The sequence below is a fragment of the Pseudoscardovia radai genome (assembly GCF_002259605.1).
Taxonomy (GTDB): domain Bacteria; phylum Actinomycetota; class Actinomycetes; order Actinomycetales; family Bifidobacteriaceae; genus Pseudoscardovia; species Pseudoscardovia radai.
Genome location: NZ_MWWR01000007.1, coordinates 115,344 through 171,283, shown reverse-complemented (window position 1 = coordinate 171,283; position 55,940 = coordinate 115,344). Strand labels below are relative to the sequence as shown.

The window sequence follows — 55,940 nt, the reverse complement described above, 5'->3', positions numbered from 1 at the left end:
TTTGGGCTTGGGCGGGTGTGGTGGCACCCGCCGAACGTGATTTTGGGCTGGTTCGGGTGGTTTTGTGGGGTGTTTTGGGCTTGGGCGGGTGTGGTGGCACCCGCCGAACGTGATTTTGGGCTCGTTCGGGTGGTTTTGTGGGGTGTTTTGGGCTTGGGCGGGTGTGGTGGCACCCGCCGAACGTGATTTTGGGCTCGTTCGGGTGGTTTTGTGGGGTGTTTTGGGCTTGGGCGGGTGTGGTGGCACCCGCCCAACGCCATTTTGAGGCTGGCGCGGCTGACAACCGCCCGACGTCTGCCCGCATGCAAAAGGGGTTCCGGATGCGGGAGCATCCGAAACCCCTGTGGTTAAGCGTTCCTGAACCGGATCAGTTGAAAATACGGCGAATCGAGTAGCCGGAGGCGAACGACGTCACGGCGTCGCACGGGTAGATGCCCGTGCCCAGCGACGGGTTCATGGCCTGGGCGCAGTTGCCGCCGCCCACATAGATGGCCGCGTGCATGCCGTTGGCGACGATGTCACCCGGCTGCGCCTTCGACAGGTCGGCCTTGCCGCCGATATACGTGCCGGTCTGCGCCTGCACGCCGGAGGAGTGGGCCAGGCTCACGCCGAACTGCGCGTACAGCCACTGCACGTAACCGGAGCAATCCCAGCCGCTCGGCGTGTTGCCGCCGGAGACGTACGGGACGCCGAGGTACTGAATCGCGAGGTTCGCCACGCTCTGGCCGGTGCCGGAGCCCGCGGTCACCGGCACCGTGGTGGACGACGACGCAGCGGGCTGGCCCGTGGACTGGGTGCCGGTGGACGGCGTCGGGGCGGTCGTGCTGGCCGCGGCCTTCGCCTTGCCCGCCACGATGGCGGAGTTCACGGTATTCGCGGACTGTGCGAGGCTGGAGTTGATGGCATAGATCTCATCGGTGGTCGCGTTATCGTTCGCCACCACGGAATTCGCCTGGTCGATAAGCCCCTGCAGCGTCGACAGGTCGCTGGCGCTGGCATAGGACTGCCCGCCCTGCAGCGTGGAGGTGGCGCTGGAAATCGTGTTCTGCAGCGTGGCGCGCGCTTCCTGCACATCCTGCGTCAGCGGCGCCTCGATGATGACGTTGTTCTCGTCGACGCCCGTCGTGAAGGTGCCGTCGACCGACAGCTGGGTCTGCTCTGACAGCAGGGAGCGCGAGGAGTCGCGGCCCGCCGCCGACGAGCTGTTCAGCTGCGTGGCGGGGAGCATCGACGACGTATTCCCGTTGACGGCCATGGCCGTGCTGCTTCCTGCAAGGAGCAGCGCCAGGGCGACGGCGGGGAGGGTCTTCGAAATCTTGATGGCCTTCTCGCGGTGGAACGGGGCCTTGGGGGCCGCATGGCGCTTCTGCACATGCCTGCCCGAGCTCTTGGCCGACCCGTGAATCGGAAAATTCAAGATTGTACCTTACTGTTGACTGCATTTTCGCGAGTGCGACGGCTTGCTGTCGCGGCGTACCCACGCGCGTATGCGCCGGCCTCGCGTATCAAGAACCAAATGTAGCACGCCGCCGTAACAAAAAGAACGGACGATGTGCAGATTCTGCTTATGGCCGGTTGTCGCAGGGCCGGAAGAACCACGATTCTCCCGGCCTGGATCTATTGCCGCCGGCCTCAGCCGCGGGCGGAGGCGAGGGCCGCCAGGGCGCGGCGGCGCGTCTCGTCGAGCTGGCTGGCGCGCAGGGCGGGGTCGTCCTCGCCCGTATGGTCCACGTACTCGATCTCGACATCGTCGACGCCGCAGTACTTGTTGAAGGTGTTGCGCACGATCTGCAGCTCCAGCGCCTCGCCGACGCCGCCCTCGGCGTACCATTCCTCGGCCGCGCCGGTCAGCGCCACGAAGCGCGCGGTTTTGCCCGCGAGCCTGTACGGCGTGGAGTCCTCGGGGTGGTAGGCGAAGCCGCGGCAGATGACGCGGTCGAAGAAGCCCTTCATCATGGCCGTCATCGTGTACCAGTAGATCGGGGAGATGAAGACGATGACATCGGCCTTGTCAAGCGCCTCCTGGTACGGCACGACGTCCTGGGGCATCGGCGCGGACGGGTCGTTGTAATGGCGGCGGTCTTCGAGGGTATACGCGGGGTTGAAGCCGGCCTCGCTCAGGTCGATGACGCTGGCCTCGTCGCCATCGGCCTCGGAGGCGGCCTGCGCCCATGTACGGGCGACGGAGGCGGTCAGCGACGTGGGATCGGGGTTCGAGAAGATGACAAGCGTGCGCATTGCGGGTCCTTTCCGTGCGCCGGGGTGTATTCCCTCCCATCTTGCTGCCTAAGACGGACACGGACGGGCATGGTTACGCTGCAAGAGAAGGCGCAGAGAAAGCGCGTGGCACGGCGCGGGGAGGAGCGGGCACGGCGCTAGGCACGCCGTGGGAATTGCATCGGGCGGCGGGGCGTCCGTATTATGCGGGTGAGGAAACGCGGCACACGGACGTGCCGCGATGCATAAGGGATCCGCGCCAGAGCAATCCGCGCAATGAGAGGCTTGAGTATGACACACCGCACAACCGGGACGTGCGACCGCCATCCGCAGACCGACGCATCGTCTGCATCGGAATCGACTCGAGAAAGCATCGTGTCTGAAGCTGCCGTGCTTGAAAACGAAAACACAGAGTTTGAAAACACAGGGCGAATCGTCAAGAAAGCCGCGGCTGCCGACAACACGCATTCCGGGCATCGTGCGCGCCATCGTGCCTCCCGCGCTCACCGAACGACCTCCGCTGATCGCACGACCTCCGCTGATCGCACAACCCGCGCCGGCGGCAACGCCACCGTCTCCTTCTTCGCCGCCCGCCCCCTCGTCTGCATCGCCTCCTCGGCGCTGGTCGCCGTCCTTGCGCTCGGCGGCATGAAGGCCTCCTACGCCGACTCGCGCACCATGACGCCGACGCTGCTCGGCGCCTCCATCTCCACCTCCGTCGACGCCTCCGACGCAGCCGCGCGCTCCGAGGTCTCGCGCAGCAGCCAGCGCCTCGCCATCCCGTCCGACACCGCCGCCCAAACGCTGACGGAAGGCGGCTCGTGGGCGTCCGGCGAAAACCCCGATGCGCTTGACATCGTCATCCCCATGAGCCAGGACGAGACGGCATGCCGCCAGAACCTCGCCGCGCTGCTCTCCGACGCGCAGACGGTCTACGATTCGAGCGCCGGCGTGATCGGCGACGACCAGCGCCAGCCGCTCAAGGACGCCATCGATTCCGCCACGCCGCTCCTGACCGACGATTCGACGCGCGTGGACGGCTATAACGCGGCCATTGCGAATGTGCAGTCGAAGAAGCAGGAGGTCAGCGACGCCGTGGACGCGGCGAAGAAGGCCGCCGAGGAGCGCGCCGCCGCTGCGAAGGCCGCCGCCGACGCCACAAGCGGCAGCTTCGGGATCACAACCGCCGTCTCGGTGTCCGAGGACGCCGCGTGGGCGCCGATGATCTCCGTGAACCATGCCACCGGCGACACCGGCAGCAATCCCTATGCCTACGGGCAGTGCACATGGTGGGCGTGGTTGCGCCGCCACCAGATGGGTCTGCCGTGCAGCAGCTTCTTCGGCAACGCCATGCTGTGGGGTACGCAGGCCGCGGCGCTGGGCTACCAGGTCGACTCCACTCCCGCCGTCGGCGCGGTGATAGTGTTCCAGCCGCATCGGAGCGGCGCCAGCGACATCGGCCATGTGGGCGTGGTGGAGGCCGTGGACGACGCCACCGGTACGTTCACGATCAGCGAGGCGAATGTGGACGGGAACCCGCATCCGCAGGGCCGTACGCTGAAGAACGACGGACAGTACACGTTCATCCATAACTGATCGACCGGAGGCATATATGGCGGCAGCCACCGATGCACCAATCACGGACGTCCTTTTCGATTTCGCCGGGGTGCTCGTCGACTGGCGCCCCGAGCTCGCGCTGCGCGGCCGCGTGCCGCAGGACGTGATCGACGGCTTCCTCGACCACGGCGATCCACACGGCTTCTGGGCCTTCGACGACCTGCGCGACGCCGGAATGCCCGGCCGTGAGGTCTGCGCCGCCTACGACGCGTGGCACGAGCCACCGCTGCGCGGCGCCTACCGCGTGTACCTCGACAACATCGCGCAGACCATCGCCGGCATGATGCCCGGCATGGACGCCCTCCTGCACGACCTTGCGGCCGCGGGCGTCGGGGTCTGGGGCCTGACGAACTGGTCCGCCGAGGACATCGACGCGCCGTTCACACGGCTGCCGGCGCTCGCGATGCTCGGCGGCACGGTGGTATCGGGGCGCGAACGCTGCGTCAAGCCGACGGCCGATATCTACCGCCTGGCCCTCTCGCGCTTCGGTCTGGATCCGGCACACGCGATGTTCTTCGACGACAAGCCCGAGAACGTGGCCGGCGCCGAGGCCTGCGGCATCCGCGCCCATGTGTTCGCCGGGGCGCAGGCCGTGCGCGAGACGCTGCGAGGTTGCGGCGTGGCGGTGTAGGGCTGCGGCGGTTGCGGCCGAGCCTCGCCACGATGATGAGGCGCCACGATGATGGGGGCCGCCACGATGCAGAGGCGCACGCCGCATTTGCCCGCGCCGCGCCGCATCACTAGCATGTAGGCGATGCATCCGCGCGACCCCGCGCGGGCACGGGTCTGGACGAGCCAGACGAAACCTTGGAGGGGGACGAATGCCGCAGACGACGGACGGTGCGATGGACGCGACGATAGGCGCTGTGACGGCGAATGCCGCGGTGGCGAACGCTGTGACGGCGAACGGTACGGAGGCGAAGGCGGCGGCGCAGGCCGTCCCCGAGATCCCGCGCCGCCGGCGTCCCGAGGTGCTCGCGCCGGCAGGCAATCTCACGGCTCTGAAAACCGCCGTCGACTTCGGCGCCGACGCCGTGTACTGCTCGGGCAAGATGTTCGGCATGCGCTCCGCGCCGCGCAACCTCACGCTCGAGGAACTCGAGGAGGGCGCGCGCTATGCCCACGCCCGCGGCGCCCGCGTCTACGTGACGTGCAACATCCTGCCCACGAACTCCGAGGTCGAAGGCATGACCGAGTACATCGGCCGGCTCGGCGAGATCGGCGTGGACGCCATCATCGTCACCGACATCGGCGTCATGATGGCCGCGCGCAAGGTGGCGCCGAACCTCGAGATCCATATCTCCACCCAGGCCGGCGTGACGAACTACCTGGCGGCGAACACGCTGTATGAGCTGGGCGCCAGGCGCGTCGTGCTCGCGCGCGAGCTGTCGTTGCGCGACGTGGCGCAGATCCGCCGCAACACGCCCGACGACCTCGACATCGAGACCTTCGTGCACGGCTCCATGTGCATGGCCTTCTCCGGGCGCTGCCTTATCTCGAATTTCATGACCGGCCGCTCCGGCAACCACGGCGAATGCGCCCAGCCCTGCCGCTGGCGCTACAGCGTGGTGGAGGAGAAGCGCCCCGGGCAGTATTTCCCGGTGGAACAGACCAAGGACGGCGCGTATATCTTCAACTCGCAGGACATGAACATGCTCGATCACGTCGGCGACGTGATCGAGGCCGGGGCGTCGAGCCTCAAGATCGAGGGACGTGCGAAAAGCGCCTACTACGTGGCGGCCATGACGAACGCATACAAAACCGCGGTCAGCGAGTACCTTGCGTGGCGCGAGGAGCACGGCCCGGTGACGGGGGAGTGGAACGGCGCCGACGACGCCGCGGCCGGCGGTTCCGGGGCTCCGGTCGGTGGAAGGCCCGGCAAGAGGTCCGGCGATGCGAACGATGCGCCGGCCGTCGTTCCCGAGGTGTCGCGCACGGCGGACGGCGAGGAGTTCCGCTTGCCGCACTGGCTGCACGACGAGCCCTTCAAGGTGTCGCACCGCGATTACTGCACGGGCTTCTGGTATCGTCAGGTTCCCGCCGCGCAGAACGTGGACCGCGGCGGATACTACCGCGACTGGATCGTGGTCGGCGACGTGCACGGGTGGAGCGACGGCCGCGTGAGTTTCGTGGGCCGCAACAAAATCGTGCCGGGGCAGCATATCGAGATCCTGCAGCCTGGCCGCGAGCCGCTCGAACTCGAGGTGGCCGACGATATCCGCGACGACCAGGGCGTGCCGGTGGCCGAAGCGAACCACCCGACCCGCGTGTTCTCGTTGCCATGCCCCGAGCCCATCGTGCCCGGCGCCGCGATGCGCACGCGCGCCCTGAAGCGCACCCTCAAGGCCGAATGACACGCCGACGGCGTGTCGTGTATCATCGGCACGCCGCCGCCGGAAGAAAGCCTACGGAGGCGAAAGTTACGCCTTCGTCAAATATTGTGCCCGCAATAGCGCTTTTTCGCACCGGCGTCTTCTTATAATGTCGGTGTTGTTCCGCATGTGACGAAATTTGGGACATGAGGGATTGGGCATCCAAGGAAGGACGTGTCATGATCGATATCGTTCAGCAAACGACGACGCCGTTGGCCAAGCCGATTGACAACGATGGCAACCTATACGACTTGCTCGAGAACAGGGCGTCGCGCACGCCCGACGAGCAGATCATCAGGTATCGCGACAAGAACGGCGAGTGGCAGGGGTTCACGGGCACGCAGTTCCTCGAGCTCGCGCATTCGCTGGCCAAGGGCCTTATTGCCAAGGGCTTCAAGCCCGGCGACTCCATCTGCATCCTTGCCTCGACAAGCTGGCGCTGGACGGCCATGGACTTCGCCATCACATCCATCGGCTGCGTCGTCGTTCCGATCTACCAGACGGATTCCGCCGCCCAGATCAAGAGAATCTGCAATGATTCCACCGTGCTGTGCGCATTCGCCGGCGACGACCGGCTGCGCGATTCCCTCGAGTCGGTGCGCGATGAGTGCCCCAGCATGAAGGACGTGTACCTTCTGGACGACAATACGCTCACTGCGCTCAAGGAGCTCGGCCAGAACGTGCCGGATTCCGAATTCGACGTGCGCCGCAAGGCCGTGGGCCGCGACACCGTGGCCACCATCGTGTACACGTCCGGCTCCACCGGCGCGTCCAAAGGCGTCGAGCTGAGCCACGGAAACTTCCTGTTCACGGTGTATTCCGGTTTTCAGTTCATGCCGGAGTTCACGCTGGGCGAGGACCAGGCGATGTGGCTGTTCCTGCCGCTGGCGCATGTGTTCGCCCGGTACATGCAGTTCATCTGCATCGGCGGCACCGTGCAGCTGGGGCTGGGAGACAATTTCAAGACGATTATCAAGGACTTCCAGGAGTTCAAGCCCACGCTGATCCTCGCCGTGCCCCGCGTTTTCGAAAAGGTGTACAACGCGGCGTCACAGAAGGCCGGCACCGGCTTCAAGGGCCGTATGTTCAACCGCGCGGCCGTCACGGCGCGCGACTGGAGCCGTGCGCAGCAGGCCGGCACGAAGCTGCCGCTGGGCGAGCGCATCCGGTACGCCTTCTATAAGAAGACCGTGTATTCCAAGATCATCGATGTGTTCGGCGGCCGCGCCGAGCGCGCCATCTCCGGTGGCGCGGCCATCGCGCCCGATCTGTCGCATTTCTTCAACGGCATCGGCATGCCGCTTCTCGAAGGCTATGGTTCCACCGAGACGACGGCGCCGTCCTCCGTCAGCCCGTTCCACCACTACAAGATCGGTACGATCGGCACGCCGCTGAGCGGCATGACGTACGCCATCAACAGGCCGGTCGAGGGCTACCAGTACGGCGAGCTGCTCATCAAAAGCCCGTCCGTGTGCCTGGGATACCACAATCGTCCGGAACTGACGGCGGAGACGATCGAGGACGGCTGGCTGCACACCGGCGACCTCGCCACCCTTGACGACGAGGGCTTCGCCACGCTCAAAGGCCGCATGAAGGACATCATCATCACGGCAGGCGGCAAGAACGTCGTGCCTTCCGACCTTGAGGCCTCCGTCATGAAAAGCGAGGTCGTGGACCAGTGCCTCGTCATCGGCGACGGAAAGCCGTTCATCTCCGCGCTCGTGACGCTTGACCTCGACGGCGTCAATGACTGGCTGCAGACGCAGGGCGGCGAGCCGCTCAAGAACCTGGAGGAGGCCTCGAAGAACGCGGCGGTGCGCGCCGAGGTGGAACGCGTGGTCAACCAGGCGAACGCGCAGGTGTCGCGCGCCGAGTCCATCCGCAAGTTCGAGATCCTTCCGGACACGTGGAACGTGGAGAACGGCATGCTCACCGCAAGCCTGAAGACGCGCCGCGGCGTCATCACGAAGAACTACTCCAAGCTCATCGATACCGTGATTTACGCGCCTCGCAAGAAGTAGCGCAAGGGTAGCGCGAGGGTAGCGCAAGAACTAGCGAGCGTCACCGCCCTCCTTCACAGGAGGGCGGGCCGGCTCCATGTCCGAAAACTTCCTTAGGCTTGGGCTGTGCGCCCGGGAGGCATGCAGGCGCAGCACCTCAAGCGCAGCACCTAAGGAGGAGTGGAATGGCACAGATGGCTTTCGCCGGATCCGAAGCGGGGAGCGTCATCGCACGACACGCCATGAGAGGACCGCGTCCAGGCGACGAATCCACAGCCGAATCCACGTCGGATTCTCCCGACATGAACGACAGCCAGAACGATGGCCCGAACGCCGGCCCGAACGATCGCGGCGGCAACCCGCGCGGACTGCGAAATCGTCTGATCTCCGTGCTGCGCATGCCGCTGACCTACGTCATGCTTGCGGCGATTGCGCTGCGCATCGGCTTCGCGCGGTGGATCGGTGTGTGGTTCTGGGGCGGCATGCACTGGGACGACACGCTTCTGTTCCGGTATTCGTTGGGGTCGCATTTTACGGATCCGACGGATGAGGAGTTGTTCAAGGTCGCGGGGTATTCATGGTTCCTGGCGGCCGTGCGTAAGCTGCATTGGGATTATCCGACGTGCGTGGCGTTGCTGTGGGTGGCGGCGGCGCTTGTGGCGTTCGCTCTGGTGATGGCGGTGTGCCGGAGGCGTTGGGTTGCTTTCGGGGCTTTTGTGTATGTGTTGTTTTATCCGTCGGCTTTCGAGGCGGATATCGGGACGCGCATGTATCGCAATTCGGTGCTGATTCCGTTGTATGTGGCTGTCATCGGTCTTGCGGTGCTGCTGGTGTGGAAGGTGGCGTTCGACCGGTTTTCGGTTCCGGGTCTGCTGGTGTTGTCGGTGGTTCTGGGCGTGGGGTTCTCGTATACGTATTACGTGAAGGAGGATGGCGCGTGGCTTGCGGCGTCGCTGGCGGCGGCGTTCGCTGTGGGCCTGGGCGTGTATGCGGTGGTCGGCGTCGGGCGGTGGCGTTCGCGTAAACACGATTCCGAGGCTGTGCCAGGCGATGAGGCGTCCGGTGGTTCCGCGTCCGGTGGTTCCGTGTCCGTTCGCGGGGCGGGGGCATCGTATACCCTCCGCCGTTTCGTCGCGGCCGTGCTTGCGGCGGTGGTTCCCTTCGCGTGCCTGGCGGGCGTGACCGCGGCGTACAAGGCCGTCAACAAGAAGTACTTCGGCATCGCGCAGACGCAGACACGTGTGAGCGGGCAGCTGTTCGGCTTCGTCGAGCGCGTGTACGCCATCGATTCGCCGAACCGCAGCATGTCGGTGTGGGCGCCCGCCGATGCCATCGATGCCGCGTTCGCCGCCTCGCCCACGCTGGCGAAGGAAACGTACCTGCATGACATGGTGGTGCATTCGCAGTGGATCGGCGGAGACCCCACGAATTTCGCCAACGGTCGCACGATGTACGAGGCGCCGTTCCCCGGTGACATGTTCACGTGGGGCATGCACACCGCGCTGTTGTATGCGGGGCTGTGGCACTCGCAGCAGCAGGTGGACGACATGTTCCGCCAGGTCAACGCCGAGCTCGACCGGGCCTTCGCGAACGGGACGCTGAAGAAATCCACGCGCTTCCAGCTCGTGCCGAGCGCCGGCGGGTTTACACGAGACGAGATGGGCCAGTGCTTCGTGGCCATGCTCAAGGGCTATAACGGCGTGCTCCGCTTGGTGAACTACGCGCCGGGCAGCAAGGCCGGCGATTACCGCGACATGAACCGTCTCGATGAGTATCCGTATGTCGGCGTGCAGGCGGCCCAGGCGTTCAACCTGCCGTATCTGGCGGATTATTCGCTGCGCGAGAGCCGGTTCGGGCCGGCGAACCGCGTGGTCTCGGCGGTCTTCGCCGTGTACCGGGTGGTGAACGCTCTGATGGCGGTGTTGCTCGCTGTGGTGCTGGTCGGCGGGGTGGTGCGCCTGTGCCGGCGGCGGAGGATCGCGGCACCGCTGACGGGGCGCATGGTGCTGTTCTGGCTCACGGACCTCGCGCTCGTGCTGCTGTCGGCTGTGTACACCTATGCGATGTCTTGGTTCGACGTCAATGTCACCGGCATGGAGAACTACAACTATTCGTGGGCCAACTACTACAACCTGGGCACCGTGTCGTTGCTCGTCCTCGCCTTCAGCCTGGCCCTCGCCATCGCCGCGAACGCCTGGACCGCGCACCGGGAGGCCCAGGCGGCGCACCGCGAGGCGCAGGCGGCTTGAGGAACAATGTGATGGTTTGCGGACCGGTTCCCCGACCATTCACTCCGCTCAACCTCAACGGTGCCTCTCGCTGGCACGCCAGCAATCAGCGAGGCTGACCGTTGAGACCGGAACCCAGCATTCTCAACACAATCCCTCCCGACAGTGCCTCTCGCTGGCACGCCAGCGACCAGTGAGACCGACCGTCGGCGGGGGAATCGTTGGGAATGCGTGCGTTTTTCTCCAACGGTGCCTCTCGCTGGCATGCCAGCGACCAGTGAGACCCACCGTTGGCGGGGGAATCGTTGGGAATGCGTGCGTTTTTCTTCAACGGTGCCTCTCGCTGGCACGCGAGTGACTAGCGAGGCCGACCGTTGGCGAAACCACCGTTGGAAACAGGCCCTTCCCGTCCCAACGGTGCCTCTCGCTGGCACGCCAGTGACCGGCGAGATCGACCGTCGGCGGGGCGGGATGCCGAGGATAGGAATCGGAGGACGATTTCGCGCAATGAGAGCTCAAACAAAGAGCCCATGGCGTGAATAGCCAAGAATCGTGTTCGCAAGCCATCACATTGTTATCGAAACGGGTATTGAAACGGGGCATAAGAATTACGTATAGGACACGCGCGACGGGGGCGCGGGGGCGACCATATGGTGGGAGACGATTTCACCGATGCCGTGCATTGGCAATGCCGTGATGCGCACTGACATCATTCGGCGACGGCATCGTGTGACTCAGACATCGCGCATGACGGCAGACGTCATCGCGACCACCCATCGTCATCATGAGGAGAGACCATGAGTTCCCCGAATATCTCCACCGCCGCAACGCCCGCGCCCGCCGCCGCGCCCACCTCCGCATCGTGGACCCCGCAGGCCTCGCTCGCGCATCGTGTCTCCGTCATCCCCGCCAACCCCTTTGCGGCATCGGACGCACGCGTCGCCGCAGCCGTCGCGCAGGGCCGCGACATCATCAACCTCGCCAAGGGCAACCCGGACGGCGCCCCGCCGCAGTTCATGCAGGACGCCCTCGCCCGCGCAGCGCATGACCCTGCCAATTTCAAGTACCCGCAGTTCGACGGCAAGCCCGAGTTCCTCGACGCCGCCGCCCACTGGTACCAGGCCGAGCACGGCGTGACCATCGACCCGCGCACGCAGCTGCTTGCCGTGGCCGGCGCCTCGGTCGGCATCTCCGCCACCATCACCACGCTGATCGACCCGGGCGACCTCGTGGTGCTCGTCGGCCCCTACTACCCGCAGTACGAAGGCTCCACCGCCGTCGTCGGCGGCCGCATCCACGTGATCCCGGCGCTCGAGGAGAACGGCTTCCTGCCCGACCTCGACTCCGTGCCAGCCTCCGTGTGGGACGAGGCGAAGCTCCTCATCCTCAACTACCCGAACAACCCCACCGGCGCGGTGGCCACGCCCGAGTTGTTCGCCACGGCCGTCAGGCTCGCGCACGAGCACCACTTCGTGGTGGTCAACGATTTCGCCTACGCGGGCATTGGTTTCGACGCCCAGCCGCCGATCAGCCTGTTCGAGACGCCCAGCGCGCTCGAGGTGGGCGTCGAGCTGTGCTCGCTGTCGAAGATGTACATGGTGGCCGGCTGGCGCGGCGGATTCGTGGCCGGCAACGCCGGGCTCCTGCGCGCCATCAAGGCCGTGCACCAGCAGACGAGCATCCTGATGTCGTCCGTCGTGCAGGTGGCGGGCGCCGCGGGGCTCAACTCTGACCAGTCCACGGTGCGCGCGCTCGCGGCCACCTACCGCGGCCGCTACGAGGCGCTGAACGCCGGGCTTGCGAAGGCGGGTCTCGAGCTCGAGCCCGTGCACGGCGGCCTGTTCGCGTGGCTTAAGGTTCCGCACGATTGGGATGACGCCGATTTCGCGGTGTGGCTGCTTGACAAGGCGGGCGTCGCCGTGATCCCGGGATCCGATTTCGGTGCGACGGGCGCAGGATTCGTTCGCTTCAGCCTGCTCGAGCCCTCGGAAACGCTTGAGGAGGCGGCGCGGCGCATTGCCGCGGCGCGCGGAACCGCGTGGTAGGCGGAATCGGCGGCTGAAAAAGCGGCGGAAAAATCGTTCGAAAATCGGCCGGAAATCGTAGAAACCCAAAACCCAGGCATACAAGGCAAAACAAGGCAGAACAAAGCAAGGAGAGCATATGGCCAAGGACCTCACATACGCAGTGATCGGAGCAGGCGGCATGGGCACGCAGTTCGGCGTGCTCCTGCAGGAATTCGCCGGCAGGCACGTCGATTTCATCGACACATGGCAGGCGAACGTCGACGCGGTGCGCGAGAAGGGCGGATATTACGTGTCGCAGGACGAGAAGGACCGCCATTTCGTCAAGGCGCGCATCTTCACGCCCGAGGAGTACGACGGCGACCCGGACGTGTGGATCGTGTTCGCCAAGCAGGTACAGCTCGACATCGTGCTGCGCCGCTGCGCCCACCTGTTCAAGGAGCACCAGGTGGTGTTCTCCGCCATGAACGGCTACGGGCATTTCGAGAAGATCAACCGGTACTTCCCGAAGGACCATATCTTCGGCGGCACGGCGCTTATCGGCGCGGTGGTGCACGGTCCGGGCGACGTGAACTTCACCGGCGGCGCCACCGCGAAGGCCATGAACCTGTGCTCGTTCGACCCCGAGGTCGCGGCGCGCGGCGCCCAGGGCGCGCCTGAGATCGAGAAGCGTATTTTCGACGATTTCACCGCCGCCACGCTGAACCCGACCATCGTGGATAATTTCCAGGGCATGTGCCTGGCGAAGATCGTGTTCAACTCCGTGCTCAACACGTTGTGCACGATGTACCAGATCCGCTTCGGCGAGTTCGCGGCGCATCCGGCGTCGACGTGGCTGACGCAGCGGCTCGTGGACGAGGCGTACACGGCGGCCGAGAAGGCCGGCATCCCGCTGCTCGGCACGCGCGACAGCGAGGTGGCGACGATTCTGCACACCGCGGGCGTGGCGCATCCGCTGCACTACCCGTCGATGTACCAGGACCTCACCACGGGGCGTCCGACGGAGGTGGATTACATCAACGGCTACATTGCGAAGCTGGGGCGCGAGCACGGCTACGAGTGCACGCTGCATGAGTTCGTGACACAGGAGCTGCATCTGGCCGAGCATGCGTTCGCGATCCACAATCCCGAGATTGCAGCGGCGGCAAAGGCCGAGGCGGAGGCGGTTGCCGCGGTCGAGCCGATCTCGCAGATCGGAGGCGCGGCGGCGTAAAGCGCGTGCGCTGGTGCGTGCACGTTGTGTGCGTGGCGGTTGCGCTACGATTTTCCCAACATTGCGGCGCATCCCGTATGCCAGAATCCTTAGGCGGGTGTGGTGGCACCCGCCTAAGGCGGTTTTGGGTTGGTTTGGCTGCTGGGGGCGGCTGTTTTGGTGTTCGGCGGGTGTGGTGACACCCACCTAAGGCGGTTTTGGGTTGGTTTGGCTGCTGGGAACGGCTGTTTTGGCGTTGGGCGGGTGTGGGGGCACCCGCTTAAGGCGATTTTGCGGGGTTTGGGCTCGGTTGGCTGGCTGGAATGGCGTTGGGCGGGTGTGGTGGCACCCGCCTAAGGCGATTTCGGGCCGTGGTGGTGCACGGCGAGGTCCGGTGCGTCACATTGTTCCGCATCTGCCTCTGTCTCCGCTTCCGCATCTGTCTCCGCTTCCCGATAACGCGCCATAAAACATGGCGATAGCGTTTTGAGGAGGCGATAAGGAACCCCGATAACAGCGGGCGCGTGTGGCATGGAGGGGCCGCATAGTGTGTGAACCATCGTCCGAGAGAAGTCACAGCCACACGGCGGAAGGAGAGACGATGAGCATCACCCTGACATTCGATTCCCTGAAGAAGACGGTCGCCGCGGTCGTCGCGGGATGCGCCCTGCTGGGCTCGCTCGCGGCCTGCGGTGGCAACAGCGCGAACGCCGACAAGCTCCAGAAGGCCGACGGCAGCACCCTCACCGACGTGACGGTCGGCGTGTGCCCCGGCCCGTACGGCGACATGGTCACCGAGGTCCTCGCCCCGCTGCTCAAGGAGGACGGCTACAACCTCACCACCAAGGAGTTCACCGACTACGTGCAGCCCAACAAGGCGCTCGACTCCGGCAGCATCGACGCGAACCTCTTCCAGCACGGCAACTACCTCAAGAAGTTCACGGCCGACAACAACCTCGACCTGACGTCCCTCGGCCAGACGCCGACACTCGGCCTGGGCATCTACTCCAACAAGTACACGAGCATCGACCAGATCCCTGACGGCGCGACGGTTTCCATTTCCAACGATGCGTCCAACCTCGCCCGCTCGCTTGACGTGCTGCGCCAGGTCGGCCTGATCGAGCTCAACGGCGATACCGACGCCACGAAGGCCACGGTCGACGATATCGCGAGCAACCCGAAGAACCTCGACATCAAAACCGTTGACGCCGCGCAGCTCGCCCGCTCGCTCGACACCGTGGACTTCAGCCTCGTGCCCGGCAACTACTCATGGGACGCCGGCCTTGATCCGAACAGCGCCCTCGCCCTCGAGGACCAGACCGACGGTGTGATGGAGGTGTTCGTCGTGCGTACGAGCGACGCCGACACCGACTTCGCCAAGACGGTCAAGGACCTCCTGGTGAGCCAGCGCTTCAAGGATGCCATCGCCAACAGCCGCTTCTCCAGCTTCGGCAAGCCCGCGGCTTGGGGTGAGGACGATTCCTCCGCCTCCGCCTCCGCGTCCGATTCGAGCTCCGCATCCGCGACCAGCTCCTCCGCCAGCGAGTCCTCCTCCGAAGACAAGGAATCGAGCTCCAGCACCGAGTGAGCCGGCGCCGCCGGGCCATCGCGCCCGGCACACCACACCGAGTGACCCCGCGTCACACCGCGCCGGCTCGCGAGGGCCGGCGCCTTTCGTTCCCCCGGCCGGATGCACCCGACCACGGTCCCTTCACCCGCGGCACCCAGCATCCGGCGACTATTGGAAAGCACAGCATATGAGCGTTATCGAATTGAAGGACGTGCACGTCACGTTCCATGAAGGCGGCAAGACCGTCGAGGCGGTCAAGGGCGTCAACCTGCTCGCCCTCGACGGCGAGATCTACGGAATCGTCGGCTACTCCGGGGCCGGCAAGAGCACGCTGGTGCGTACCATCAACCTACTCGAACGCCCCACCCAGGGCCGCGTGTTCATCGACGGCGAGGACATCACCGACGCCAGGGGAGCGCGCCTGCGCGAACTGCGCCGCAAGATCGGCTTCGTGTTCCAGGGCTTCAACCTCGTGGGCAACCTCACGGTGGGCCAGAACATCCAGTTCGCCCTGAAGGCCGGCGGCTGGAAGCGCGGCGAATGGCGCGAACGCACGCTCGAGCTTCTGCGCCTCGTGGGCCTCGAGGACCGCATCGACAGCTACCCCTCGGGCCTGTCGGGCGGCCAGAAGCAGCGCGTCGCCATCGCCCGCGCGCTCGCGAACGACCCGAAGATCCTTCTGTGCGACGAGGCGACGAGCGCGCTCGACCTCGAGACCACGCAGGACATCCTCGCCCTGCTGCGCCGCATCAACCGCGAGCTGCACATCACCATCGTGTTCATCACGCACCAGCTGGAGGTTGCCAAGGAGATCTTCGACCACGTGGCGGTGATGGAGAACGGGCGCATCGTGGAACAGGGGGAGACCTTCGACGTGTTCAGTGCACCGAAGCATCCCACCACGAAGTCGCTTGTGGGTCGCTTCCTCGGCATCACGTTGCCGCCGCGCCTCGTGCGTTCGCTTCCGGCGGGCGAGCTCGTGGAGCTGACGTACCGCGGCGACGACGCGCTCGAGCCGCTGATCAGCGACGTGGCGCGCAACCGCGGCGTGAGCGTCAACGTGCTGCATGGCAACGTCGAGTACTTCGGCGCGCGCCCGATCGGTGTGCTCATCGTGCTCGTGTCGGGCGAGGATGCGGCGGTGGCCGCGGCGCTCGACGATATCCGCGGCAAGGTGCTGAAATTCGAGGTCCTCGACCGCGACGAGCTTGCGGCGGGTGACGAGGCGCACGATGGCGAGGAAGGCAATGGCGCGGAGGGCGCCGGCGACAAGACGATTCCCCCGACCGATACCGACAAGGATAACGATAAGGACACCGACAAGGAGGCCACGCGATGACGACATGGGATATCATCCAGGCGCATCTTCCCGAGGCGCTGCTCGAAACGCTCTACATGGTGGTCGTGGCCACCGTCGTCGGCATCGTGCTCGGCGGCCTGCTCGGCGTGCTGCTGTACGTGACGGAAAGCCGCCTCCTGCACGCCAACCGTGCGGTCAACGCCATCGTCGGGTTCATCGTGAACGCCATCCGCTCGCTGCCGTTCCTCATCCTGCTCGTCGTGCTCATCCCGGTCGTCACCTTCTTCGTCGGCGACCCGTACACGCCCACGGGTGGCGCGATCGCACTGTGCGTGGCGGCCATCCCGTTCTTCGCGCGCATCTCCGAAAGCGCATTCGCGCAAGTCGACCCGGGCATTGTGGAGGCGAGCGTCTCGACGGGCGCCACGGTTCCGCAGATCCTGTGGGGCGCCGTCTTCCCGCAGGCCAGGCCGTCGCTGGTGCGCGGCATCGTCATCACCATCATCTCGCTGATCGGCAGCTCCGCCATGGTCGGCACGATCGGCGCCGGCGGCATCGGCGACATGGCCATCCAGTACGGCTACAACCGTTACGAGACGGGCGTGCTCGCGGTAATCGTGGTGATCCTCATCGTGATTGTGCAGGTGATCCAGTGGATCGGCAACCGTCGCGCCAAGGCGCTGGCGCACTGAGCCTGCCGGACGCCGCGTGGTGTTTCCAGGAACCGCAGGGGGCCGTGTCCCTTGCGGTTCTTACGATATTCGTGGTGTCGCGCCGCGCGAGGGCTGGCGGCGCGACTACGCGAGTCAGGAGAGGTATGGCACAGGTTGCGTTGCGGTCCGGGATACGACGATTCTTCGCAAGGCGTTCGGCTGCGGTGGAGGATGCGGCAGATGCCGTGGCGGGCGATGCGTCGAAGACCGGTGCCGCCTACGCGGACTCCGTCTCCGCTTCCCGCGATGACGCCGCCTCCCGTCGCACCGGCCTGCGCGCCCCGCGCCCCGGCGTGCTGTGCGCGATCATGGCCGTCGCCATCGTGCTGCGCATCGCCGCCGCGCGCTTCGTGGGCGTGTGGTTCTGGGCGCTCCAGCACTGGGACGACACCGTGCTCCTGCGCTACTCGCTTCCCGGCTACTACTCGAATCCGTCCGACGACGGCGCCCTCATGAAGGTGACCGGCTACTCGCAGCTCCTGCGCGTCGTGCGCATACTGCATCTGAACTACCCGACGGTGCTCGCGCTGCTCTGGGTGGCGGCGGCGCTCGTCGTGTTCTTCCTCGTACGCGCCGTCTCGCGCCGTCCGTGGCTGTCTGTAGCCGCGTTCCTGTACACGCTGTTCTACCCGGTGGCGTTCGAGGCGAATATCGGCACGCGCATGTACCGCAACTCCATCCTCATCCCGTGCTACGTCTTTGTTATCGGGCTTGTGCTTCTCATGACATACCGAGTGCTGTCGCGCACCGCTCGCCCATGGCCGCTGGTCGGCCAGTCCGTGCTCATGACCGTCGCGCTCGTCTACACCTACTGGGTCAAGGAGGACGGCCTGTGGATGGTCGCGTGCGTGGCCGCGGCCGCGGCGGTGTGCATCGTGGCGCAGGTGGTGATATGCGTGCGCGACCGCCGGCGCGAGGCGGGCGAGAGGAACCACGATGCCCCCGCCGCATCCTTGCAGGCATCGCCATCGGACGCCGCATCGTCTGACGCCGCGGCGTCTTCCGCTCCCGCCGCGTGGCGCAGAATCGTCGCCGTCGTCATCGCCTTCGCCATCCCCTTCGCCGGACTCGCCGCATCGAGCGTCGCGTACAAGTCGGTGAACAGGAAGTATTTCGGCGCGTACGTTGGCAACATGCGCCTCGGCGGCGAAACCGGACGCTTCGTCGAATACCTCTACGCCATCGACGCGCCCGGCCGCTCCTCCTACGTCTGGGCGCCCGCCGACGCCATCCGCCAGGCCTTCGACGCCTCGCCCACGCTGCAGTCGCATCCCGAGCTGTACCAGGCCATCGTGCACACGCCGTGGATCGTCAAACCCGACCATTCCAATATCACCGACACGATTTTCGAAACTCCGATCCCCGGCGACAGCATCACCTGGGTGCTGCACTCCGCGCTGGTCGAAACCGGCCTGTGGACGTCGCAGGAGGCGGTCAACGACCTGTTCGCGCAGGTCAACTGCGAGATCCAGGCCGCGTTCGACAACGGCACGCTGAGGAAAAGCCGCACGATCCAGCCGCTCGCCAGCGTCGGCGGATACACCAGGCGTGAGATCGCCGGCCTCGTGCCGTATATCGCCGAGGGCTACGCCGGCGTCACGTTCCTCGCGGGCTACACGCCCGGCGCCAAGTACGGCGACTACCTCGACAACGCCGCCACGAACGGCCAGACCAAGCAGATCGGCGCCACCGCGGCCGAGGCCTTCGGCCTGCCCTACCTTGCCGACTACACGCTGCGCAGCCCCACCCGCTACGCCCTGGCCAACACCTTCGCCATCCTGCTGTTCTGGGCGTACCGCATCCTCAATACGCTGTTGCTGATTGCCCTCGCCATCGTGCTTATCGGCGGAATCGTGCGCCTCGTGCGCCGCCGCAGGGCCGCGCCGCCCGTCACCGCGCGCTCCGTCATGACGTACCTGCTTCTTGTCGCCGCCGTCGGCGTGTCTCTGGTGTACTCGACCGTCATCCAGTGGTACAACGCGTTCCTGTACCACAACGACGGTTTCTCCATGACGTGGTCGAACTACTACGACCTGGGCGCCGTGGCGATGCAGATCCTCGTCTTCGCGCTCGCCGCATGCATCCTCGCCTCGTGGCGCGAGGGGAGGGCGGCGGCTTCTTCGTCGTCTGCGGCGAACGAGACGGCGAACGGGGCGCACGGCGAGGTTAGGCAGTCATGACACGGCGCCATTCGCCCCGTCACACAAGCCGACACGGAGCGCCGTCCGCTCAAGGCGCGGCATCGCGCGTCTCCATCGGCGCCATCGTGGCGTGTCTGCTCGCCGCCGTCGCGCTTCTTGCGCTGCGCGTGTGGTGCGCCAACCGCGTCGGCATCTACATGTGGTCATACGCAGGCTTCGACGACGCCCTGCTCGTGCGCTACGCGCAGCCCGACCATTTCACGAACCCGGACTGGCTGAGCATGGTCAAGGTCATGGGCTTTTCGATGTTCCTGCTCATCGTCCGCGCATCGCACCTGACCTTCGCCACCGCCATCGCGCTTCTGTGGGGCCTCGCCGCGGCGCTTGTCGCAGACATCGTGCACACCCTGGCGCCCCGGCATCCATGGTGGGCGCTCGCCGCCTACGCCGCCACGCTGTTCCATCCCATCGGATTCAGCCCCGACTGCGGCACGCGCCTGTACCGGAACACCGTCATGACGCCGCTGTACATCGCCGTGCTCGCGCTGATGGTCCTGCTTGTGCTGCACACGCTCGAAGGGCGCCGCGCCGCATGGTTGCTGGCCGACGGACTGGCGCTCGCGGTGTCGGTCACTGCCGCCTACTTCATGAAAGAGGACGGCACCTGGCTGCTTGCATGCCTGGCGCTTGCGGATCTCGCCGCCATCGTGTGCGCGTGGTGTGTCAGGCGCCTCTGGGGTCCGGTGCTGACCGGGCGGCGTGGGGCGGCTTCGCGTGGTGGTGGCGCAAGCTCGCGCGGTGGTGCTCTCTCGTGCGGCGGGGCCGTCGCCGTCGCGTCGCATGCCGACGCCTCGGCGCGCGACGCCATCCGTCGGCCCGCCATCCTCGCCCTCGTCGTCGCCATCGTGCTTCCGTGGGGCCTGCTTGCCGGCGCCACCGCCGTGTATGAAGGCGTGAACGAGCGCGCCTTCGGCGTGCGGGGGATGGAAACGCGTATGTCCGGGCAGCTCGGCGGATTCGTGGAGCGGCTTTACCAAATCGACGCCGAGGGGAGGTCATCGTATGTGTGGGCGCCCGCCGACGCGGTGGCCAAGGCCTTCGATGCCTCGCCCACGTTGTGCTCCCACCCGGAGCTGCGCGACCAGCTGATCAACCATCCCATGACCACCGGTACGCTGTACAGCAACCCGGTGAAAGGCGACATCCTGACATGGGATGTGCGCTATGCACTGGTTATGAGCGGCCTGTGGCAGTCCGGCGGGCAGGTCGACGCTCTGTTCCGGCAGGTCAACGCCGAGCTCGACGCCGCCTTCGCCGACGGCAGTCTACCGCGCGACACGCAGCGCATTCACCTGCTCGCCTCCGTCGGCGGCATGACGCGCGACGATCTGCGCGCCGTTCTCGACGGCGCCATGCGGAGCCTGTACTCGCAGGTGGTTCTCGACGATTTCTCCCCCGGAGGCCGCGCCGGCGATGCCTCCGACGCGTCCGTGGCGGCCGAGGCGGCGGATCTGGCGAACACCCCGTATCTTGTGGATTATGCGACGTCGGGCATCGACTACGATGCCGTGAACCGATGGATCGGCCGGCTGGTGCGCGTCTTCCGCGTGCTCAACATCGCGCTCGCCGCGCTGACGCTGGTCTGTGTGGTGTGGGGAATCGTGCGGTTCGTGCGGCAGCGTCAGAGTCGGAGTCGGCGCGGTGCGGATGCGGGCGGTGTGGATGCGCTCACCCCGGAGGCCGTCGCGGACGCATGGCATGCGACGGCCGCCTGGTGGATCATCGTCGTGTGCCTCGGACTCGCGGTTGGGCTGAACGTGGGACTCGAATGGTTCGAGATGGGCGCGGAACCGCACTACGCCGCGTACCTCACGTACTTCTACGACATACCTGCGATTGCCGCCCTCGTGGTGCTCTGCGCCGCGTCCCTCGCCTACGCCTTGCGCCGCTTCGACGTCCGGCACGTGCGCGTGACTTCCTGAGTGGGGGTGCGGCCCCGGACCGATTCCCCGCCCATCGGATTATCGCCCGTCCAACGGTGTCTCTCATTGCCGCTGTGGTGACCAGCGAGAGCCACTGTTGGACGAAAACGGAACACAAGGCGGACCGGCGACGGGGGAGATGACGCAGCGAGCAGACACCACGGAGCAGACACCACGATTATGCAGCGGGGCTGTCGGGATGGGATCGGGTGTATTCCTCGATAGCAAGATAGAGCCGCATGAGGTCGTGTGCGTTCGCCAGATCGACGCCGAGCAGTTGCTCGATGCGTGCGAGCCGGTTCTCGACGGTATGCCGGTGCACGCCAAGCCGCTGTGCGGTGGTGGTGATGTTAAACGATGAGATGACGAACGACGACGCGGTACGCAAGAGGGTATGACGCGTCGCGCCGGTCGCACCATGGCCGTCCTCGAGCAAGGGGCGCAGGAACGCCTGGCAGAACGATTCGGCGACGCGTGGTGCGATGAGGTGCATGATGTCGAGGTCGGCGATGGCACCGCCACCTGGCCCGCCCGCGGAGAGGGGCATCGCCGACATCTGCAGGTCGAGGCGGGCCTCCGCGTAGGCCGATCGCAGGGTCTCCCACGATGTCGCCGTCGCCATGCCGATTCCGCACCGTTGTATGCCGAGCCGTTGCGCCGCGGCCTTGATGCGTTCGCGCAGGCCGGCGCCCTCGTTCCGCGAGACGAGGAACCAGAGTTTGTTGTCGAAATCGCCGAACAGCACGGAGCCATCGTCGGGCCTCTGCGCCACCTGTGGTCCCTGCGTTGCCTGTGGCGTCCGCGCCATCGTCGCATCGGACGGATCGGATCGCGGATCCGCCATGCCGCTGATTCTGCTGATTCCGCCGATGCCCTCGATGCCGTCAAGCCCCGCGGAGAGCGCCTGCGCTTCGTAAAGCCGCGTGAGATCCTCCGCTTCGCCGTCCACGCACAGAACCGCAACCGGCGCATGCGGCAGCGGTCCCCACAGTTCCGCCGCTACGTCGGACAACCCGCGGCCCAGTCCGTTCGCCATGCCGCGCATGACGGTGGCGCGCAGACTGCGTAGCTGGATCTGCCGCAGCATGGCCTGTGCCACGGTCACCGAGAGCACGTCCGCAGCATTCATGACGGCCGTGCGCACCGCCATCTCGTCGGTGCCCTGCTCAGGTGCCACGCCCAGCATGAGGCCGAGCGGCCGCTGGCTTGCGTCATGGAGCTCGGCGGCGCAGCACAGGCTGCCTTCGTGATCGAACACCGAGGCGTGCGAGGGAGCGAGATTGTCATCGCCCAGCTGATGAAGGGCACGATAGGTGAGCGCGACGGTGCGGGCCATGCCGCGCGCGCCGGAATGCGACACGTCCCAGACCTCGCCGGCGGGCGTGACGAAGGCCGCCCATCCTCCGATGGAATCCGCCACGTCGATAACGGTCGCGTGGATCGGGTCGGGGCTTTTCGCCGCGGCGATGAACGTGCGCTGCAGGGAGTACGAGTCGCGTAGGAAGCGGTGGCCTTCGTCTGCGATGGACTGTGACACGGTGCGGCTGATGTCCTGGAACGTGGTTTCGATGGGAATCTCGAACAGCGGCAGGCCATGTCGCGACGCCGCCTCGATAAGAGCCCGCGGAACCGTGGGATGCCGCATGCCGACACCGAATCCGCACGCGAGCACGCCGGCGTCCACCATGCCCGTGACGAAGGCGTCGCACATCCGATTGAAGCGCGCCATCTCCTGCGGATCGGCGTCCATCGCGGCCTGTGCACTGCGGTCGTCGATTTGCGGCATGTCGAGGCCTATCGTGAGCAGGATCTCCCCGGGTTCGCAGAATTCCGTGGAATCCACCACCTCCGTGATATGCACCCAGTAGATGCTGCGTTCGAGGTTGGCGCTGTTGCCGAGCACGACGAGCTGCAGATGCAGCGCGTCCTCGGCGAGAAGTTCTCTGACGGTCATCGACATGTAACCATTGTGTTAGCCGTTGTATTACATGGCCAATGTCGTGTCGTAACAAGTGCATTATGTCCATTGTTGCCGCTGCCGCGCCGCCATATCGTAGGGGCAACGAAACGGAAAGCGCAGGGTGCGGCAGACGCCGGACGCCACGCCGACCGGATCGTCACCCTTATCGTCCGCTTCCGGACGATTCACGCACCGCATCGCGCATTGAGCTGCGGTTCGCGCAAAACCCTTGTTCAGCCTAGGCGAAGCCATGCCTCGAACGCATGGCGCGTCCGGCGACCATCACGCCACGCTGCCGCATGCATGCGCGGCGGCAGCACCAGGAGGCACGCAATGTCCATGGATTTCAACGATTACAAGCAGTATCTCGCCCCGGCGTATTCCAAGAGCACGGATCTCATCATGCAGTCCGGCAAGGGCATGTACCTGACCGACGTGAACGGCAAGAGGTACATCGACTGGGTGCAGGGCATTGCGGTCAACGCGCTCGGACACTGCCATCCGCGTGTCATCGCCGCGGCCAAGGAGCAGATCGACCGCCTGGTCACCGCGTCGTTCAACGTCGTGAGCTACCCGACCACGCTCGAGCTGGCCCGCCGCATCGCCGAGGTCACGCCGGGCGACCTCGACTCCATCCTCTTCTCCAACGGCGGCGCCGAAGCCACCGACGCGGCCATCAAGGCGGCGCGCGTCATCACTGGCCGTCCGAACGTCATCGCCTTCAAAGGCTCCTTCCATGGGCGCACGATGGGCGCGGCGAGTATCACCGCATCGAATTCCTTCTATCGCAAGGGCCTCGAGCCCATGATGGGCGGCGTGTTCTTCGCGCCGTACCCGTCGCGCGACCTGTGCCCGGAGGGCTACGACGCCAAGGAGCGCGCGCAGTGGTGCCTGGGCGAGATCAAGAAGATGTTCACCTACTACGTGCCGCCGGAGGACACCGCGTGCATCTATGTGGAGCCGGTGCAGGGCGAGGGCGGCTACGTGGTGCCCGACCCCAGCTTCCTGCAGGGTCTGCGCGAGATCTGTGACACCTACGGCATCATGTTGTGCTTCGACGAAATCCAGGCGGGCTACGGCCGCACCGGAAAGATGTTCGCCGGCATGCACGCCGGCGTCGTGCCCGACCTCATGACGATGGGCAAGGCCATCGCCGGCGGCTTCCCGATGAGTGCGCTCGTCGGCCGTCCCGAGGACATGGCCAAGTGGATGCCCGGCCAGCATGGCGGCACCTTCGGCGGCAATCCGGTCGCCGGCGCTGCGGGACTGGCGGTTCTCGACGAATTCAAGGAAAAGGACATCGTGGGCAATGCCGCCAAGGTGGGCGACTACTTCAAGGGCCGCCTGCTCGACCTGCAGAAGAAATACCCGTTCATCGCCGACGTGCGCGGCGTGGGCATGATGCTCGCCATCGAGCTGGGGGAGAAGGACGGTAAGAGCGGCGCCGAGCTGTTCTCCGCGATTTGCGCGAAGGGAATCGAGAAGGGCCTGCTGCTGCTCGGCTGCGGCGTGCACCACAACGCCATCCGCTTCGCCGCGCCGTTGAACTCCACCGCCGCCGAGATCGACGAGGGCCTGGCGGTGTTCGACTCCATCCTGTCGGAGCTGTGAGACTTCGCCGCAGCCCCTCGCGGGGGAGCTGCTAATTCCCGGAAACCAGCACGCACGAATCGGAAAAGAGGACGACATGATCAGATACATTGTCAAACGCCTGCTGTCGGCGATCCCCATCGTGCTCATCGTCGGCATCATCGCCTTCTCCCTGTCCCACCTGTCCGGGGGAGACCCGGCGCGAGTCATCGTCGGAAACGACGCCACCGAGGAGCAGGTCGAGGCGGTGCGCCAATCCATGGGACTCGACCAGCCGGTCATGGCGCAGCTGTGGACGTGGTTCGTCAACCTGCTGCACGGCGACCTGGGCTACTCGTACATCATGAACATGCCGGTGAGCGAGGCGATCTCCTCGCATATCCTGCCTACGCTGTCCATCGCGGTGCTGGGCGAGATCATCGCCCTGCTCATTGCAATCCCCCTGGGCGTGTACGCGGCAGGACGGCATGGACGCGCCGCCGACAAGGCGGTGCTCGGCTTCGCTACCCTCACCGGCTCCCTGCCCAGCTTCCTGTCGGGCCTGCTGCTCATGATCCTCTTCGCCATGCAGTGGCGCCTGCTTCCCGCCTCGGGCTACATCTCGCCGTCCAAGGACTTCGGCGGCTATCTCGAGCATCTCATCCTGCCGTCCCTGGCGGTGGCCACGCTCCAGATCGCCGTCGTGACGCGCATGACCCGCTCGTCCATGATCGACCAACTGGGCAGCGCCTATATCCGCACCACCGAGGCCAAGGGGCTTCCTGCCCGCGGCCGGCTGTGGAGGCACGCGTTCAAGAACGCGTCCATCCCGATCATCACGGTGGTGGGCCAGTCATTCGGCGAGCTCATCGCCGGCGCCATCGTGGTGGAGACCGTGTTCAACGTGCCGGGCGTCGGCCAGCTCGTCGTCAACTCCATCCTGAGGCGCGACTACCAGATGATCCAGGGCGTCATGATCTTCGTGGCCTTCATGTTCATCATCGTGAACCTGCTCACCGACGTGCTGTACGCGGTTATCGACCCGCGTATCAGGGAAAGGTCGTTCTGACATGACCGCCGCAACACACAACCCCTCCGTTCCCTCCGCCGCCGCGCGCCACGCTTCCGGATCGTCCCGCCTGCGCCGCGCGGCCCGCGCCCTGCGCCGTTCGCCCATGACGCTGTGGGGCCTCGTGCTCCTGCTCGCCATCGTCATCGTCTGCTTCGTCATCCCCGTCGCAGCCCATATGGACGCCTACACCACCGACACGGCGCAGATGCTCGAATCCCCGTCGGGAGCCCATCCGATGGGAACCGACAACCTGGGCCGCGACATCCTGACCCGCGTGCTGCTCGGCGGCAAATCGTCGTTGACGGTCGGCTTCCTCACCGCCGTCATCTCCGGTTTCCTTGGCCTCGTGCTCGGCCTGTACGCCGCGTACTACCCCAAGCTCGGCTACGTCATCATGCGCCTGTGCGACGGCGTCATGGCCTTCCCGGCCATCCTCTTCGGCATCGTGTTCGTCGAGGTGCTCGGGCAGAGCACGCAAAGCGTCGTCGCGGCGCTCTCCATCGTGCTCACCCCGTATGTGGCCCGCGTCGTGCGCTCCAGCGCGATGTCGACGATGAACGAGAACTACGTGCAGGTGCTCATAGGCCTCGGGGCCGGCGGCTTCAGGATCCTGTGGCGCAACATCGCGCTCAACGTCATCGCATCGTGGATCGTCGAGGTGACCTTCGTCTTCGCCGACGCGATCCTCGTCGAGGCGGCCATGAGCTTCATCGGCGCGGGCATCCCGCAGCCTACCCCGACCTGGGGCAACATGCTTTACGACAGCCGCACCTATATCTACAACGCGTCCTGGATGACGCTGTTCCCGGGCCTGGCGCTCGCCCTCACCGTGTTTGTCATCAATATGCTCGGCGACGGCCTGCGCGAAACGCTCGATCCGAAACGAAGGGGGCAGTGACATGACCGCCACACCGACAATCATCGAATCCGTCAAGCCGCCGACCGAGGCGCCCGCCGACACCGCCAACGCCGCCGCACATAACGCCGACAGCCCGCTGCTCGAGGTCGAGGACCTCGCCGTCAGCTTCGCCACCGTCGACAAGAAGTGGAAGACCACCGTCGAAGGCGTGAGCTTCAGCGTCGGCCAGGGCGAGATCCTCGGCATCGTGGGGGAGTCCGGCTGCGGCAAGTCCGTGACATCGTTCTCCATCCCGCGCCTGCACGACGAGCGCACGACGCGTTACGAGGGTCGCATCACCTTCGATGGGCGTGACATGCTCTCCCTCGACCAAGCCAGCCTGCGCGCCCTGCGCGGCGAGGACATCGGCTTCATCTTCCAGAACCCCATGTCGAGCCTCGACCCGCTTATGCGCATCGGCCGCCAGCTCGAGGAAACCGTGAGGGTGCACCACAAGAACCTTGCGAAGGGGGAGGTGCGCAGCCGCTGCATCGACGCGCTCAAGGAAGCCGGCGCTGACAAGCCCGAGCTGTGGATGGGCAAATACCCCTACCAGATGTCCGGCGGTCAGCTGCAGCGCGTCGTCATCGCCATGGCGCTCGTCAACAAGCCCAAGCTGCTCATCGCCGACGAGCCAACCACCGCCCTCGACGTAACCATCCAGGCGCAGCTTCTGCGTGTGCTGCGCTCGCTGCGCGACCGTCTGGGCATGAGCATCATCCTCATCACGCATGACATGGGCGTCGTGGCGCAGATGTGCGATCGCGTGGCCGTCATGTACCTAGGGCAGGTGGTGGAGACGGCGCCGGTGCGCGAATTGTTCGCCCACCCCTCGCACCCGTATACGAAGGGTCTGCTGTCCGCCACGCCGCCGCTGTCGGGGCCGCGCCCGGAGCGCTTGGCCACGATCGAGGGCTCCGTGCCGCAGCTGTCGGAGGTACCCGACGGATGCCGCTTCGCCTCTCGATGCCCCTTCGCCACCGGGGAGTGCCGCACGGGCAAGGTTGCGATGCGGCAGGTCGGGCAGGCGCATTCCATACGATGCGCGCGCTTCCGGGAGGTGCACGACCTGCCGTTCCAGGCGGCGCAGAAGAAGCACGATGCCGCGGCGGCTGCCGGGGCGGACGATTCGACCGGCAAGGAGGCATGAGATGAAAGAGAACGACACTCCACGCACAACCGATACGCCGGCATCCGGGCTGCCGGGTGCCGCCCGCCGACCTGAGCCCATCGTGCAGGTCAACGACCTGTGCAAGGACTACGTGACGCGCGGCTTCACTAACGGCGCCTCGAGCGTGTTCCACGCCGTGAAGAACGTGAGCTTCGAGCTGTACCCGCGCCAGACCTACGCGCTCGTCGGTGAGTCGGGAAGCGGCAAAAGCACCACCGGGCGCATGGTCTGTGCCCTCGAAAGGCCGACCTCCGGCTCCGCAAGCTTCGAAGGGCGCGCCTACACCGACGATTCGCCCGCGCTTCTGCGCAAAGGCATCCGGTCCAAGATCCAGATGGTGTTCCAGGACCCGTTCTCCGCTCTCAACCCGCGCAAGACGATCGGCAACGCGCTGGTGGAGGCCATGGAAATCCAGCGCATCGGCTCCTCACGCGCCGACCGTCGCGATCGTGCCGTGGCGATGCTCGAACGCGTGGGGCTTTCCTCCGCCCATATGGACCGCTTCCCACACCAGTTCTCCGGCGGGCAATTGCAGCGCGTCACGATAGCCCGTGCGCTCGCGGTGGAGCCCAGGGTGCTGATCCTCGACGAATCCGTCTCCGCCCTCGATGTGTCGGTGCAGGCTCAGGTGCTCAACCTCTTGCAGGACCTCAAGGATGACCTGGGCCTGAGCTACCTGTTCATCACGCACGACCTGAGCGTCGTGCGCTTCATCGCCGACCGCGTGGGGGTGCTGCGGCACGGGGAACTCGTGGAGGAAGACGACGTGGCGTCGATCTTCCGCAATCCACGCACCGACTACACGCGCCGGTTGCTCGACAGCATCCCGCTGCCCGATCCCACCGACCGCAGGCTGATGGACGGGCCGCCCCAGTGACGGCGCCGTGCATCGTTCCCTCCCCGGTCCACCGGACATCCAGCCCGTGCCGGACACCCGCCTTGCGCAGACAGGGCATGCCACAGTCAGAAACAAGAGAAAGAGGATCCCATGGTCTCCGAAACAACAACCGGCAGGAAGCACCACACTCTGATTAAGAAAATCGTTGCGATGGGCGTCGCCGCCGTCATGGCCGCGGGCCTGACCGCCTGCGGATCGTCGGGCTCCGCCTCGGGCGGCGCCGCGGTCGACGGCGGCACCGTGCATATTGCGCTCAACGCGAATATCACCAGCCTCGACCCGATGATGACGGGCGCCTATGTGGCGCGTGACACGATGCGCAACATCTACGAGACGCTCGTGACGCTGGACGCAGACGGCAATGTGGTGGATCTTCTCGCCGCCAGCCACGAGGTGAGCGCCGACAACAAGACGTTCACGTTCACGCTGCGCCAGGGCGTGAAATTCCATAACGGCGCCGAGATGACCGCGGATGACGTCGTGGCGTCCATGCAGCGCTGGATCAAGCTCTCGCAGAGCGGCCACGCCTTCTTCGACGGATCGACGGTGGAGAAGAAGGACGATTCCACCGTCGTCATCACATCGCCCACCCCGGTGTCGCAGGGCCTGTACATCATGGCCGACACCGGACGCATCGCGGCCATCATGCCCAAGTCCGTCATCGACGCGGCAACCGATACGGGCGTCACGGACTACATCGGAACCGGTCCGTTCAAGTACGCCTCGTGGACCAAGGACCAGAACATCGTCCTCGACAAGTTCGCCGACTATTCGAGCCCCAGCGGCGACACGAACGGATACGCCGGAACCCGCGCGCCGCATGCCGACCACCTCGAGTTCGACTTCGTGACCGACGGCACCACCCGCATGAGCAGTACGCTCAGCGGCCAGTATGAGGTCGGGTACTCCCTCGCCGATTCGCAGTACGCGCAGGTGAAGGCCTCCCCAGACGTGAGCGTGCAGGAGGACGAGATGCTCGAGACGCTGCTGTTCAACAAGAAGCAGGGCATCTTCGCCGATAACAAGACCCTGCGCCAGGCCGTCCTCGCCGCCCTCGACATGAACAAGATCGCCAAGGCAGGCCACCAGAGCGATGACCTGTACGAGACGGACGGCGGCCTCATGCCGAAGAACAGCCCGCTGCGCAGCGAGGCGGCGCTCGACAACTACAACCAGGCGAACGCCGACAAGGCCAAGCAACTGCTGGCGCAGTCCGGCTACAACGGCGAGACGATCACCTTCATCGCCACCAAGGACTACCCGTATATGTACGACGAGACGATGGAGATCCAGACGGAGCTCAACGCCGTCGGCATCAACACCGACGTGCAGGTCTACGACTGGGCCACCTGCCTGCAGAAGATGTTCCAGGCCGACCAGTGGGAGATGATGATCTCCAGCTACAGCTATTCGGCGTCGCCGATCGTGTACTCCTTCTTCCAGGCCTCCGGCGCCGGTTGGAACACCGACCCGCAGTTCACGCAGATCGCCTCCGAGATCAACGCCGCCGCAAGCGACGACGAGGTGAAGACCGGCATGGACGACCTTCAGACCTGGTTCTACGACTACGTGCCGAACATCATCATCAGCAAGTACAAGCAGATCTCGGCGGTGTCGAACAAGACCACCGGCTACTCCGGCGGCATGCAGGGCCCCGTGTTCTACAACATGGCTCTGACGCAGTAGGCGTCCGCTGTACGGCGCCGGCCGATTCCGCATAACCATCCACAAACCAACCACACCAGCTCGCCGGCGGTCCTCGCCGGCGGGCGGAACGAGGCATCATGACCGTCCAGGCATCCCAGAACCAACGCCCCAGACTTGCCGAGCTTCCTAGCCTTGTCGACTTTCCTCTTGCCGACATGCAGCGCCTTATCCGCACCGGAGGGCTCACTTCCACGGAGCTGACGGTCGGATACCTCAACCGCCTGTTCTACTACGACCGCAACGGCGCGCATCTCAACTCCACGCCTCTCATCGCCGCCGACGCGCTCGCGCAGGCCATGGAGCGCGATGAGGAGCACGCCAGCGGTCGCGACAGGGGAGCGCTCCAGGGCATACCGTTCTCCGTCAAGGACAGCTACATGGTCAAGGGCATGACGATGGCCGCGGGCTCCCCGGCCTTCGCCCACGTCACCGCCAATGAGGACTCCTTCAGCGTCGAGGCGCTGAAAGCCGCCGGAGCCGTGGTGATCGGCAAGACCACGATGCCCCCGATGGCCGCCGGCGGCATGCAGCGCGGCGTCTACGGCCGCGCCGAGAACCCGTACAACCGCCAGTACCTTGCGGCCGCCTGGGATTCCGGCTCTTCCAACGGCTCCGGCGTCTCCACGGCCGCCAGCCTCGCGGCCTTCGGACTGGCCGAGGAAACAGTCTCCTCCGGGCGATCCCCGGCCGCCAACAACGGACTCGTGGCGTACACGCCGTCGCGCGGAGTCATCTCGCTGCGCGGCAACTGGCCGCTACACGCCACCAAGGATGTGGTCGTGCCCCACACCCGCACCATGGACGACCTTCTCACCATCCTGCCCTTCCTCATCGCCGACGACCCCGATACGCGCGGCGACATGTGGCGCTGGCAGAAGCACGTTAGCCTCGACGGCGCCCGAATCGTGAAGGAAGCCGGCGTCGACGGACTTACCGAGACGGACGTGCTCGCGGGCCTGCGCATCGGCGTGGTCTGCGAGTACGCGGGCCGTCGCGGCGGCACAGTGCCGTCCGTGTATATCCGCCCCAGCATCGACTCCCTGCTCCTGCGTGCCATCGGCGACCTGGAATCCCTCGGCGCAAGCGTGGAATGGACGCCGCTGCCAATCCGCGACCTGTACGAATCCGCCCCGCGCACGCTCGAGGCCTTCGCCAGACGCGGCCTCATCCCCGCCGACTGGATGGAGCACGAGTGGCTGCAGCTCAACGCCGCGGTGCTCGAGGAATTCATCCACGATTTCGACATGTCCGGCGTGAGTTCGCTGCTCGACGTGGACCCCGACGACATCTTCCCGAACCCGCATGATTCCGTGGACTTCCGCACCGGCCGCCAATACGGCTTCTACCAGAAGGCGGCGGAGTACATGCGCGCCGGGCGCCTCCTGCCCGCGAAGGACACCCCGGAACTCGCCGAGGGCCTGCGGGGCCTCGAGCGCATCCGCCGCGAATGCTTCGAATCGTGGATGCGCGAGGCCGGGTTCGACCTTCTCATCTTCCCGACGAACAGCAACATCGGCCGCGCCGATGCCGAAACCGACGAGGCGTTCTACGTGGAGGCCGCGCTGCAGGACGGCGCGTTCTTCTCGAACGGCAACCGCATGATCCGCCACCTGGGCATCCCCACGGTGAGCGTGACCATGGGCCTCATGGAAGACACAGGCGTCCCAGCCGGCCTCACCTTCGCCGGCCCCTCCGGTTCCGACCGCCTGCTCCTGGCGGCAGCCGCCCAGTACGAGCACGCCACGAAGCGTCGCGTGGCGCCGCGCCGCACGCCCGATATCGCGCCCGCCGAGCGCATCGGCTTCGACGTGACGCCAGGAGGCCCGACTGGCGGCGCTTTCCCGGGCAAGCTCCATGCCTCGATGGATGGCACGACGCTGCGCTTCGCCGTCGTTCCCGTCGCCCCGGCCGACAAAGTGGCCTGTCGCGTTTTCGTCAACGGCACGCTGGTGGCGCAGTGGTCGGCGGGGCAGGAGTGGACGGGATCCGTGCACGCGGCGCGCTTCTTCGACGATTCGACGCTCGGCGTCGTGTCGGAGTTCACCGGCCGCGGCGGCCGCGTCGGGGCTGACATGGCGGTGCTCGCCAACCCCTTCGCAGGCCCGTCCGCCGGTTCGGTGATCTGAAGCGCATAGGAGAGCGCAGAAAAGACAGCGCAGGAAAGGAACGACATGTTTGCCATCGATACGATTTTCGAGAACGCCAGGTTCCAGACCATGGACCCCGCCCATCCCTGGGCGACCCGCATCGGGGTCTACGACGGGAAAATCGTCGGACTTGACGGGGACCTCGACGGCGTGGACGCACGTGAACACATGGACCTCGGCGGACACTACGCCTGCCCCGGGTTCCATGACGCGCACCTGCATTTCACCGGTCTGGGCGCCAACCTCAACCAGGTGGACCTGCGCCCGGTTTCCGCGCCGACGATGGACGAGCTGTATGTGAGGATCCACGAGGCGGCGCGCACTACGCCGGCCGGAAAGTGGATCCTCGGATGGGGCTTCAACCAGTTCTCCCTCGGCGGCTTTCCGCAGCGCTCGGTGCTCGACTCCATCGCCGGCGACCACCCCGTGTTCATCCTCCACATTTCCAATCACGCGGCCGTCATCAACACACAGGCATTCCGCCTCGCGGGTTTCGACGACCCTGACACCCAGGGCGACCCCAGCCTCGTGATCCGCGAGGACGGGGTCGCCACCGGACTCGTCAAAGATACGGTGTGCTTCCGCATCATGGCGATGGCCAACCGGGTGGACGAAGCCACGCTTCTGCACCAGCTGAGCCTGGCGGCCGACTACACGCTCGCCAAGGGCATCACGACCTATGAGGACGCCGGAACCGGCACCGACCGCGACGGCAACGGCATTGGCCAGACGCCCGGCGACATCGGCCTGTTCCAGACCGCCTACGAGCAAGGCCTTATCCACCAGCGCGGCATCCTCATGCCGTACTTCGCGGCGATGCATGACCTGGGCGAGCTCTCGACCGACATTCCCCACGGCTTCGGCATCGATCTGGGCCTGCGTACGGGATTCGGGGACGACATGCTCTCGATCGGCCCGTTCAAAATCATCCTCGACGGCGCGTTCAACAGCCTGTCGGCATACCTCAAGGAGCCCTACGCCTCGGATGCCGGCAACACCGGTGTGTTCAGCTGGGATCCGGAGGAATTCAAGCGCGATGTGGCCATACTCCACCGCGAAGGCTGGCGTATGGCGGTCCACGCCATCGGGGACCGCAGCGTTGACATCGCCCTCGACGCCATCGAGAATGCGCAGCGCCTGTACCCGCGCCACGACATGCGCCATCGCCTCGAGCATGTGGGCCTGGCTGACGACGCGACCGTTGAGCGCATCATCGCCGATGGCATCGTGCCGAATCCGCAGGGCAGCTTCATGCATGACAACGGCGACAGCTACCTGCGCTTGCTGGGTGACGAGCGCGGACGCCGCGCCTACCGCATGGGCGCGTTCGTGCATCGCGGCGCCGTCATCCCCGGTTCCACGGATGCGCCGTGCGCCCCGGTCGATCCGCTGATCTCTCTCGAGGGCATGGTGACGCGTCGCACGGCCGGCGGTGAGGTGCTCGGCGAGGACGAGCGCCTCACCGTGGACGAGGCGCTGCGCGCTTACACCTATGGCAGCGCCTACGCCGCGAAGAAGGAGGACGTGCTGGGAACGCTGGCGCGCGGCAAGTACGCGGACATCGTGGTGTTGTCCGGCGATCCGCATGATGTGGAGCCGGACTCCATTCACGAGCTGTCCGTCGAGCAGACGATTGTCGGCGGCGTCGTGCGGTACGACGCCGGGCGGTGACGCGACGGGCGCATCGTGCGGTTGTTCAAGACATAACGGATCCAGAATCAGGAGGAATCATGAAAACAGCCATCTACCACGGAAACAAAACCATGACCGTCGAGGACGTCCCCGGCCCCGTCATCGAGCAGCCGACCGACGCCATCGTCGATATCGAATACGCCGGTGTCTGCGGCTCCGACCTGTGGACCTACCGCGGGCAGGGCGCCCAGGCACCGTGCCGCATCGGCCATGAATTCGTCGGCATCGTGCGTGAGGTCGGCGCTGACGTGAGTTCCGTCAAGCCCGGCGACTGGGTTATGGTGCCCTTCCGTTGGAGCGACGGAACCTGCGAGTACTGCCGCCGCGGTCTGGAAACAAGCTGCGTGCACGGCGGCTTCTGGAGCCGTGAGATTCCGTGGGCCGGCCAGGCCGAGGCAGCGCGGATTCCCTACGCCGATGGGACGCTTGTCAAGGCCTATGACGATGGGCATCGGCCGGATGACGCGGTTATCCCCAGCCTCCTGACGCTGACCGACGTGTTCACGACCGGCTACCATGCGGCGGTCAGTGCCGGCGTGGGCGATGGCGACACCGTGATCGTGGTCGGCGACGGGGCCGTGGGGCTCTCCGCCATCATGGCGGCGAAACTCCTGGGCGCCGCGCGCGTCATCAACGCCGGCAGCACGCATGAGGAACGCCACGCGCTGGCGCGTACTTTCGGTGCCGATGACATCATCTCCACGCGCGGAGAGGATGCCGTCGCCGACATCCGCAGCCTCACCGATGGGGCGATGGCCTCGCGGGTGCTCGAATGCGTGGGCTCCGCGCAATCGTTCTCCACCGCCATCGACATGGCAGCGCCCGGCGGAACCGTGGGCTACGTGGGCCTGCCGCATGGCGTGAGCATCGACGCCAAGCGCCTGTTCTTCTCGAATATTCGCATCGCCGGAGGCATGTCGCCGGCACACCACTACATCGCCGACCTCGTGCCGAGCGTGTTGTCGGGCTCCATCAACCCCGGTTTCGTCTACAACCGCACGTATACGCTCGACCAGATCGGCCAGGCCTACGACGACATGGATAACCGGCGCGTCATCAAGCCGTTGATCCGCCTCGTCTGAGATTTCGGACCGTGCAGGCGGCATAGGCATGTGACGGATTCCGGTCGGGCAGGCCGGAATGCGGGAATCAGAGAGTCGGGGAATCAGAGAAGGGATGCGAGCCATGCATGATTTCGAAGGATACAGGGCGCTGGCACAGCCCGTGCATCGTGTGAGCGAGGCGCAGGCCGAACGCTTCCTCGCCAAGGTCTACGGCATGGAAGGCGTCACCGTGCGCCGCATCGTGACGGAGCGCGACGACACATTCGCCGTCGCCGGCGCGACGGGAGGCACGCGTTGGGTGCTCAAGATCGAGAACCCGGCCGAGGAATACGCCGCCGTCGAGATGCGCGCGCGGGCGCTGCGGCTTGTGGAAAACAGTTCCGATGCCATCCCCGCCATGCGCATCGTGCCGGCCCTCGACGGGCGTCTCGTCACGATATTCGGCGGCGAAGACGGCGATGACAGCGATGACGAAGGCGGATCTGCCCCCGTGTGCGCGGCAAGCGTCACCACATACGTCGACGGAATCGTGCTCGCCCGCCTGCCCATGCCGTACGAGCCGCGGCTCGTCGACGACATCGGCATCCGCCTCGCCCAGGTGCAGGAAGCGCTCGCTCCGCTGTCGGGCGACGACATCGGGTTTACGGACGCACGCGGGCGCATCCTATGGGACGTCGACCTCGTGACCGACCTTGTGGACGACCTCTCGGACCTGCTCAACACGCCGCGCCAGCGGAACCTCGTCGAATGCGCCGCAGCCGGCTACGCCGACATCCGCACCATCCTAGGCGCACTGCCCGCGCAGTACTGTCATGGCGATTTCCATCCGGGCAACATCATCGTGCATGGGCCGCGCTCCACAAGCATCCGGGGCGTCATCGACTTCGGCGACATGCACGCCATGTCCGATGTCGCAGACCTTGGCACATGCCTGACATACCTCATCGATTTCAGCAATGGCAACCATGCCTTCGACGTCTGCCGGCGCGCGCTCGCCGCCTACCTTCGGCAGCGCCGCGGCTTCGACCCGGCGCTTGTGGAGCTGCTGCCCGCCATCTTCAAGGCGCGCATAGCCCTGGCCATCCTGCTGCCGATCATGGTCGAGCGCTTCTCCGGCGCCCGGCCAGGGCATTACCTGACAAGCGCCTCGCGCCGGTTCCGTCAGCTGGAGATGCTCGAACGGTGGACCGACGACGAAATCGTGCGCATGCTGCAGTCGGACGCCGCATGGGCGTAGGGCGTCGAAGGGCATCGCAAACAGGAACACAGGCAGGAAACACGCGGAAAGGAAGGACGCACAATGAAGAACGCACAGGGGCGCAAAAGCGTGGCGAACGGATTCGACTTCTCGCACGGTCTCGAGGGCCTCGACGCCGACGAGGCGGCAGTGGTACGACGGCGTCAGAAGGTTCTCGGCACGATGGGGCCGCTGTTCTATAACAGGCCGCTGCATGTGATCTCGGGGTCGGGCGTGCATCTGCGCGGCGCGGATGGCGCGGACTATCTGGACTGCTACAACAACGTGGCGTGCGTGGGACATTCCAACCCGCATGTGCGCCAGGCGGTGGCGGACCAGCTGGGGCGGCAGAACACGCATTCGCGGTATCTGCAGGACGAGGTGCTCGACTATGCCGAAAGGCTTCTGGCCACCTTCCCTGGCGCCATCGACCATGTGGCGTTCACGAATTCGGGATCCGAATCGAACGACCTCGCGCTGCGCATGGCACGCGTGGCGACGGGCCATATGGGTGTGGTGGTGACGCAAGGCGCGTACCACGGCATCACGTCGCTGGTGTCCAGCGTCTCTCCAAGCTTCGGCACCGGGCTGCCGCTGGCGCCGTTCTTGGCCACAGTGCGCGTGGACGATGCGCTGCATGATGCCGATGGATTGGGCGATGGGACGGGCGATGGGGCGGATGGCGCAGCCGCCTCCGATGCCGTGTGGGCGGTGCTCGGACCGCGTTTCAATCAGGCATTCGATGCGCTCGAACACGGCGGATACGGGGTCTCCTGCGTGCTCATCGACGAGGTGATGTCTTCGGATGGCATCCTTCCCGGCGCCCGCGGATGGATCGCGCGCCTCGCCGACGCCGTGCATGCGCGCGGCGGGCTGCTCATCAGCGACGAGGTGCAGGCGGGCTTCGGACGCATGGGCGGCGTGATGTGGGGCTTCCAGCGGCATGGCGCCGAGGCGGATATCGTGACGATGGGCAAGCCCATGGGCAACGGCATTCCGGTGGGTGGCGTGGCCTACAGGCATCCCATCGGAGACGCCTTCGCCGCATGCACCCGGTATTTCAACACCTTCGGTGGCAATCCGGTGTCCATGCGCGCGGCGGGTGCGGTGCTGGACGAGATCGAACGGCTCGGCCTCGTGGCGCATGCGCGGGACATGGGTGACCGGCTCGCCAGGGATTTGAGTGAGATCCTCGAAGGCCATGAACGTTTCGGCGGCCTACGGCATGCCGGCCTGTTCCTCGGCATCGATGTCACCGACGGTGCGGATGATGGTGGCGCTGCGCAGCCGGACGGCGCCGCCGCGCGCGCCATCGTCAACGCCTTGCGCGACGACGAGCATGTGCTGATCTCCTCGGCAGGCCCCGGCGACGCCGTGCTCAAGGTGCGCCCGCCGCTTGTTTTCGACGATTCCGACGCCGATCGGCTTCTGGAAGCCGTCCGGCACATCTGCGAGCGCGGGTTGTTCGACCGATGAGCGGGGAGACGACACGGGGCGGTGTGACACGGAGCGGTGTGACATCGGGCGAGCTGAGATCGGGCGAGGCAACATCGGACGAGGCTATACGGGGCGGGGCGCGGAAACACCTCCGTGCGGCGTACTGCATGTGGGGCCTGGGCATGGCGGGGTATATTTTCGCCGTCACATGCAGGTCGTCGTTCAGCGCCATCGCCACCGATGCCGCGGTGCATCTGAACGCCTCGAGCGCCGCGCTGTCATCATTCGTCTACCTGCAGCTGTGCGTCTACGCCGTCATGCAGATTCCCGCCGGCGCGTTGCTCGACCGCTTCGGCGCTCGAAAACTCATTGCGGCCGGCTGCCTGAGTCTTGCGCTCGGCCAGGGCATGCTCGCTTTCGCGCCGGGCATCGCGGCGGCCGTCACCGGACGCGCCATCGTCGGTCTGGGCGATTCGCTGATTTTCATCCCCGTGGTCAGGCTCGCGGCATCATGGTTTCCGGTGCGCAGGCTGCCGTTGATCAACCAGCTGACAGGGCAGATCGGGGGAGTGGGGCAGATCATCTCGGTCTATCCCTTCGCTGGGCTGCTGCATGTGGCAGGGTGGCGCGCGGCGTTCCTCTCGCTCAGCGGCATCGGCGTGCTCATAGCGGCGATGGTTCGGCTCGGCGTGCGCGACGAACCGTACTGGACGCCTGCGCGAGGCGCGGGTGCGTCCGGTGCATTGGATACCGCACCCGCGCGTGCATCGCTGTGGTCGGGTATGCGCCGGGGTGTGGCGCAGGTACTGCGTTCCGCCGGCACATGGTGCGCCTTCTGCGTACACGGGTGCACGTGGTTCTCGGCCAACGCCCTGTACCTGCTGTGGGGAGTGCCGTTCCTCGAAACCGTGGAAGGCGTGGACTACGGCACCGCAAGCGGGCTCCTGACCTTCGCGATGGTCATGAACGTGGTGTGGGCGCTGACGCTGGGGCGTTTCACCAGCGTGCATCCCGTGCGCGGCCGGGCGGGCGCCATCGTGCTCTCGGTGACGGCGCAGATGGTGGTCTGGACCATCGTGCTGTGCGCGCCCGGGCCGATGCCCGTGTGGTTTCTCGTGGCGTTTTTCGCCGTGCTGGCGACCGGCGCGCCCTGCGCCAACATGGCGCTCGACTATGCGCGCGAGACCAATGCGCCCCAGGTCATGGGCACGGCCACCGGGTTCTCGAACACGGCCGGCTTCATCGTCTCGGCCATCGTGCTCGCCCTGATCGGCGTGCTTCTCGATGCGCAGGGTGCCACGACGCCCGCACTGTACACGCCGCACGCGATGCGCCTGGCCATGGCGGTGCAATACCCGTTCTGGATCGCCGGCCTCGCGGGATTCCTCGTCACCGTGCCCCGCGCATGGCGCCTCGCCTCCCGCTCCTGACAGTGGTAGTGCGGGGTGGGGGGAGTTCCTAAGTGGCTGGGGTTCCTGAGTGGGGGGGTGCGGCCCCGGACCGATTCCTCGTCCATCGGATCATCGCCCGCTCAACAGTGCCTCTCACTGGCACTGTGGCAACCAGTGAAGGGCACTGTTGCGGGGGAAGCCCAGTGTTTTCAACGGCGGGCTATCCAACGGTGCCTCTCGCTGGCACTGCGTTGACCAGCGAGGGCGACTGTTGCGGGGAGAGCCCAGTGTTTTCAACGGCGGGCTGCTCAACGGTGCCTCTCGCTGGCACTGTGGCGACCAGCGAAGGCAAGTGTTGTAGAAATACGGAACACAGGAGGGATCGGTGGCGAGAAGTTCCTAACAGTGGTACGACTTTCGGACGTTTTCGACGATTTTTGGGCTGCTGGAGCCGGATTTTGTCCGCAAACCGTACCACTGTTCGTGAGGAGATTCCCCCCTCACTCGATGCCGGGGACGTGGAGGGCGATGAGGGAGGCGCGCAGAGCGGCGGCGATGCGCCGGATGTCGGCGTCGGCCAGGGGAGCGCGGAAGGAGAATCGTATGGCCGCCTTCGCCTCAACCTCGCTCAAACCCATCGCCAGCAGCGTGCCAGGCGCCTCGTGGCGGCCCACGGCGCACGCCGATCCCGACGACACCTCGATGCCGCGCGCGTCGAGGTCCACGAGCAGCGCCTCGCCGGTGACCCCTGGGAACACGAACGACGCATGCCCCGGCAGACGATGCACCGGATCTCCGGTCACACGCGCCGTCGGCACCGCTTCGAGCACCGCGCGCACCAACGCGTCACGGGAGGCCGCCAGCGCCGTGGAGTTGCGCTCCATTGTCTCGCATGCCTCATGAAGCGCCACTGCCAGCGCCACGGCGCCGGCCACGTTCTGCGTCCCCGAGCGCAGCCCGCGCTCCTGCCCGCCGCCGCTGATCAGCGGCTCGATCGGCGTGCGCCCGCGCACGAGCAGCGCCCCGAGACCCTTGGGTGCGCCGAACTTGTGGCCTGACACGGCCATCGTATCGGCGTCCAAGCCGCGGAAATCCACGGGAATCGTGCCCGCGGCCTGCACCGCGTCCACATGCACCGGCACGCCCGCCCCGTGGCAGATGCGCACGGCCTGCGCCACCGGCTCCACGGTGCCGACCTCGTTATTCGCCATCATGACGCAGGCGAGGCTCGCTCCGCGTTGCGCCTCGCGTTCCAGCGCCGCAAGGTCGAGATGCGCCTGCGCGTCCACGGGGATGCGCACCACGTCGAAACCAAAGAAATCATGCAGCCACTGCGCCGATTCGGCCACCGCCGGATGCTCGACAGCGCTTATGAGGATGCGCCGCGGATGTGCGGTGTGCTCCGGGTTTGCGCAAGCGGAGGCTGCCGAGGTACTCCCGACACCTGCGGCCGCTGCGTCGCGCGCCGCATTCTCGCGCCTCACCTGCGCCAGGGCAACGCCCTTGATGGCGAGGTTATCGGATTCCGTGCCGCCGGACGTGAACACCACGTCGCCCGGATGCGCCCCGAGGTCGGCGGCGAAGGACGCTCGCGCCGCTTCCAGCGCCCGCGCGGCCGTGGCACCCTCGGCATGCACGCTCGAAGGATTGCCGTAGGCCTCGGTGAGGAAGGGCAGCATGGCTTCGATTGCCGCGCGGCTGACGGCCTCCGACGCCGCGGTGTCGAGATACAGGTCGGTGGGGGCGGCGGTGGCTGACGATGTTTCCGTTTCGCTCATGCGGCTCACCGCGTCACTCCCAGTCGAGCCCGAGGTCGACGGCCTTGACGGAATGTGTCAGCGCCCCCACGGAGATCACATCGACGCCGGTGGCGGCCACGCCGGGAATGCGGTCGAGCGTCATCGTGCCCGAGGCCTCCACGACGGTGCGATGCGCGATAAGCTCCACGCCGCGGCGCGTGTCGTCCAGCGAGAAGTTGTCGAGCATGATGATATCCGCGCCTCCGTCGAGCGCCAGCGGAATCTGCTTCGGGGAATCCACCTCCACCTCGATGGTGGTGGTGTGGCCGATGCGGCCTCGGATGGCACGCAGCGCCGCCACCGTGTCGAGCCCGGCCTCGCGCAGGGCCGCGAGATGGTTGTCCTTGACCATGACGGCGTCGGACAGGCCGAAGCGGTGGTTGTGCCCGCCGCCGCAGGTCACGGCGTATTTCTCGAAGGCGCGCAGGCCGGGCAGGGTTTTGCGGGTATCCACGATGCGCGGGGCGGCGCCGGGCGCGCAGGCGGCGGTCGCGGCGTCGACGAAAGCGCGCGTCATGGTGGCGATGCCGCTCATATGTTGCGTGAAATTCAGCGCTACGCGCTCCGCGGTGAGGATGCCGCGCACCGGGCCACGCACCGTGGCGAGGACGTCGCCGGGTTCGAAGGCGGAGCCGTCGGGACGCTCGAGGCTGACCTCGAGGCGCGGGTCCTGGAGGCGGAAGGCGGCGGCGAACACGCGCCCGCCGCTCAAGACGCCGGGCTGGCGTGGCACAAGGCGAGCGACGCCCGTGGCGTCTGCGGGAATCGTGGTCTCGACGGTGACGTCGCCCCACGGGCAGTCCTCGTCAAGAGCCGCGCGCACGGCGCGATCGATGATCGAATCGGTGAGCATGATGTCCTTTCTGTGGTTCCGCTGCGTTTCCGTTCCGCTGCGTTTCCGTTCCGCTGCGTTTGCGTTCCGTCTTCGCTACAGCGTCCAGGCGCGGGAGCGGGCCTGCGAGGGATCGGCGGCGGGGAAGTCGGTGCGGGCGTGGGCGCCGCGCGATTCGGTACGTGCCAGCGCCGCCAGCGTGGCGGCGTAGGCTGTCACGGCGAGGCTGCGGCAGTCGTAGGCCGCTGTGAGGTCGGCGTAGCCGGGGGCGTCGGTGCCGTTGGTACCGTTGGCGGAAACACGATGGCTCGGCGCGTCGATCCATCGCGCCGCTTCGTCGGCGATGGCGCTGATCTGCGGCAGCGCGGCCTCGAGGTCGTTCGCGGTGCGCAGGACGCCGACATGCGTCCACATGATGTTCTCGAGCCGCGACGTAGCATCGACAATGGAATCGTGGAGTGTGACTCCATTCATGCCGTCAACGCCGCCATCGACCGCCGCGCCGCCGCCGAACACCGTCGCCAGCCCGCCGCAGATGGCGCGGACCTCGTCGGATGCCGTCGTGGCGCCCTCGGCCGGGTCGAGCGGACGCGGCTGCCACGGCGTGCCGTCGGCGTCGCGCACCGCCGCGATGCCGGCCCTGTGGCCGAACACCAGGCCTTCGAGCAGCGAATTCGACGCAAGGCGGTTCGCGCCCTGCACGCCGGTGCGCGCGCATTCGCCGGCCGCGTACAGTCCCGGCAGTGAGGTGCGTCCCTCCATGTCCGTGCGCACGCCGCCCATGTAGTAATGCGCCGCGGGCGTCACGGGGATGGGGGTCTGGCTCCAGTCGATGCCCATGCCGCGCACATACGCGTCGATGGTGGGGAAGCGGCGCGCGAGGAAATCGGCCAGCGGCGTGCCGGGGTGGCGCTGGCCGACCGGGCGCAGGTCGAGGAACACGGGACGGCCGTCCTGACGCATCATCTGCTTGAAGTTCTCGCGCGCCACGATGTCGCGCGGCGCGAGCTCGGCGCGCTCGTCGATGGATGGCATATAGCGCTCGCCCGCCTCGTTCACCAGATGCGCGCCCTCTCCGCGCACGGCCTCGGAGATGAGGAAGTTCTCGCCCATCGCCAGTGCGGTGGGATGGAACTGGTAGAACTCGAGGTCCGCCACCTGCGCGCCCGCGGCCAGCGCGAGGGCCACGCCGTTCGCGTTCGCCCCGCGCGGGTTCGTGGTGTACGGGTACATGTTGCCCGCGCCGCCGGTGGCGAGGATCACGCGGTCGGCGTCGAGGGTTTCTACGATGGTGCGGTCTGCGCGGTTGCTTTCGCCGCCATCGCCGTCTGTGCGGTTTCCTTCGCGGTTTTCGCGTCTGAGTAGCGTCACGCGCCAGCGCCCGCCGCCCAGGGGCTCGAGGCGGGTCGCGTACCCGTCGCGTCGCTCGATGCGCGGCGTGTGCTCCACCATCGCGGCGATATCGGTTTCCACCACGCGTCCCGTCGCGTCACCGCCCGCGTGCAGGATGCGCTTGCGGCTGTGCGCGCCCTCGAGACCGCGCACGAGGTTCCCGTCGGCGTCACGGTCGAAATGCACCCCTGCCTCGATGAGCTCGTTCACGCGGTCGCGCCCCTCGCTGGTGAGGATTGACACGGCGCCCGGGTCGCACAGGCCCGCGCCGGCGATCAGCGTGTCGCGCGTATGCAGGGCGGGGTCGTCGTCGGGGAAGACGGCCGCCGCGATGCCGCCCTGCGCGTGGTATGTGTTCGAACCATCCACGGAGCCGATAAGCAGCACCGGCTGGATGCGGCGCGCGGGGTCGTGGCTCGCGTCGAGTTCGGCGGCCGCGGCGAGGGCGGCGGAGATGCCGGCGATGCCGGCCCCGATTACGACGATGGGGTCGCGCTGCAGGGTTGGTGCCGGCTGCGCGGGCTGGTTTTGCGCGGTCGGCTGTGTGGACTGTGCGGATTGCGAGGTGTCTGTCATGGCATGACGTCCTTGGTGCAAAATTGCGGAATCGTAGATTGCGGAATAGTGGAAATCGCTGGGAAAATCGTGGACCGGAAATCGTGGACCGGAAACCTATGGCGCTACGGGTGGACGCGCAGCATGCGGTCCAGCGCCACCTTCGCGTCGGAGGCGGTCTGCGGATCGACCGTGATCTTGTTCACCACGGTGCCGTTGACGAGGTTCTCGAGCGCCCACGCCAGGTACGCCGGGTGGATGCGGTACATCGTGGAGCACGGGCACACCACCGGGTCGAGGCAGAACACGGTTTTGTCGGGGTGCTGCGCGGCGAGACGGTTGACGAGGTTGATCTCGGTGCCCACGGCGATGGCGGAGCCGGCCGGGGCATTCTCGATTTCCTTGACGATATACGCCGTGGAGCCCGTGCCGTCGGCCGCGTTCACCACATCCATCGAGCACTCGGGGTGCACGATCACCTTGACGCCCGGGTAGGCGCGGCGCGCACGCTCGATCTGCTCCACCGTGAAGCGCTGGTGCACGGAGCAGAAGCCCTTCCACAGGATCATCTTCGCGTTTGCATACTCCTCGGGGCTCGCGCCGCCGCCGGCCACGAACGGGTCCCACAGCGGCATCTGGTCGAGCGTCATGCCCATCGCCAGCGCGGTGTTGCGGCCCAGGTGCTGGTCGGGGAAGAACAGCACGCGCTTGCCGCGCGCGAAGGCCCACTCGAGCACGGCCCGCGCATTGGAGCTCGTGCACACGATGCCGCCGTTGCGTCCGCAGAACGCCTTGAGCGCGGCCGAGGAGTTCATATACGTGACGGGGATGACCTCCTGCAGGCCGTCGGCATCCTTGCTGGCCGCGCCGTCCGAGCCGCCGCCCACGATGTCGCCCAGCTGCTCCCAGCAGTCCGTCACCTGGTCGATGTTGGCCATGTCGGCCATGGAGCAGCCGGCGGACATATTCGGCAGGATCACGTTCTGCTCGGGTGTGGAGAGGATGTCGGCGGTCTCGGCCATGAAATGCACGCCGCAGAACACGATGTTGTCGGCCTCCGGGCGCGTGGCCGCGTTCTTCGAGAGTTGGAAGGAGTCGCCCACGTAGTCGGCGTGCACGATGATCTCGTCGCGCTGGTAGAAGTGGCCGAGAATGAGCAGCTTGCTGCCGAGCGTGCGCTTGGCCTCGATGATGCGCTCCTGCAGCTCGGCGTCCGAGGCGTCGGTGTATTCCTTCGGCAGCGGCTGCTGGCGTGGCGCGTTGCGCGGGAACATGTCGAGCGCCGAGGCGCCCGGGCCGTAGCCGGGCTTCGTGATGCTCCACGGGTCCTGGGTGAGGCCCGCGTCGCAGGTGCTGTGCGCTCCGAGGCGTTCGATGATGGCGTCGACGGATGTCATGGTGGTCCTTTCGGTGTGTTTGTGTCGGGTTGACGATTTGTAGGTGGGTGGTGGGAAGTTCCTAGCGGTGCGGCGACTCGTGCGCCACGTACCGGTAGAGCCGCGCGGGTCGGTGGCGTCCCGTCGTCTGCATGCGGCCGGTTGGCTCGAGCAGGCCGGAGGCGAGCATCTTGCGGCGGAAATTCGCCGGGTCGAGGCTTGTGCCCGTGATGGCCTCATGCACCTCGCGCAGCTGCGACATCGTGAATTCGTCGCCCACGATGCGCGTGGCGAGGTCGGTGTAGGCCACCTTGTTGCGCACGCGGGTCAGCGCGTAGTCGATGATCTCACGGTGGTCGAAGGCGAGCGGCGGCAGGTCTGTGGTGGGGAACCACCGCACGTTGTCGCCCTCCTTGAATTCCGTGGTTTCCGTGGCTCCGATCAGCGCCCAGTACACGATCGACACCATGGGCAGCCCGCCCTGCGAACGGCTCGGGTCGCCGAAGGTGTAGAGCTGCTCCAGGTAGCGCGGCGTGAGCTGCGTGGTTGATTCCAGTGCGGAGCGGGCGGCGTCCTCGAGCGAGATATTCGCCTGCGGATGGCCACCGGGAAGCGCCCATCGGCCGAGGAAGGGCTGGCGGATGCGCCTGACGAGCGGAATCCACAGCGCGGGGCGCGCGTACCGGTCGCCCTGGGCTGATGGGGACAGGGCTGATGGACGCTGCGCGGAGGCGGCCTGTGCGGAGGGGGACTGTGCGGAGGGCGCGTTCGTGGAGTCCGGGCCCTGGGCGCCGGAGCGACCGAGGGCGAGGATCACGACGGATACGCCGATGTCCGGCGGCTCCGTGGCGCGTTCGCTGACATTCGCCGATCCAAGCATCGTGCCTCCTTCCGTTCGTGCGTTGCGCCCTACCGTAGTTGTTATGGTCATTATGACTATAAGGTGGTGTGGCGTTGGCTTTTTCTTGCGGATTTTGCAAAAGTCCACATGACCATAAGGGGCGTCGACGGTTTCCCGCTGGGTTGGAGGCGAGCGCAGCGGCACAATCGCGAAGCGTTGTTGTGGGGCGTCATCGTCGTGTGTCGCGGCCGGCGCATAGTGTCGCGAAACAAAGCCCGGCCAACCGAAACCTCTGCCGGCTGACCCCTGCCGACCGACACCGCCGCACCGAAAACACACCGAAGGAAGCGCCATGACCGTCTCCGCCAGCCCGACCACCCATCCCGTCCGCGTCATTCTCTGGGACATCGACAAAACGCTGCTGCTTTCGGACAAGCGCGTCAATCTCTTCGACAACGCCTTCGAGGAGCTGTTCGGTCACCCCAGGCCCGACGATGCCACGATTTCCAAGGGCGGCAAGGTGGACGGACAGATCGCCCGCGAATACCTCGCCCTCGAGAACAGCGACGATTTCGACGGCTATATGCGCGCGCTCAACCGCATTTCCGTGGAGTACTACACGCGCAATCCGCTCAGTTGCGTGCCCGGCGTGCCCGCCACGCTGCGGGCCACGCTGGACGCCGGGGTCATCAACGGCCTGTACACCGGCAACACGCCGGAGCGTGCGAGCGTCAAGCTTACGACCGCCGGCATCGCGCCCGACGAGTATTTCAACGGTTTCGCGCATGGCGCCGCGTTCTGCCAGGGCTATTCGGGCAATCGTCTGGACGGGGTGCCCGCCGTCCTCGCCGCCTTCGACCCCGCCGATGTGCTGATCGCCGGAGATACGCCGCGCGACTACGCCCTCGCGCAGGCCGTGGGCTGCCGTTTCTGGCAGGTGGGCGAGACGCCGATCGACGATGCGGCCGGCATCCGCGTGGGACGTGGGCACGATTTCACCGGTGCGGACGGGGAAGGGTTCCTCGCGGCGCTGCGGTAGGAGTTTTGCAGTAGGCTGCGGTAGGCGCCTGCGGCTGGATTGAGGAAGATTTGACCTGCGGGGCGGATGCATGACTGCTGTCGGAACCGCCTCGCCGACAATGATGCGGGGCCGGAGACGTATGTCTCCGGCCCCGTTCGTCAGGGTCCCGCCGACCTCATCGGGCGGCGGATCGGTGCGACGCCACATCGTATGGTGAATCGTGAATGCCGAATCGTGACGTCACATCGTATGCCCTTGTGGCATCAGCCGTTCGCCGGGAGCATGGCGAGTGCGGACAGCGGGTGGCCTTGGATGGCGCCGCAGTTATCCCAGTCGACGCCGGCCGGCGATGTGGACGTGCCGCCCACATGCAGGCTGGCCTTGTACGAGGTGGCGCCGTTCGTGCGGTAGCGGCCGGCGCCCACGGCGGTTCCCTGCTTCGACATCGAGATTGTCAGGCCTTCGAAGTTGGAGAAGTGGTCGCTCCAGTTGGAGTAGGTGCCGAGTTTGGAATCCGGCGTCTGGCCCTGGATGCCGTTGCCAGCCACCAGGTTGTCGAACTGCGCGTCCACGTGGTCGCCGTTGAGGCGGGCGCTGCCCTCCACCTGGAAGATCAGCGTCGGGGAGAGACTGACGCCGATGCTTGTCAGGAACCTGTTGTTGACGTAGCACCGCAACTGGCCGTCCTGGCTCCAGGTCATCTGCAGATGGTAGGTTTTGCCGACTTCGGGCGTGATGCCGATGGAGGAACCGTCGAAGTAGTAGTACTGTGCCGACCTCGGCGTGGCCTGTTCGATGAGGAAGGTCGTGTGATTCACCTGCGGCTTGGTCGGGTCCATGCGCGTGTCATACTGCACGCCGAAGGAAATCGTGTCGGTGTTCGGCTGGTTGCAATGCATCACGAGCTTGGCGTGGAAGCCGGTGCCGCTGCCCACCAGCGTGACGTCGCCCGACAAGGTGCCGTAGGCGTTGCGGGACAGGTAATCGTCGATGTCGACGGAGATGTCGCTGCCCGTCGAAGCCGCGTACCATGCGATGTTCTCGTTCTGCCAGCCGGCGGAGAGAAGGGCGTTCTTCTCGTTCTCGTTCCACGTGTAGTTGTGCTGGCCGTTGGGGGAATTCGGGTTGTATTGACGGTAGACCGGGGTGGCGTTCTCGTTCGCCGAATACCACCCGATGCCTTCGTCGTTCCAGCCCTTGCCCGTCAGCACGTCTTTCTCGTGCGCGTCCGTGGTGTAGTGGTGGATGCCGGCGTTGGGATTGTACAGGCGGTAGACCGGTGTACTCGACGTGGTCGGCGCCACCCAGCCGATTCCCTCGTATGTCCAGCCGTTGTCGGACAGCGAGTCGCGCTCCGTGGTGGAGGCGGTGTAGAAATGCTCCGACGAATGCGGGTTGTACATGCGGTACATCGTCGTGGTGTCTGCGTCGGCTGCGGTTCCCGTGCCGTCGGCGAAAGCCCGTGCCGACGTGGCGCCAAGCGCTCCCGTCAGCGAGAGGCCGGCGGCCAGCAGGGCGGCGAGGATTCTCTGGTGCGGGCGCCGGGCCGTCTGAGTGCGGCATGTCGCCTCGTTACTCTGTGTTGTTATTGATGTTCCCATCGTGATTCCTTCTTCCCGTGTGTGGAATCTTCCCTTCGGGCGACCAGCATGGCCGTCCGCCTGCATGGTGCCCCTTGCACCGTGCATATTCCCGATTCTATATCGGGATGGCGATGGCCGCACACGGTTGCGACACGACGGTAAATTGTCGGTGAACAGAATTGCGGAAATTGCGGCGAAACGCATGCAAATTGCGGTTGATGTGCATTTACGCAAAACTTTTGGCATTTCCACAATTTTGCGACACGCCAAAAAATGGCGGGAATGCAGCGATATTAGCTGTATTTTTTCCGAATTTAGATGCAAAATACCATTGCGGAGAAGCTAGTGTATAGTTGCAATTACGCAAAAGCAACAGGCGTCTGATGGGTGAGGTTATCGCCCGGCATCGGGCCGGGTCGGCAAACCGATCGTCTGTTCTGGAACAGGGAGGTCCGGAATGTCATCGGCCTGTGGCGGATGCGTCGATGCGGTGCGACGGGATCGCGCGGCATCGTGTCTGTCGACGTCAGATCGACGGAAATTGGAAAGGGCTCCGAAGGCCGGGGCCCGGGGTGGATCCACGGGGATTCACGGAGAGAAATGGAAAGGAGGCGAGTCTACGATGACAGCAGCAACCAACAGGCTCTCGGAAACCGTGAACGCGGCATCGGAAGTGCAGAAGGGGCGGGCGGCATCATCGGAGCCGTCGACGCAGACGGCGCCGGTGCTGTATCAGCCGCAGTCCGCGCGACGCAAGATTGCGTCCGGCGCGGCGTATGCCAAGAGCATGGAGTGTGATTTCCGGGAGTGGCTGGGGGGAAGGTCCGTGCGCAAGAACACGGTCTCGGCATACTGCTCCTATCTGAGGAACTATGACCCGGGGTGCTACCGTTTCGTGGGCACGCATATCTCCTTCGCCAGCAAAGAGGCCGGCATTCTCTCCGTGCTCCCTTCTAATCTTTTTGCCATCGGGAATGCCAGGGTTTTCGCCTATGCCATCAAGGCGCTTGACAACTCGCGTTCCTATGAGACCAAGCGGCCGCGCGGGCGTTCGGATGGGTTCGCCGACGACCACAGCCGTCTGTTCTCGGCGTTCAACAAATACGAGAACTTCCTGAAGGAGCGCCCGTCGCGCCTTTCGGAGAATGACGTCAGGCGGGAGGCCGAGGAGTTCCGGCAGGCTTTTCCCAGGATCGTGAGCATGATGGAGGACGGCGGCACCGAGGCGTTCGGCGATCCCTCGCGTCTCGCGGTCACCACGAAAAGGGCGTCCCGTACATCCGGCGCTGGGCTGCCGTCGGAAAACCCCATCGAGGAGGCTGCGGGCATCAGGTTGCCGTCGGCCACGGACATGAAGAGGTTGTTCGAACGCTGGCTGTTGGAGGATGTCCATCTGTCCCAGACGCAGACGAAGCTCTACTCATCATGCCTGGAGAATTTCGACAGCTCCATGTACCGTTACGCCGACACCCGCCGGCTTCTGTCGGATCCGTTCACGGGTCTGACGTCACTGCTGCCCGACAACCTGTTCATCATCTCGAATCCGCGTCTGATGTCCGCCATCGAACGGGCGTTGAAACAGACCGACAACTACCAGAAGAGATTCGATACCCCCGACGAATCGGGCAACACATGGCGTGACGACAGGGGCCGGATGCATGCGGCGACCAAGAAGTATGCCTCGTTCCTCGAGATCCGCGCGGACCGGATGGGGCCTGAGAATGTGGAAAAGGAATGGCGGGCTTTCCGCCGTGAGTACCTGTTCCACGGCACCAGCGATATACGCGGCGAACAGGACACGGACCGACATGACATCGGGCGGGGCGACGGATACGCTACCGAAGGGGAGGAGGCCTGATATGGAAGGCAAGGATCTGGACAACCAGGGGATGAACGACGGCGTGACGAATAACCGCGGAGCGAACAACGGCGGGGCAAGCGACGCCCCGAAGAACGAGGCGCATACGGCGTCAAGGAAGGCGCATGAGCGTCCCCTCATGCCCTATGAGCAGGCATGGGAGTATGCGACGGCGCATGCCGGGGCGCCCCGCGCCGACCAGGCGTACGGTTCCGAAGGCGTGACGCATATCGACGACGAGGAACTCGTGGATGCCGGAACCCAAGGGGTGGCCGACATCGATCCGGAGACGCTGGACGAGGCGGCGGTTCTGGAAAGCGAATCCGCCATCGAGTCGCTGACCGCCGTGTGGATGCGCGCCAACGAGCCGCCTTTCGACTTCAGCATCGTGCGCCGTCTGGCCGACCGCAACCGCGCCATGGTGCGCCTGCTCGAGGCCAGGGGAGTGACGCTCGAGCCGGTCGACCGTCTGCCGCGCCATCTTCCGTACCGCACGGTTCTGCGCGGCATCGCCGCCCTGCAGGGGCGCGATCTCGAAGATGTGGAGCGCCACGTCAACCGCAAGCCCCAGAGCGAATACCGCACTCGTGTCAAGGCCGAGTACCGCAGGGCGCCATACCGCGGAACCGTCACCGGCATCGACCTCGAGACGACGGGCGGAGACCCGCTGCGCGGTTACATCATCAACACGGGGTGGCTGAACGTCGAACTCAGGAAGGGTGCGGTTCCGACAGACGGCGCATCGTACTATTCCGGTCTGCCGGATTGGTACGAAAGCCATCCGATTCCGTTCGCCGACGTGCACCACATCACGTGGGACGATGTCAGGGCGCGTCCCGAATTCCGCGAGGACACCGACCTGCAGGCACTTGTTCTCGATCAGCTCAACGCCGGTCCGTATATGGCGCATAATGCGGCGTTCGAGCACACCTGGTTCCTGTACTTCCTTGACGGGTACGCCGAGGGGTTCAAGAACGGCACGATTCTCCCGATCGACACCCGCGAGATCTGCAGGAAGCTCGACCGCGACATCGATTCGCTTCCCCTGGACTCGCGCCCGGCCTCCCTCGAGAACTGGGCTCGCCGCAGGGGGACGCTGGACGACGGCAGCAAGGAGAAGCACCTGGGGCTGGCCGATTCCGACCTCATGCTGCGCACGGTCCTGGCGGAGCTGGAGACCAACCATTTGCTGTTGTGATGCGCCGCCGCCACGGTGCGTCTGCGTTGGGGGCGTCTGCGTTGGGGAAACTGGCGGGAACGCGCACGAGTGGAACGCGCACGGGTGGAAACAGACACCGGTGGAAACCGAACACAGGTAAGAAACCACAGGTAAGGGACACAGGCAAGAACGCAAGCCGGAGGCATTCGGCACCAACCGATCACAGCCCGGGGGCACCGGGATCCGGGGAACCGGATATGACGGAAGGATACGACGGAAAGGGACATCATGATCAAGGTTCTGCACACATCCGACTGGCATTTGGGCCGCAAACTCGACGGCTACGACCAGTCCGAGGTCCAGCGGCGCGCGCTGCAGTGGATCGTGGACACCGTAAGGGACGAGCATATCGACGTCGTGCTCGTCTCCGGAGATGTCTATGACACCAAGCTGCCAGGCGATCAGCAGGTGGGCATGCTCAGTGAGGTTCTGACGGATCTCGTCCATATCGAAAGGGACGGCAAGCCGGCCGTGGACGTCATCCTCATCCCCGGCAATCATGACTCCGCCGTCAAACTGGGCTTTCTCTCCCCGCTCATGCCGAGCAACCTCCATATCTGCTCTCAGGTGGATGGCGTGGCCACTCCGGTGATGGTGGAGCGCGGCGACGAGAGACTCGCCGTGTACGCCTTCCCGTACCTGTACCCGAGCGTGGCGCGTTTCCCGCTCAACAGGCTCCTGCACCAGGCCGATCCGGACCTTCCCGAAGACGAGGTGCTCGAGGAGACGACGCAGGCGGTGACGGGCGCCGCCATCCGGCTGGCATCGCGCGACCTTGCCAAGCGTCGCGAGAGCGATCCCCGCCTCGCATCCATCCTCATGATGCATGCGAATGTGGCGAGCCGCCTTCGGGGAAAGATCGGGGAGAAGCGCGACGATTTCTCCGGCGGCGACACGGAACACGCCGCCTCGGAGTCGCCGCTGATCGTCGGAACCGCCGAAGCCATCCCCAGCGAATACTTCGCCGGATCGGGCTTCGACTATCTGGCCCTGGGGCATATCCACAAGCCGCAGACCGTCACCATCGTCGGGGACGGCCAGCTTCCCCAGGCACGTTATTGCGGCTCTCTGCTCGCGTATGACGCCGACGACGTCAAGCAGTCCAAGCCGAGGGAGGGCAACTACCGCGTGGTGGACATCGTCACCATCGACGGCGGCAAGGTGACCGATATCTCCGAACGCTTCATCGAATCCGGCCAGCGCCGCATCGTGAACCTCAAGGGAGACATCGACGAGATCCTCGGCCCGGAGTGCGCACAGTACCGGGATGATTTCGTCAACCTCACCTTCGGCTTCGACCCCGAGAAGCACAAGGACCCGTGGGGCGAGATCCATACAGCGTTCAGCACGGTGCTGGGCTACAAGCCGACGGCATACGGCGAGAAGGATCGCACGACGGCAGATGGCCGCGCCATCCAGCGCAATGTGGACGATCCATTGGACGTCATGCTCTCCTTCGTGCGCGATGTCACCGGGCTGGAGGCGACCGCCCAGGAGAAGAAGGTTCTGGGCGAGGCGCTGAAGCGTGCCCAGAACGTTCCGCAGGCGGACGCGTCGGGTGCCAAGGCGGGCGCTGCGAGCGGCAGGCGCGGGCGGCGTTCGCGCGTTACCGCGGATGCCACGGAGTCAGTGGCATCGGAATCCAATGGCAACGGGAACGACTAGGAAAATCGGTTAGGGAGAGGACAACGACATGAAGATCCGGGCATTGGCCATCAAGGGCATCGGTCCGTATAAGGACGAGTTCTTCATCGACTTCGGCAAGCTGTCGAGGAACGGCCTGTTCCTCATCGACGGCGATACGGGCGCCGGCAAGAGCACAATCATCGATGCCATCTGCTTTGCGCTGTTCGGCACGATGACGAGGAACGACGGCGAAGCGGGCAAGGAACGCATGCGCTCGCGCTTCCTCGACAAACAGGCCGGCGCGGATGCGAGCCGCGTGGAGCTTATCTTCAGCGAGAACGGCACCACGTACTACATCAGGCGCATACCGGGGTACAACCGTCCCAAGAGGGGGCATCTCGACGCCCCGGAATCCGAATGGAAGCATGAATCCGAGGCCGTGACGGTCAAGCAGCTCAACCAGCAAGGTTTCTATTCCGCACAGGAATCCGCCGAGGACATGACGGACATCCGCAAGGCGGGCGAGGCGCTGATCGACTTCGCGCGCAATGATGCCGATGCAACAGTGGTGGCCAATGGCGCCAGGCAGGCTGACGGCTCAAAGGGTGCCAAGCAGACCGATGGCGTCATCCCCAAAATCGTGGGACTGAACGCCGACCAGTTCCGCACCGTCATCTGCCTGCCGCAGGGGCAGTTCGAATCCTTCCTCAAGGCCAAGCCGGAGGATCGCAGCAAGATGCTGATCGACATCTTCCGTCTCGGCCTCTATAAGGATATCGAAGACGCATTGCAGGACATGGAAAGGGAGAAGAACGCGGGCATCGCGAGTTCCAGCTCCGTGCTGCACGGCAAGGTGTCGGAGCTGAAAGGTGCGCTGTCCAATCTTCCGTCCGATGACGATGCGTCCGACAACCACGACGATTCCAATACCGACGATTCCGACGCCGACGATTCCGAGGTCGAAGCCGCACCGACCGGGCTGCGCGATCTTTTGGAAGAGTGGAACGGCGTCGCCGACGGGTCGAAGAACGACCAGCTGGTGGAGCTGCCCGTCGACAATGTCCCGACGAAGCGCCAGGAGCTCGACGGCATTCTCGACCGAATCGACGCGAAGCTGGACGCGCTGACGACGCAGGGCGATGCCATCCGCAGGAAGGCCCTGCAGAAGCGTGACGAGGCCCAGGCGGATTGCACCGTCGCCGGAAAGCTCGAGGAGGATCTTCACAAGCAGAAGGAACTTGTCGAGAACCAGACGAGTCTCGCCGCGGGCAAGGCACAGATCGATGAAATCAGCCGGCGCGTTGAGGCCGCGCGCAACGCCCAGCCCGTTTCCGATGCCCATGATGCCGTGTCGGAAGCCGAAACCGCCGTGTCGCAGAAGCAGAAGGACCTGAAGGAAGCCACCGACAGGCTCGAGGCCATGGAGTCGAAGGAAGCTCTGACCAAGCGTCAGACCGAAGCGCAGAAAGCGCAGACAGCTGTTGCGGCAGGCGAGGCCGAGCGCCAGACATGCCAGAGTGATCTCAACCAGCTCGATCAGCTCGACCAGGCCGAGAAGGAACTGGCCGGCCTGCAGGAGGACGTGGCATCCGCGCAGAAAACCCTCGAGGAAGCCGAGGCGAAGCTCGCGGAGTGCGGGGACCCTGAGAAAATCGTCTCCGATTATGACAACGCCCAGAATATCGTGACGTCGGAACCCGCTCGGCAGACCGCATTCGACACGGCGACCAAGGCCCTCGCCGATTTCGACGAGCTTGACAGGCTGCACGCGGAGGAAGCGAAGCTTGGCAAGGCCGAGAAGGCCGCCCACGCCGCGCATGACGCCGCTCAGAAGAAGTACGAGGAAGCCGAGCTCGAGCGCCGCATCGCCGAACTCGGCGCCCTCGAGGACGGGCAACCGTGCCCGGTCTGCGGCTCCACCGAGCATCCCCGTACCCGGACCGCATCCGATGCCGATGCCACCGCGGCAGCGGAAGAAGCCGCCGCACAGCTGAAAGACGCCCAGGCGGCATGGGAGAGTGCCAAGAGCGAACTCAACCAGTGCCGGGGCAAGGTCGCGGCTCTGGAAAACGGTCTCAAGGACACCACGCGGGATGCCGCACAGTCCGATCGGGATGCCGCCCGCACGGCTCTCGATACCATCGAGCAGACCAAGAAGGCGCTGCCCGGCCTCAAGGAGGCGTCACAAGCCCTGGACGCCGCCCAGAAGGCCCGTGACAAGGCGCAGAACGAGGTCTCC

Annotated in this window: 37 protein-coding genes and 1 pseudogene (1 of these 38 only partly in view); 29 read left to right on the top strand and 9 right to left on the bottom strand. The window is 65.8% G+C overall.

Features of this window, described 5'->3' with window-relative positions:
* Nucleotides 1–367: 367 nt before the first annotated feature.
* Together PSRA_RS09670 and PSRA_RS05415 are read right to left on the bottom strand one after the other, a co-directional pair.
* A complete protein-coding gene (locus PSRA_RS09670) occupies nucleotides 368–1,417 on the bottom strand; it encodes a C40 family peptidase (protein WP_275542332.1) in 1,050 nt (349 codons plus the stop codon).
* A gap of 215 nt (nucleotides 1,418–1,632) precedes the next feature.
* Complete coding sequence (locus PSRA_RS05415) at nucleotides 1,633–2,238, bottom strand: NAD(P)H-dependent oxidoreductase (RefSeq protein ID WP_094660881.1); 606 nt, start codon at nucleotides 2,236–2,238, stop codon at nucleotides 1,633–1,635.
* Between the two features lie 354 nt (nucleotides 2,239–2,592).
* Between PSRA_RS05415 and PSRA_RS05410 the strand changes: the two genes are divergently transcribed.
* The 12 genes from PSRA_RS05410 (at nucleotide 2,593) to PSRA_RS05355 (ending at nucleotide 21,356) form a co-directional block, all read left to right on the top strand.
* Nucleotides 2,593–3,813, top strand: a complete 1,221-nt coding sequence (locus PSRA_RS05410) for a CHAP domain-containing protein (RefSeq protein WP_143516345.1) — start codon at nucleotides 2,593–2,595, stop codon at nucleotides 3,811–3,813.
* Between the two features lie 16 nt (nucleotides 3,814–3,829).
* On the top strand, nucleotides 3,830–4,465 hold the full coding sequence (locus tag PSRA_RS05405) for an HAD family hydrolase (protein ID WP_094660879.1): 636 nt from the start codon (nucleotides 3,830–3,832) through the stop codon (nucleotides 4,463–4,465).
* A gap of 316 nt (nucleotides 4,466–4,781) precedes the next feature.
* Nucleotides 4,782–6,188 (top strand): peptidase U32 family protein, encoded by a 1,407-nt coding sequence (locus tag PSRA_RS05400; protein WP_169712480.1) that lies wholly within the window; start codon nucleotides 4,782–4,784, stop codon nucleotides 6,186–6,188.
* Between the two features lie 197 nt (nucleotides 6,189–6,385).
* On the top strand, nucleotides 6,386–8,227 hold the full coding sequence (locus PSRA_RS05395; protein WP_245834910.1) for an AMP-dependent synthetase/ligase: 1,842 nt from the start codon (nucleotides 6,386–6,388) through the stop codon (nucleotides 8,225–8,227).
* A gap of 164 nt (nucleotides 8,228–8,391) precedes the next feature.
* On the top strand, nucleotides 8,392–10,455 hold the full coding sequence (locus tag PSRA_RS05390) for a hypothetical protein (protein ID WP_094660878.1): 2,064 nt from the start codon (nucleotides 8,392–8,394) through the stop codon (nucleotides 10,453–10,455).
* A gap of 776 nt (nucleotides 10,456–11,231) precedes the next feature.
* Entirely contained in the window at nucleotides 11,232–12,479 is a 1,248-nt protein-coding gene (locus PSRA_RS05385; RefSeq protein ID WP_094660877.1) for a pyridoxal phosphate-dependent aminotransferase, read from the top strand.
* A 118-nt stretch (nucleotides 12,480–12,597) separates the two neighbouring features.
* Nucleotides 12,598–13,671, top strand: coding sequence for a ketopantoate reductase family protein (locus tag PSRA_RS05380; protein ID WP_094660876.1), 1,074 nt, complete (start codon nucleotides 12,598–12,600; stop codon nucleotides 13,669–13,671).
* A gap of 580 nt (nucleotides 13,672–14,251) precedes the next feature.
* Nucleotides 14,252–15,238: a MetQ/NlpA family ABC transporter substrate-binding protein gene (locus tag PSRA_RS05375; protein WP_094660875.1), complete on the top strand. Its 987-nt coding sequence runs from the start codon at nucleotides 14,252–14,254 to the stop codon at nucleotides 15,236–15,238.
* Between the two features lie 169 nt (nucleotides 15,239–15,407).
* On the top strand, nucleotides 15,408–16,559 hold the full coding sequence (locus PSRA_RS05370; RefSeq protein ID WP_094660874.1) for a methionine ABC transporter ATP-binding protein: 1,152 nt from the start codon (nucleotides 15,408–15,410) through the stop codon (nucleotides 16,557–16,559).
* The gene (locus PSRA_RS05365) at nucleotides 16,556–17,212 is read left to right on the top strand and encodes a methionine ABC transporter permease (protein ID WP_094660873.1); all 657 of its coding nucleotides are present in this window, start codon (nucleotides 16,556–16,558) and stop codon (nucleotides 17,210–17,212) included. Before PSRA_RS05370 ends, PSRA_RS05365 begins: the two co-directional genes overlap by 4 nt.
* Nucleotides 17,213–17,337: 125 nt before the next feature.
* Nucleotides 17,338–19,413, top strand: coding sequence for a hypothetical protein (locus tag PSRA_RS05360; protein ID WP_143516344.1), 2,076 nt, complete (start codon nucleotides 17,338–17,340; stop codon nucleotides 19,411–19,413).
* Entirely contained in the window at nucleotides 19,410–21,356 is a 1,947-nt protein-coding gene (locus tag PSRA_RS05355) for a hypothetical protein (RefSeq protein WP_143516343.1), read from the top strand. Before PSRA_RS05360 ends, PSRA_RS05355 begins: the two co-directional genes overlap by 4 nt.
* A gap of 178 nt (nucleotides 21,357–21,534) precedes the next feature.
* Here the strand turns inward: PSRA_RS05355 and PSRA_RS05350 are convergent, their stop codons facing one another.
* Nucleotides 21,535–23,310 carry a PucR family transcriptional regulator gene (locus PSRA_RS05350; protein ID WP_158216333.1) on the bottom strand — a complete coding sequence of 592 codons (1,776 nt, stop codon included), beginning with the start codon at nucleotides 23,308–23,310 and terminating at the stop codon, nucleotides 21,535–21,537.
* Nucleotides 23,311–23,649: 339 nt separating this feature from the next.
* Between PSRA_RS05350 and PSRA_RS05345 the strand changes: the two genes are divergently transcribed.
* The 12 genes from PSRA_RS05345 (at nucleotide 23,650) to PSRA_RS05290 (ending at nucleotide 39,638) form a co-directional block, all read left to right on the top strand.
* Nucleotides 23,650–24,927 carry an aminotransferase class III-fold pyridoxal phosphate-dependent enzyme gene (locus PSRA_RS05345; protein WP_211280485.1) on the top strand — a complete coding sequence of 426 codons (1,278 nt, stop codon included), beginning with the start codon at nucleotides 23,650–23,652 and terminating at the stop codon, nucleotides 24,925–24,927.
* A 76-nt stretch (nucleotides 24,928–25,003) separates the two neighbouring features.
* Nucleotides 25,004–25,954, top strand: coding sequence for an ABC transporter permease (locus tag PSRA_RS05340; protein ID WP_094660869.1), 951 nt, complete (start codon nucleotides 25,004–25,006; stop codon nucleotides 25,952–25,954).
* A gap of 1 nt (nucleotide 25,955) precedes the next feature.
* Nucleotides 25,956–26,855 (top strand): ABC transporter permease, encoded by a 900-nt coding sequence (locus PSRA_RS05335; RefSeq protein WP_094660868.1) that lies wholly within the window; start codon nucleotides 25,956–25,958, stop codon nucleotides 26,853–26,855.
* A 1-nt stretch (nucleotide 26,856) separates the two neighbouring features.
* A complete protein-coding gene (locus PSRA_RS05330) occupies nucleotides 26,857–28,005 on the top strand; it encodes an ABC transporter ATP-binding protein (RefSeq protein ID WP_094660867.1) in 1,149 nt (382 codons plus the stop codon).
* A gap of 1 nt (nucleotide 28,006) precedes the next feature.
* Nucleotides 28,007–28,903, top strand: a complete 897-nt coding sequence (locus tag PSRA_RS05325; RefSeq protein ID WP_158216332.1) for an ATP-binding cassette domain-containing protein — start codon at nucleotides 28,007–28,009, stop codon at nucleotides 28,901–28,903.
* Nucleotides 28,904–29,014: 111 nt separating this feature from the next.
* Nucleotides 29,015–30,610: an ABC transporter substrate-binding protein gene (locus PSRA_RS05320; RefSeq protein ID WP_094660865.1), complete on the top strand. Its 1,596-nt coding sequence runs from the start codon at nucleotides 29,015–29,017 to the stop codon at nucleotides 30,608–30,610.
* Nucleotides 30,611–30,708: 98 nt separating this feature from the next.
* Nucleotides 30,709–32,757, top strand: coding sequence for an amidase family protein (locus PSRA_RS05315; protein ID WP_094660864.1), 2,049 nt, complete (start codon nucleotides 30,709–30,711; stop codon nucleotides 32,755–32,757).
* 45 nt (nucleotides 32,758–32,802) lie between these two features.
* Nucleotides 32,803–34,449, top strand: coding sequence for an amidohydrolase (locus PSRA_RS05310; RefSeq protein ID WP_094660863.1), 1,647 nt, complete (start codon nucleotides 32,803–32,805; stop codon nucleotides 34,447–34,449).
* Nucleotides 34,450–34,508: 59 nt separating this feature from the next.
* The gene (locus PSRA_RS05305) at nucleotides 34,509–35,552 is read left to right on the top strand and encodes a zinc-binding dehydrogenase (RefSeq protein WP_094660862.1); all 1,044 of its coding nucleotides are present in this window, start codon (nucleotides 34,509–34,511) and stop codon (nucleotides 35,550–35,552) included.
* Between the two features lie 103 nt (nucleotides 35,553–35,655).
* Complete coding sequence (locus tag PSRA_RS05300) at nucleotides 35,656–36,771, top strand: phosphotransferase enzyme family protein (protein WP_158216331.1); 1,116 nt, start codon at nucleotides 35,656–35,658, stop codon at nucleotides 36,769–36,771.
* A 63-nt stretch (nucleotides 36,772–36,834) separates the two neighbouring features.
* A complete protein-coding gene (locus PSRA_RS05295) occupies nucleotides 36,835–38,247 on the top strand; it encodes an aspartate aminotransferase family protein (RefSeq protein ID WP_094660860.1) in 1,413 nt (470 codons plus the stop codon).
* 143 nt (nucleotides 38,248–38,390) lie between these two features.
* A complete protein-coding gene (locus PSRA_RS05290; RefSeq protein ID WP_158216330.1) occupies nucleotides 38,391–39,638 on the top strand; it encodes an MFS transporter in 1,248 nt (415 codons plus the stop codon).
* Nucleotides 39,639–40,099: 461 nt separating this feature from the next.
* Here PSRA_RS05290 and PSRA_RS05285 read toward each other — a convergent pair whose 3' ends face one another.
* The 5 genes and pseudogenes from PSRA_RS05285 to PSRA_RS05265 all read right to left on the bottom strand — a co-directional run.
* On the bottom strand, nucleotides 40,100–41,377 hold the full coding sequence (locus PSRA_RS05285; protein ID WP_094660858.1) for a cysteine desulfurase family protein: 1,278 nt from the start codon (nucleotides 41,375–41,377) through the stop codon (nucleotides 40,100–40,102).
* Between the two features lie 13 nt (nucleotides 41,378–41,390).
* Nucleotides 41,391–42,251: a carboxylating nicotinate-nucleotide diphosphorylase gene (gene nadC, locus PSRA_RS05280; protein ID WP_094660857.1), complete on the bottom strand. Its 861-nt coding sequence runs from the start codon at nucleotides 42,249–42,251 to the stop codon at nucleotides 41,391–41,393.
* 75 nt (nucleotides 42,252–42,326) lie between these two features.
* Nucleotides 42,327–44,123 (bottom strand): L-aspartate oxidase, encoded by a 1,797-nt coding sequence (locus tag PSRA_RS05275; protein ID WP_420820559.1) that lies wholly within the window; start codon nucleotides 44,121–44,123, stop codon nucleotides 42,327–42,329.
* 179 nt (nucleotides 44,124–44,302) lie between these two features.
* Nucleotides 44,303–45,574: a quinolinate synthase NadA gene (gene nadA, locus PSRA_RS05270; protein WP_094660855.1), complete on the bottom strand. Its 1,272-nt coding sequence runs from the start codon at nucleotides 45,572–45,574 to the stop codon at nucleotides 44,303–44,305.
* 85 nt (nucleotides 45,575–45,659) lie between these two features.
* Nucleotides 45,660–46,433 (bottom strand): annotated as a pseudogene (locus PSRA_RS05265) (NUDIX hydrolase); the annotation flags it as partial.
* Between the two features lie 313 nt (nucleotides 46,434–46,746).
* On the opposite strand from PSRA_RS05265, the gene PSRA_RS05260 reads away from it, so the two are divergent.
* Nucleotides 46,747–47,433, top strand: a complete 687-nt coding sequence (locus PSRA_RS05260; protein ID WP_094660853.1) for an HAD family hydrolase — start codon at nucleotides 46,747–46,749, stop codon at nucleotides 47,431–47,433.
* Between the two features lie 245 nt (nucleotides 47,434–47,678).
* Here the strand turns inward: PSRA_RS05260 and PSRA_RS05255 are convergent, their stop codons facing one another.
* Complete coding sequence (locus tag PSRA_RS05255; protein ID WP_094660852.1) at nucleotides 47,679–49,016, bottom strand: hypothetical protein; 1,338 nt, start codon at nucleotides 49,014–49,016, stop codon at nucleotides 47,679–47,681.
* Between the two features lie 604 nt (nucleotides 49,017–49,620).
* Here PSRA_RS05255 and PSRA_RS05250 point away from each other — a divergent pair.
* From PSRA_RS05250 to PSRA_RS05235, 4 genes are all read left to right on the top strand, one after another.
* Nucleotides 49,621–50,856, top strand: coding sequence for a hypothetical protein (locus PSRA_RS05250; protein ID WP_094660851.1), 1,236 nt, complete (start codon nucleotides 49,621–49,623; stop codon nucleotides 50,854–50,856).
* A 1-nt stretch (nucleotide 50,857) separates the two neighbouring features.
* Nucleotides 50,858–52,054: a 3'-5' exonuclease gene (locus PSRA_RS05245; protein ID WP_094660850.1), complete on the top strand. Its 1,197-nt coding sequence runs from the start codon at nucleotides 50,858–50,860 to the stop codon at nucleotides 52,052–52,054.
* 249 nt (nucleotides 52,055–52,303) lie between these two features.
* Nucleotides 52,304–53,740 carry a metallophosphoesterase family protein gene (locus tag PSRA_RS05240; RefSeq protein WP_094660849.1) on the top strand — a complete coding sequence of 479 codons (1,437 nt, stop codon included), beginning with the start codon at nucleotides 52,304–52,306 and terminating at the stop codon, nucleotides 53,738–53,740.
* 28 nt (nucleotides 53,741–53,768) lie between these two features.
* Nucleotides 53,769–55,940, top strand: partial view of an AAA family ATPase gene (locus tag PSRA_RS05235; protein ID WP_094660848.1) — the 5' portion only. 1,326 nt of this gene lie beyond the right edge of the window; the window shows 2,172 of its 3,498 coding nt (coding positions 1–2,172); it begins with the start codon at nucleotides 53,769–53,771; its stop codon lies beyond the right edge, outside the window.

Excerpts from the sequence above, each read along its gene's own strand:
- PSRA_RS05325 (WP_158216332.1), top strand. The coding sequence starts at position 28,007 with ATGAAAGAGAACGACACTCCACGCACAACCGATACGCCGGCATCCGGG.
- PSRA_RS05385 (WP_094660877.1), top strand. The coding sequence starts at position 11,232 with ATGAGTTCCCCGAATATCTCCACCGCCGCAACGCCCGCGCCCGCCGCC.
- PSRA_RS05360 (WP_143516344.1), top strand. The coding sequence starts at position 17,338 with ATGGCACAGGTTGCGTTGCGGTCCGGGATACGACGATTCTTCGCAAGG.
- PSRA_RS05310 (WP_094660863.1), top strand. The coding sequence starts at position 32,803 with ATGTTTGCCATCGATACGATTTTCGAGAACGCCAGGTTCCAGACCATG.
- PSRA_RS05350 (WP_158216333.1), bottom strand. The coding sequence starts at position 23,310 with ATGACCGTCAGAGAACTTCTCGCCGAGGACGCGCTGCATCTGCAGCTC.
- nadC (WP_094660857.1), bottom strand. The coding sequence starts at position 42,251 with ATGCTCACCGATTCGATCATCGATCGCGCCGTGCGCGCGGCTCTTGAC.
- PSRA_RS05415 (WP_094660881.1), bottom strand. The coding sequence starts at position 2,238 with ATGCGCACGCTTGTCATCTTCTCGAACCCCGATCCCACGTCGCTGACC.
- PSRA_RS05290 (WP_158216330.1), top strand. The coding sequence starts at position 38,391 with ATGGCGGGGTATATTTTCGCCGTCACATGCAGGTCGTCGTTCAGCGCC.
- PSRA_RS05315 (WP_094660864.1), top strand. The coding sequence starts at position 30,709 with ATGACCGTCCAGGCATCCCAGAACCAACGCCCCAGACTTGCCGAGCTT.
- PSRA_RS05335 (WP_094660868.1), top strand. The coding sequence starts at position 25,956 with ATGACCGCCGCAACACACAACCCCTCCGTTCCCTCCGCCGCCGCGCGC.
- PSRA_RS05355 (WP_143516343.1), top strand. The coding sequence starts at position 19,410 with ATGACACGGCGCCATTCGCCCCGTCACACAAGCCGACACGGAGCGCCG.
- PSRA_RS05255 (WP_094660852.1), bottom strand. The coding sequence starts at position 49,016 with ATGGGAACATCAATAACAACACAGAGTAACGAGGCGACATGCCGCACT.
- PSRA_RS05395 (WP_245834910.1), top strand. The coding sequence starts at position 6,386 with ATGATCGATATCGTTCAGCAAACGACGACGCCGTTGGCCAAGCCGATT.
- PSRA_RS05340 (WP_094660869.1), top strand. The coding sequence starts at position 25,004 with ATGATCAGATACATTGTCAAACGCCTGCTGTCGGCGATCCCCATCGTG.
- PSRA_RS05245 (WP_094660850.1), top strand. The coding sequence starts at position 50,858 with ATGGAAGGCAAGGATCTGGACAACCAGGGGATGAACGACGGCGTGACG.
- nadA (WP_094660855.1), bottom strand. The coding sequence starts at position 45,574 with ATGACATCCGTCGACGCCATCATCGAACGCCTCGGAGCGCACAGCACC.
- PSRA_RS05330 (WP_094660867.1), top strand. The coding sequence starts at position 26,857 with ATGACCGCCACACCGACAATCATCGAATCCGTCAAGCCGCCGACCGAG.
- PSRA_RS05250 (WP_094660851.1), top strand. The coding sequence starts at position 49,621 with ATGACAGCAGCAACCAACAGGCTCTCGGAAACCGTGAACGCGGCATCG.
- PSRA_RS05365 (WP_094660873.1), top strand. The coding sequence starts at position 16,556 with ATGACGACATGGGATATCATCCAGGCGCATCTTCCCGAGGCGCTGCTC.
- PSRA_RS05305 (WP_094660862.1), top strand. The coding sequence starts at position 34,509 with ATGAAAACAGCCATCTACCACGGAAACAAAACCATGACCGTCGAGGAC.
- PSRA_RS05380 (WP_094660876.1), top strand. The coding sequence starts at position 12,598 with ATGGCCAAGGACCTCACATACGCAGTGATCGGAGCAGGCGGCATGGGC.
- PSRA_RS05370 (WP_094660874.1), top strand. The coding sequence starts at position 15,408 with ATGAGCGTTATCGAATTGAAGGACGTGCACGTCACGTTCCATGAAGGC.
- PSRA_RS05295 (WP_094660860.1), top strand. The coding sequence starts at position 36,835 with ATGAAGAACGCACAGGGGCGCAAAAGCGTGGCGAACGGATTCGACTTC.
- PSRA_RS05240 (WP_094660849.1), top strand. The coding sequence starts at position 52,304 with ATGATCAAGGTTCTGCACACATCCGACTGGCATTTGGGCCGCAAACTC.
- PSRA_RS05300 (WP_158216331.1), top strand. The coding sequence starts at position 35,656 with ATGCATGATTTCGAAGGATACAGGGCGCTGGCACAGCCCGTGCATCGT.
- PSRA_RS05260 (WP_094660853.1), top strand. The coding sequence starts at position 46,747 with ATGACCGTCTCCGCCAGCCCGACCACCCATCCCGTCCGCGTCATTCTC.
- PSRA_RS05405 (WP_094660879.1), top strand. The coding sequence starts at position 3,830 with ATGGCGGCAGCCACCGATGCACCAATCACGGACGTCCTTTTCGATTTC.
- PSRA_RS05390 (WP_094660878.1), top strand. The coding sequence starts at position 8,392 with ATGGCACAGATGGCTTTCGCCGGATCCGAAGCGGGGAGCGTCATCGCA.
- PSRA_RS05285 (WP_094660858.1), bottom strand. The coding sequence starts at position 41,377 with ATGAGCGAAACGGAAACATCGTCAGCCACCGCCGCCCCCACCGACCTG.
- PSRA_RS05345 (WP_211280485.1), top strand. The coding sequence starts at position 23,650 with ATGTCCATGGATTTCAACGATTACAAGCAGTATCTCGCCCCGGCGTAT.
- PSRA_RS05375 (WP_094660875.1), top strand. The coding sequence starts at position 14,252 with ATGAGCATCACCCTGACATTCGATTCCCTGAAGAAGACGGTCGCCGCG.
- PSRA_RS05320 (WP_094660865.1), top strand. The coding sequence starts at position 29,015 with ATGGTCTCCGAAACAACAACCGGCAGGAAGCACCACACTCTGATTAAG.